The sequence below is a fragment of the Caballeronia sp. GACF4 genome, assembly GCF_023631025.1.
Lineage (GTDB): Bacteria > Pseudomonadota > Gammaproteobacteria > Burkholderiales > Burkholderiaceae > Caballeronia.
Genome location: NZ_JALQDW010000034.1, coordinates 1 through 57,054, shown reverse-complemented (window position 1 = coordinate 57,054; position 57,054 = coordinate 1). Strand labels below are relative to the sequence as shown.

Annotated in this window: 55 protein-coding genes and 1 pseudogene (1 of these 56 only partly in view); 34 read left to right on the top strand and 22 right to left on the bottom strand. The window is 61.5% G+C overall.

Annotated features, from left to right (window positions below; genetic code table 11):
* Together NCR40_RS28215 and NCR40_RS28210 are read right to left on the bottom strand one after the other, a co-directional pair.
* On the bottom strand, positions 1–479 hold the 5' portion of the coding sequence (locus tag NCR40_RS28215; protein WP_244831059.1) for a ParB/RepB/Spo0J family partition protein. The gene continues 499 nt to the left of window position 1, outside the view; only the first 479 of its 978 coding nucleotides appear in the window; it begins with the start codon at positions 477–479; its stop codon lies off the left edge, out of view.
* Entirely contained in the window at positions 476–1,687 is a 1,212-nt protein-coding gene (locus tag NCR40_RS28210; RefSeq protein WP_244831060.1) for a ParA family protein, read from the bottom strand. The genes NCR40_RS28215 and NCR40_RS28210 overlap by 4 nt, the downstream gene beginning before the upstream one ends.
* Positions 1,688–2,322: 635 nt before the next feature.
* Between NCR40_RS28210 and NCR40_RS28205 the strand changes: the two genes are divergently transcribed.
* Together NCR40_RS28205 and NCR40_RS28200 are read left to right on the top strand one after the other, a co-directional pair.
* Complete coding sequence (locus tag NCR40_RS28205; RefSeq protein ID WP_250467778.1) at positions 2,323–3,732, top strand: replication initiation protein; 1,410 nt, start codon at positions 2,323–2,325, stop codon at positions 3,730–3,732.
* A gap of 45 nt (positions 3,733–3,777) precedes the next feature.
* On the top strand, positions 3,778–5,397 hold the full coding sequence (locus NCR40_RS28200; protein WP_250511393.1) for an NYN domain-containing protein: 1,620 nt from the start codon (positions 3,778–3,780) through the stop codon (positions 5,395–5,397).
* Positions 5,398–5,423: 26 nt separating this feature from the next.
* Here NCR40_RS28200 and NCR40_RS28195 read toward each other — a convergent pair whose 3' ends face one another.
* Positions 5,424–5,564 (bottom strand): hypothetical protein, encoded by a 141-nt coding sequence (locus tag NCR40_RS28195; RefSeq protein WP_250511392.1) that lies wholly within the window; start codon positions 5,562–5,564, stop codon positions 5,424–5,426.
* Between the two features lie 406 nt (positions 5,565–5,970).
* On the opposite strand from NCR40_RS28195, the gene NCR40_RS28190 reads away from it, so the two are divergent.
* The 4 genes from NCR40_RS28190 to NCR40_RS28175 all read left to right on the top strand — a co-directional run bounded on the left by NCR40_RS28190 (position 5,971) and on the right by NCR40_RS28175 (position 8,611).
* Positions 5,971–6,294, top strand: a complete 324-nt coding sequence (locus NCR40_RS28190; protein ID WP_250467782.1) for a DUF6566 family protein — start codon at positions 5,971–5,973, stop codon at positions 6,292–6,294.
* Between the two features lie 48 nt (positions 6,295–6,342).
* A complete protein-coding gene (locus NCR40_RS28185) occupies positions 6,343–7,392 on the top strand; it encodes a Dyp-type peroxidase (RefSeq protein WP_250467783.1) in 1,050 nt (349 codons plus the stop codon).
* A gap of 1 nt (position 7,393) precedes the next feature.
* Positions 7,394–8,200: a family 1 encapsulin nanocompartment shell protein gene (locus NCR40_RS28180; protein WP_250511391.1), complete on the top strand. Its 807-nt coding sequence runs from the start codon at positions 7,394–7,396 to the stop codon at positions 8,198–8,200.
* A 90-nt stretch (positions 8,201–8,290) separates the two neighbouring features.
* A complete protein-coding gene (locus NCR40_RS28175) occupies positions 8,291–8,611 on the top strand; it encodes a DUF1330 domain-containing protein (RefSeq protein WP_244831067.1) in 321 nt (106 codons plus the stop codon).
* Here NCR40_RS28175 and NCR40_RS28170 read toward each other — a convergent pair.
* The 4 genes from NCR40_RS28170 to NCR40_RS28155 are packed head-to-tail and all read right to left on the bottom strand — an operon-like array spanning position 8,608 to position 12,307.
* Complete coding sequence (locus tag NCR40_RS28170) at positions 8,608–9,351, bottom strand: FadR/GntR family transcriptional regulator (protein ID WP_244831068.1); 744 nt, start codon at positions 9,349–9,351, stop codon at positions 8,608–8,610. The two genes, NCR40_RS28175 and NCR40_RS28170, sit on opposite strands and share 4 nt — an antisense overlap.
* Positions 9,352–9,402: 51 nt before the next feature.
* Complete coding sequence (locus NCR40_RS28165) at positions 9,403–10,191, bottom strand: ATP-binding cassette domain-containing protein (RefSeq protein WP_250511390.1); 789 nt, start codon at positions 10,189–10,191, stop codon at positions 9,403–9,405.
* Positions 10,188–11,201, bottom strand: a complete 1,014-nt coding sequence (locus NCR40_RS28160; protein ID WP_244831930.1) for an ABC transporter permease — start codon at positions 11,199–11,201, stop codon at positions 10,188–10,190. The genes NCR40_RS28165 and NCR40_RS28160 overlap by 4 nt, the downstream gene beginning before the upstream one ends.
* Positions 11,201–12,307, bottom strand: coding sequence for a sugar ABC transporter substrate-binding protein (locus NCR40_RS28155; protein WP_244831070.1), 1,107 nt, complete (start codon positions 12,305–12,307; stop codon positions 11,201–11,203). Before NCR40_RS28155 ends, NCR40_RS28160 begins: the two co-directional genes overlap by 1 nt.
* A 321-nt stretch (positions 12,308–12,628) precedes the next feature.
* Between NCR40_RS28155 and NCR40_RS28150 the strand changes: the two genes are divergently transcribed.
* From NCR40_RS28150 to NCR40_RS28105, 10 genes are all read left to right on the top strand, one after another.
* Complete coding sequence (locus tag NCR40_RS28150; RefSeq protein ID WP_250511389.1) at positions 12,629–14,371, top strand: IlvD/Edd family dehydratase; 1,743 nt, start codon at positions 12,629–12,631, stop codon at positions 14,369–14,371.
* 182 nt (positions 14,372–14,553) lie between these two features.
* Complete coding sequence (locus NCR40_RS28145) at positions 14,554–15,786, top strand: urea ABC transporter substrate-binding protein (RefSeq protein ID WP_244831072.1); 1,233 nt, start codon at positions 14,554–14,556, stop codon at positions 15,784–15,786.
* Positions 15,787–15,849: 63 nt separating this feature from the next.
* Positions 15,850–16,719, top strand: coding sequence for an ABC transporter permease subunit (locus NCR40_RS28140; protein WP_244831073.1), 870 nt, complete (start codon positions 15,850–15,852; stop codon positions 16,717–16,719).
* 66 nt (positions 16,720–16,785) lie between these two features.
* Positions 16,786–17,766: a branched-chain amino acid ABC transporter permease gene (locus tag NCR40_RS28135; protein ID WP_250511420.1), complete on the top strand. Its 981-nt coding sequence runs from the start codon at positions 16,786–16,788 to the stop codon at positions 17,764–17,766.
* On the top strand, positions 17,763–18,473 hold the full coding sequence (locus NCR40_RS28130; RefSeq protein WP_250511388.1) for an ABC transporter ATP-binding protein: 711 nt from the start codon (positions 17,763–17,765) through the stop codon (positions 18,471–18,473). The genes NCR40_RS28135 and NCR40_RS28130 overlap by 4 nt, the downstream gene beginning before the upstream one ends.
* Positions 18,470–19,177, top strand: a complete 708-nt coding sequence (locus tag NCR40_RS28125; protein WP_250493838.1) for an ABC transporter ATP-binding protein — start codon at positions 18,470–18,472, stop codon at positions 19,175–19,177. Before NCR40_RS28130 ends, NCR40_RS28125 begins: the two co-directional genes overlap by 4 nt.
* A 13-nt stretch (positions 19,178–19,190) precedes the next feature.
* Positions 19,191–20,177 carry an acetamidase/formamidase family protein gene (locus NCR40_RS28120; protein WP_250467791.1) on the top strand — a complete coding sequence of 329 codons (987 nt, stop codon included), beginning with the start codon at positions 19,191–19,193 and terminating at the stop codon, positions 20,175–20,177.
* A 74-nt stretch (positions 20,178–20,251) separates the two neighbouring features.
* A complete protein-coding gene (locus NCR40_RS28115; protein ID WP_244831077.1) occupies positions 20,252–21,406 on the top strand; it encodes a transporter substrate-binding domain-containing protein in 1,155 nt (384 codons plus the stop codon).
* Between the two features lies 1 nt (position 21,407).
* Positions 21,408–22,049, top strand: a complete 642-nt coding sequence (locus NCR40_RS28110; protein WP_250511387.1) for an ANTAR domain-containing response regulator — start codon at positions 21,408–21,410, stop codon at positions 22,047–22,049.
* A gap of 17 nt (positions 22,050–22,066) precedes the next feature.
* Positions 22,067–22,831, top strand: a complete 765-nt coding sequence (locus tag NCR40_RS28105) for an SDR family NAD(P)-dependent oxidoreductase (protein ID WP_250493840.1) — start codon at positions 22,067–22,069, stop codon at positions 22,829–22,831.
* A 15-nt stretch (positions 22,832–22,846) separates the two neighbouring features.
* On the opposite strand, the gene NCR40_RS28100 is transcribed toward NCR40_RS28105, so the two are convergent.
* Complete coding sequence (locus tag NCR40_RS28100; protein WP_250511386.1) at positions 22,847–23,773, bottom strand: glycosyl hydrolase; 927 nt, start codon at positions 23,771–23,773, stop codon at positions 22,847–22,849.
* A gap of 4 nt (positions 23,774–23,777) precedes the next feature.
* Between NCR40_RS28100 and NCR40_RS28095 the strand changes: the two genes are divergently transcribed.
* The 5 genes from NCR40_RS28095 (at position 23,778) to NCR40_RS28075 (ending at position 29,259) form a co-directional block, all read left to right on the top strand.
* Positions 23,778–24,269: a hypothetical protein gene (locus NCR40_RS28095; RefSeq protein WP_250511385.1), complete on the top strand. Its 492-nt coding sequence runs from the start codon at positions 23,778–23,780 to the stop codon at positions 24,267–24,269.
* Between the two features lie 878 nt (positions 24,270–25,147).
* A complete protein-coding gene (locus NCR40_RS28090; protein ID WP_244831081.1) occupies positions 25,148–25,867 on the top strand; it encodes a FadR/GntR family transcriptional regulator in 720 nt (239 codons plus the stop codon).
* Positions 25,868–25,904: 37 nt separating this feature from the next.
* Positions 25,905–26,672 (top strand): SDR family oxidoreductase, encoded by a 768-nt coding sequence (locus NCR40_RS28085; protein ID WP_244831082.1) that lies wholly within the window; start codon positions 25,905–25,907, stop codon positions 26,670–26,672.
* Positions 26,673–26,699: 27 nt separating this feature from the next.
* Positions 26,700–28,007: an MFS transporter gene (locus NCR40_RS28080; protein ID WP_250511384.1), complete on the top strand. Its 1,308-nt coding sequence runs from the start codon at positions 26,700–26,702 to the stop codon at positions 28,005–28,007.
* Between the two features lie 4 nt (positions 28,008–28,011).
* Complete coding sequence (locus tag NCR40_RS28075) at positions 28,012–29,259, top strand: enolase C-terminal domain-like protein (protein ID WP_250493842.1); 1,248 nt, start codon at positions 28,012–28,014, stop codon at positions 29,257–29,259.
* A gap of 2 nt (positions 29,260–29,261) precedes the next feature.
* Here the strand turns inward: NCR40_RS28075 and NCR40_RS28070 are convergent, their stop codons facing one another.
* The 3 genes from NCR40_RS28070 to NCR40_RS28060 form a co-directional block, all read right to left on the bottom strand.
* Positions 29,262–29,732 carry a hypothetical protein gene (locus NCR40_RS28070; protein ID WP_244831085.1) on the bottom strand — a complete coding sequence of 157 codons (471 nt, stop codon included), beginning with the start codon at positions 29,730–29,732 and terminating at the stop codon, positions 29,262–29,264.
* Between the two features lie 42 nt (positions 29,733–29,774).
* The gene (locus NCR40_RS28065; RefSeq protein WP_250511383.1) at positions 29,775–30,242 is read right to left on the bottom strand and encodes a zinc-finger-containing protein; all 468 of its coding nucleotides are present in this window, start codon (positions 30,240–30,242) and stop codon (positions 29,775–29,777) included.
* A gap of 155 nt (positions 30,243–30,397) precedes the next feature.
* Positions 30,398–30,577, bottom strand: coding sequence for a CsbD family protein (locus NCR40_RS28060; RefSeq protein WP_244831087.1), 180 nt, complete (start codon positions 30,575–30,577; stop codon positions 30,398–30,400).
* Between the two features lie 149 nt (positions 30,578–30,726).
* Here NCR40_RS28060 and NCR40_RS28055 point away from each other — a divergent pair.
* A pseudogene (locus NCR40_RS28055) lies at positions 30,727–31,416 on the top strand (GNAT family N-acetyltransferase); the annotation flags it as partial.
* Position 31,417: 1 nt separating this feature from the next.
* Here the strand turns inward: NCR40_RS28055 and NCR40_RS28050 are convergent.
* Positions 31,418–32,299: an alpha/beta hydrolase family protein gene (locus NCR40_RS28050; protein WP_250511382.1), complete on the bottom strand. Its 882-nt coding sequence runs from the start codon at positions 32,297–32,299 to the stop codon at positions 31,418–31,420.
* A gap of 225 nt (positions 32,300–32,524) precedes the next feature.
* Here NCR40_RS28050 and NCR40_RS28045 point away from each other — a divergent pair, with 225 nt between their 5' ends.
* The 7 genes from NCR40_RS28045 to NCR40_RS28015 are packed head-to-tail and all read left to right on the top strand — an operon-like array spanning position 32,525 to position 40,386.
* Positions 32,525–33,604 (top strand): ABC transporter ATP-binding protein, encoded by a 1,080-nt coding sequence (locus NCR40_RS28045; RefSeq protein ID WP_250511381.1) that lies wholly within the window; start codon positions 32,525–32,527, stop codon positions 33,602–33,604.
* On the top strand, positions 33,601–34,506 hold the full coding sequence (locus tag NCR40_RS28040) for an ABC transporter permease (protein WP_250511380.1): 906 nt from the start codon (positions 33,601–33,603) through the stop codon (positions 34,504–34,506). The genes NCR40_RS28045 and NCR40_RS28040 overlap by 4 nt, the downstream gene beginning before the upstream one ends.
* The gene (locus tag NCR40_RS28035) at positions 34,503–35,357 is read left to right on the top strand and encodes an ABC transporter permease (protein ID WP_250511379.1); all 855 of its coding nucleotides are present in this window, start codon (positions 34,503–34,505) and stop codon (positions 35,355–35,357) included. The genes NCR40_RS28040 and NCR40_RS28035 overlap by 4 nt, the downstream gene beginning before the upstream one ends.
* A 31-nt stretch (positions 35,358–35,388) precedes the next feature.
* Entirely contained in the window at positions 35,389–36,468 is a 1,080-nt protein-coding gene (locus NCR40_RS28030) for an ABC transporter substrate-binding protein (RefSeq protein ID WP_250511378.1), read from the top strand.
* Entirely contained in the window at positions 36,465–37,832 is a 1,368-nt protein-coding gene (locus NCR40_RS28025; RefSeq protein WP_250511377.1) for an LLM class flavin-dependent oxidoreductase, read from the top strand. The genes NCR40_RS28030 and NCR40_RS28025 overlap by 4 nt, the downstream gene beginning before the upstream one ends.
* Positions 37,833–37,842: 10 nt before the next feature.
* Positions 37,843–39,072, top strand: coding sequence for an acyl-CoA dehydrogenase family protein (locus tag NCR40_RS28020; protein ID WP_250511376.1), 1,230 nt, complete (start codon positions 37,843–37,845; stop codon positions 39,070–39,072).
* A 15-nt stretch (positions 39,073–39,087) separates the two neighbouring features.
* Positions 39,088–40,386, top strand: coding sequence for an NtaA/DmoA family FMN-dependent monooxygenase (locus NCR40_RS28015; RefSeq protein WP_250511375.1), 1,299 nt, complete (start codon positions 39,088–39,090; stop codon positions 40,384–40,386).
* A gap of 23 nt (positions 40,387–40,409) precedes the next feature.
* Here NCR40_RS28015 and NCR40_RS28010 read toward each other — a convergent pair whose 3' ends face one another.
* From NCR40_RS28010 to NCR40_RS27990, 5 genes are read right to left on the bottom strand one after another with little or no spacing between them, the layout of a single operon-like run.
* A complete protein-coding gene (locus NCR40_RS28010; RefSeq protein WP_250511374.1) occupies positions 40,410–41,606 on the bottom strand; it encodes an acyl-CoA dehydrogenase family protein in 1,197 nt (398 codons plus the stop codon).
* Between the two features lie 39 nt (positions 41,607–41,645).
* Positions 41,646–42,362 (bottom strand): ABC transporter ATP-binding protein, encoded by a 717-nt coding sequence (locus NCR40_RS28005; RefSeq protein WP_250493852.1) that lies wholly within the window; start codon positions 42,360–42,362, stop codon positions 41,646–41,648.
* Positions 42,363–42,365: 3 nt separating this feature from the next.
* On the bottom strand, positions 42,366–43,181 hold the full coding sequence (locus NCR40_RS28000; RefSeq protein ID WP_244831099.1) for an ABC transporter permease: 816 nt from the start codon (positions 43,179–43,181) through the stop codon (positions 42,366–42,368).
* Between the two features lie 23 nt (positions 43,182–43,204).
* Entirely contained in the window at positions 43,205–44,209 is a 1,005-nt protein-coding gene (locus NCR40_RS27995; RefSeq protein ID WP_250511373.1) for an aliphatic sulfonate ABC transporter substrate-binding protein, read from the bottom strand.
* Positions 44,210–44,240: 31 nt separating this feature from the next.
* Positions 44,241–45,050, bottom strand: coding sequence for a class II aldolase/adducin family protein (locus NCR40_RS27990; protein WP_250511372.1), 810 nt, complete (start codon positions 45,048–45,050; stop codon positions 44,241–44,243).
* A gap of 290 nt (positions 45,051–45,340) precedes the next feature.
* Between NCR40_RS27990 and NCR40_RS27985 the strand changes: the two genes are divergently transcribed.
* The gene (locus NCR40_RS27985) at positions 45,341–46,912 is read left to right on the top strand and encodes an alanine/glycine:cation symporter family protein (RefSeq protein WP_250511371.1); all 1,572 of its coding nucleotides are present in this window, start codon (positions 45,341–45,343) and stop codon (positions 46,910–46,912) included.
* A 48-nt stretch (positions 46,913–46,960) separates the two neighbouring features.
* Here the strand turns inward: NCR40_RS27985 and NCR40_RS27980 are convergent, their stop codons facing one another.
* Positions 46,961–47,707, bottom strand: coding sequence for a glucose 1-dehydrogenase (locus NCR40_RS27980; RefSeq protein WP_244831103.1), 747 nt, complete (start codon positions 47,705–47,707; stop codon positions 46,961–46,963).
* Positions 47,708–48,100: 393 nt separating this feature from the next.
* Between NCR40_RS27980 and aqpZ the strand changes: the two genes are divergently transcribed.
* A complete protein-coding gene (gene aqpZ, locus NCR40_RS27975; protein ID WP_250511370.1) occupies positions 48,101–48,832 on the top strand; it encodes an aquaporin Z in 732 nt (243 codons plus the stop codon).
* Positions 48,833–48,858: 26 nt separating this feature from the next.
* On the opposite strand, the gene NCR40_RS27970 is transcribed toward aqpZ, so the two are convergent.
* The gene (locus tag NCR40_RS27970) at positions 48,859–49,329 is read right to left on the bottom strand and encodes a MarR family winged helix-turn-helix transcriptional regulator (RefSeq protein ID WP_250493857.1); all 471 of its coding nucleotides are present in this window, start codon (positions 49,327–49,329) and stop codon (positions 48,859–48,861) included.
* 183 nt (positions 49,330–49,512) lie between these two features.
* On the opposite strand from NCR40_RS27970, the gene NCR40_RS27965 reads away from it, so the two are divergent.
* Positions 49,513–50,310 carry an SDR family NAD(P)-dependent oxidoreductase gene (locus tag NCR40_RS27965; RefSeq protein ID WP_244831106.1) on the top strand — a complete coding sequence of 266 codons (798 nt, stop codon included), beginning with the start codon at positions 49,513–49,515 and terminating at the stop codon, positions 50,308–50,310.
* Positions 50,311–50,339: 29 nt separating this feature from the next.
* Positions 50,340–51,380: an aldo/keto reductase gene (locus NCR40_RS27960; protein ID WP_250511369.1), complete on the top strand. Its 1,041-nt coding sequence runs from the start codon at positions 50,340–50,342 to the stop codon at positions 51,378–51,380.
* Positions 51,381–51,689: 309 nt separating this feature from the next.
* Here the strand turns inward: NCR40_RS27960 and NCR40_RS27955 are convergent, their stop codons facing one another.
* The gene (locus NCR40_RS27955; RefSeq protein WP_250467817.1) at positions 51,690–52,145 is read right to left on the bottom strand and encodes a YaiI/YqxD family protein; all 456 of its coding nucleotides are present in this window, start codon (positions 52,143–52,145) and stop codon (positions 51,690–51,692) included.
* 52 nt (positions 52,146–52,197) lie between these two features.
* The gene (locus NCR40_RS27950; RefSeq protein WP_250467818.1) at positions 52,198–53,586 is read right to left on the bottom strand and encodes an MFS transporter; all 1,389 of its coding nucleotides are present in this window, start codon (positions 53,584–53,586) and stop codon (positions 52,198–52,200) included.
* A 214-nt stretch (positions 53,587–53,800) separates the two neighbouring features.
* Between NCR40_RS27950 and NCR40_RS27945 the strand changes: the two genes are divergently transcribed.
* Positions 53,801–55,618 (top strand): IlvD/Edd family dehydratase, encoded by a 1,818-nt coding sequence (locus NCR40_RS27945; protein ID WP_244831110.1) that lies wholly within the window; start codon positions 53,801–53,803, stop codon positions 55,616–55,618.
* 15 nt (positions 55,619–55,633) lie between these two features.
* On the opposite strand, the gene NCR40_RS27940 is transcribed toward NCR40_RS27945, so the two are convergent.
* Entirely contained in the window at positions 55,634–56,734 is a 1,101-nt protein-coding gene (locus tag NCR40_RS27940; protein WP_409014787.1) for a LacI family DNA-binding transcriptional regulator, read from the bottom strand.
* Positions 56,735–57,054 lie beyond the last annotated feature (320 nt).

The window sequence follows — 57,054 nt, the reverse complement described above, 5'->3', positions numbered from 1 at the left end:
TCATAATCGGAAAGATCATCTCGCGTGACATTTTCCATCAGCGCAAGCGCCGCCATGTCTTGATCCGAACACTCGATCACCACCGCCCTGATGTTCTCGCGATTGATCAGCTTATGGGCGCGAAGCCGCCGCTCGCCCGCAACCAACTGAAACCCATCACCCAAACGACGGACGGTAACAGCCTGCAGCAAGCCGACCTCATCAATCGAACGTGCTAGCTCCGAGAGCTTGGCTTCGTTGAACTGCCGTCGAGGCTGCCAGGGATTCGGTACGATCTCACTCACCGGAATCTCAGTCTCGACGCCCTTCCCCTCCAACTCCTGAATCCGAAGTTGGGCCGCGGCCAAGGCACTCGTAATTCCCGGCATGGTTTGCGGACCGCGCGCCGACTTGTCCTTCTTCGTCTCGCCTTTGAAGTCTGCCGGCTTCGGCAAGTTGGCCGTCTTGGCCATGAGTTGTTCTCTGATGTTATTGCTCATGCCGACTCCTTCCAGGATTTGACGAACATGTCATCTAGCCACTTGGCATACTGCATCATCGGCTGACGAACACGCTGAAGCGACTTGGCGATCGAGTGCGTGCTCACTACATCGAGCGCAGTCGAAAAGGACAAAGCTCCTCCACTCATGACAGAACTTGCCGGGATCTCGAAAGGATCGAGCCACCGTCCATACGCACTCTGTGCCCACTGACGAACGACCGGAGCTGAAGACGTCTTCCCGTAATCGACCTTGGACAACAAGATCGAAATGAAGTCATAGACCTTGTCTTCCTCATAGGGCAGAAAGTCTTCCGCGACATCCGAGAACAGACGCCAAAATGCGAGCGAACTGATGAAGTCGAGGTTCTCGGGAATCATCGGCATGACAAGCGCATCCGCTGCGAGCAACGCGTTCAGATTCATATACGAGAGCGACGGCGACGTATCGATCAGTATGTAGTCATACTGCGCCTTCAAAGGCTCAAGACCTTCACGGAGAACCGCCCAGAAGCGATATCCCTGGATCGTCTTCTGACGTGCAGGAAGCAAGAACTCCGCGCCATAGAGAAACGTGTGACCTGGAATGATGTCGAGTCCATCCCAATAGGTCGACTGAACGCTCGCGCCCAGACCGCCTTCGACATTCTGGTCATATATGTAGGGGAGCACGGTGTCGTCTCCGGAGATTTCCTTCTCGGCGTAGAGTCCGCAAAGCTCGGACGCCGATGCTTGCGGATCCAAGTCAACCAGCAGTACCTTACGTCCCAACAGCGTCAATGCCTGCGCAAGACATACAGTCGTCGTCGTCTTAGCAGAGCCGCCTTTGAGCTGTGCAGTCGTCAGCACTTTCCCTCGGAAATCGCTTTCGCCATCCGCGAGACGAGTCTGATAGATATCGGACGCCATCTTCACCCACAGACGAACCTCGGGCAGCGTGAACGTACGGCTGCGGCCGTTGCCATTGAGCGTGCCTTGCGGCAAGCCACCTTCGCCCTTGGTCACAAGATACTGAATCTGCTGCCGCGTTAGATTGCACATCTCCGCAAGCTCGCCGATCGTGTAATACGGCGCAAGTTTACGCGGACGAGGCGCTAGGATCTGTTCGCGAAGATTGTCCGAGAAGGGTTCGAGGTTATCGGCGAACTCCGCGACTTCGCGAAGCGTGACCCTGCGGTCTTCCATCGGTAGGGTGCCTACGTTGGCCATTCTGCGCTTCCTCCTTGTTTTGATGTCGAAGCGCAGAATACACGATAACGCGTAAACAAGGTTGTAGCGAAGATCGGAGCCTGTCGCACACAGACACACACACGGACTAACTCCTTGTTTATTAGCGACTTATTGCGGCCGAAGACGCGTCAAACTTTGTCGCCAATGCCTAATCTTGACCAATGAAGCCTGCACACATCGTCCACTTTAGAACGGCTGCACAAAAACCACCCCGGGGTCGCTTTTTGTGCGACACGACTTAATCAATAATTTCAAGGACTTATATACCAAAATTCGAAGATTCCTATTTTCCTCGAAGTCCGGTTTGTTATGTTCTTTTGTAAACTTTAACCCGCAAACCTACAAACAGAGACCGAAAAACCGTTTCGAATCAAAGATCACCCCTGTGGATAGGGACGCTTTTTGTGCTGTACAGGGCGGTTTTTGTGCGCGATAGGCCGGAAAATGTGAACGACAGGGCGGAAATTGTGGCCTGGGGGTCGGAAATTGGGCAAGCCGTCCGACTGCCGGGGTGCTTTTTGTGCGGGTCGCTTCGCTCGCAACCGGGGTGGTTTTTGTGTTGACACGCCTTTGTTGCCTGATAGAGTGCCGGGGAATCGAACCGAACCAAACGCATGCAAGCTCAGGACCTCACCGCTACGCCGCAGCAACTCGCCTTGGACATCTACGAAGACATGTCCTCGCAAGGCTCGGCTATTTGCGAGTCCACGAGGGACATCGGCTTTCTGCGCAACAACATTTTCACGCGGGTCGGTGGCCTCGGCATCGCCGCACGCCGCGTGCTGGACGCCGCCTACTTCATCGTGGCCACCAAGGCGCCCGATGAACTGATCGACGACAAGGTCTACACCTTCACAGCCGACATCAACTACTTCAAGTGGCTGATGCGCTACGACAGCCGCAACCATAGCCACCTGATCGCGCAAATGCGCTCGGCGGCACGGGCGCGGGTCGAAATCATGACGGCGCCGTCTATCGAAGAACTCACCGAGAAGGATTCGTGGGGCACCATCAGTCTGCTCGGCGACTGCTATATCGAGCGCAACGTCGTTTGCATTCTGCTGGCGGGGCGCGTCATCAAGTACCTGATCAGCCCGTACAAAGCGCATTGGCTGAGCTTGCGCGCATCGACGGCATTTTCATTGTCGCTTGCGCGCGCCATCTACGACCGTCTGATTCCCTGCGAAGGGCACGGCGTGACCGAATGGTTTCCGTTCTCGGAAGTGATCGAGTGGCCCGGCAAGGTCGGCGAATCGCGAAAAGAGGTGAAGGAGTTCAAGAAGCGCTTTCTCGAACCCGCCATCGATCAGCTCAATGAAGTATCTGATTTCGATGTCAGCTGGGAACCCAATGCGGAACGCGTATCGGGCGACAAGCTGAAGATTCGCTTTCGCTTCACGAAGAAGCAGGGCGCCGATGCAGCCCGAGCCGGCATTCAGGACTCGATGTATCTCGTGCTCCACAACGAATTCGCCTTCGACACCCCCGACTTCGAGCGCCTCGCGAGCCGCCGTGACCTCTGGACAGACGAGCGTCTTCAGCAGGCTATCGAATACACGCGTTTCAAGCTGAACGAAGGCAAGGTCACGGTCAGTCCGCGCGGCTATCTGTTCAAGGCGCTCGAGGGCAATTACCGGATCGGCGAGGCGGATCGCAAGATGGCGTCGATCAAGGCGAAGCAACTCGAAGACGACAAGAAGACGCGCCGCGATCACACCGACGCGCAAGCGCAGCTCGAAGCCAGCATCCAGGCTCAGAACGACACGGCCCGCGCAAAGATGGGCGAAGAGACGAAGGCGGGCCGCGAGTTTTTCGAAGCCGCCGATGCGCCGCTGCGGCGCGAACTGTGTCAGTCGTTCGTGAGTCAACTGATTCCGCAGCGTCTCATCGAGAAGCAGGGCGTCTCGCGTGAAACCCTGAGCGCCGACAATATCCTCACCGTCAATCGCGTGGTCGCGGATGCATTTTGCTCGCACGTTTTCAACAAGATGAAGAAGGTCAGAGCGGGCTTGAAGCCAGCGTGACCGATGCCAGCGGGACAGCGCTCCCGCGTTTCACCAGGAAGCTGTATGCCCGCGAATCAGGATAGCGTCAGCATGGCGCTCTTTTGCGACTTCGAAAACGTCGCGCTCGGCGTGCGCGACGCGAAGTACGAAAAGTTCGACATCAAGCCCGTGCTCGAACGATTGCTCCTCAAAGGCAGCATCGTCGTGAAGAAGGCTTATTGCGACTGGGATCGCTACAAGGGCTTCAAGTCCGCGATGCACGAGGCAAGTTTCGAGCTGATCGAGATTCCGCACGTGCGGCAGTCGGGCAAGAATTCAGCCGATATCCGGCTCGTCGTCGATGCGCTCGACCTTTGCTACACGAAGTCGCACGTCGATACGTTCGTCATCATCAGCGGCGACTCGGACTTCTCGCCCCTCGTTTCGAAGTTGCGCGAGAACGCGAAGAAGGTGATCGGCGTGGGGGTGAAAAACTCGACCTCCGACTTGCTCGTCGCCAATTGCGACGAATTCATTTTCTACGACGACCTCGTGCGCGAGCAGCAGCGCGCGCTCGCCAAACGCGAGGCGAACGTGGCAACCAAGCGTCCCGCCGATGCCGACCGGCAGCCCAAGCAGGAGCCCGACGCGCGCAAGTCGCAGGCGGTCGCGATCGCCGTGGAGACTTTCGAGGCGCTGGTGTCCGAGCGAGGCGAGGGCGAAAAGATTTGGGCGTCGGTGCTCAAGAGCGCGATTAAGCGTCGCAAGCCGGGGTTCAGCGAATCGCACTATGGCTTTCGCGCGTTTGGGAATCTGCTCGACGAGGCGCGTTCGCGCGGTCTGCTGGAAGTCGGTCGCGATGACAAGTCCGGCTCTTTTGTCTTTCGTGCGGCCCAGACGGTGAGCGCGGATGCGGGGCAGGGAGAAGCGGTGGCGGAGCCTCAGAGCAATCAGCGCCGACGCGATAAGCGTGGCGGCCGGAAGGACAAGCAGCATGCCGTTGCGGAGGCCGTGCAAACTTCGGCCGATGACGACACATTCGAAGTCGTGGATGAATTCACGGAGCATACCCGCGAAGACGCGCAATATCCCGCGCAAGAGTCTGCCGACAACGACGCGCTCGCAACTGCCGACGAACCCTCGGGCCACCATTCGCGTGGACGTGGCAGGCGGAATGATCGCCGAGGCTCGCAGCGTCCTGCGCCCGAATTCGCACGCGCTTTGGCTGACGACGACACGTTCGAAGTTGCGGGCCACGCAGTCGTACCCGGCGATCACGATAGTCGCGAAGACGCGTCGGAGCGCGTGCAAGCGTCGCCTGACAACGACGCGTCCACACTGGCCGACGAACCCACGGGCTATCCACGCGGGCGGGGCAAGCGTAATGGCCGAAGAGACGCGCAGCGTCGCGCATCGAGTGATAACGATGCGTCTGAAGTCACCGACGAACCCGCCGCGCCGATCAGCCAGGAACCCACCGCTGCATCTCACACCGAGAAGAAGCCCTCAGCGAGCCGACGCGGCGGGCGAAAGACCGCTGCAAAGAAGGCCGCTGCCGAAAGCGCTGCCGCGTCCTCGGATACAGGCGTTTTCGTGCAGCCTGGCGATGCAACCGACATTCCGAAGCCCGCAAAAAAAGCGCGCAAAACGACGTCACGCACGAGCCGGTCGCGCAAAGCCACCACGCCAACCGACGAGCAGTAAGCAACCTCAGTCGAGACGGAGTCGTTTCAGCACACGACTTCGTCGATGACCACTTCAATCGCTCTCGAAGCCCAGTCGATGAGCGCTGACGGCAAGCGCCGCGAGTTCATCGAAAGCAACGCAATCAACACCGCGAGCACGATGAGGCGAATGACGAAACGCTTCATCGTTTTGTCGCCCCGATTTTATTCGGGCGGCACTTGCGCAACGAGACGCGCACCGCCAACGAACACGACGAATAGACTGACGTTCGCATTCATCGTCGAGATACACGAAGGGCTCTTTCAAGCGCGAAGTGACGCGCGATGGATTCCGGTCGCGCAATGAAAGCGTGAATCGAAAGCGGCTTCCTCCCTGCCAAATTGATTCGGATGACGAAATAATAAATCATGCGTCCATCCGTACAATGATTTTCGACAGGGCTGCGGCAACAAACCGAGTGCACGTTTCAACGTCATTTTCACGAACTTGTTGTAATCTAGAATTTCGTTCACCGCTTCGTCATCAACAGGAAAAAGACGGCGGCACGACGCACTTCGAAACTATGTCCATGTATGCCGAGTGGAGGAAGCCATGGAGTCAGCCGTTGACGTTTATGCAGGGTTCGAGATTTCCGTACGCGCCAAGCGCAACGAGCGCGAAGCGTGGGTCGCGGATATCGACGTTCGTCGCGATGGCGCGTCCGTCATCGACGAATGGCCGCAGACCACGCAGCCGGAATGGCGCACCGTCGAAGAAGCGCTACGCGACGGCATAGAGTGGGCGCGTCGCACCATCCGGCATCGCTTTCTCAACGATCCTTCCCACTCCGACGTAGCCGAGCGCGAGCGCGCGCAAACCTGGTTCAACGACGAACTCGAGCATCGGCCCGGAGCGGTCGTGGTGCGCGTCGGTTGAAGCCGCTTCGCCTACGACAACATCATTCCTTGCAATCGAATAGAACAGATGCCCAACGAGATTCCGGAATCGCAAGCTGTCTGTAACCCCATTTCGCGCAGCGCGATCTTTATCGTCGCCACGGTGGCGCACGGACGCGAGCACGGCGACACCGTGCGCTCCTGGTGCGGCGATATCGCCGCGCTGGTCCGCGCAGTTGGCACGCGGGCTCCAACCGCGAATCTCTCTTGCGTGTGCGGCTTCGGCTCCGACATTTGGGACTCGCTGTTCGGCTCGCCACGCCCGGCCGCGCTGCATCCGTTCCGCGAGTTCGGTTCGGGCGAGCGGCGCGCCATTTCCACGCCCGGCGACATTCTGCTGCATATCCGCGCGGACCACATGGACCTGTGCTTCGAGCTTGCTGCGCAAATGCTCGAGGCACTCGGCGATGCCGTTACTGTCGTCGATGAAGTGCACGGCTTCCGTTACTTCGATCTGCGCGATATGGTCGGCTTCGTGGATGGCACCGAAAATCCATCGGGCCGCGCGGCGCAGCACTTCGCGATCATCGGTGAGGAAGATGCGGAATTTGCGGGCGGCAGCTATGTGATCGTGCAAAAGTATCTGCACAAAATGGCCGCTTGGAACGCGCTGACGGTAGAACAGCAGGAGAAGATCATCGGCCGCAAGAAGCTGTCCGATATCGAACTCGACGCAGCGGTGAAACCCTCGTGCTCGCACAGTTCGCTCACCACGCTCGATGAAAACGGCCAGGAAGTGAAAATCCTGCGTCACAACATGGCCTTCGGACGGCCCGGCGCGGGCGAATTCGGCACGTATTTCATCGGCTATGCGCGTTCGCCCGCGCCCACCGAGCAGATGATGGAGAACATGTTCGTCGGCAGGCCGCCCGGCAACTACGACCGGCTGCTCGACTTCAGTCACGCCGTCACGGGCGGCTTGTTCTTCGTACCGTCGGCCGACTTGCTCGAAGCACTCGCCGACCGCGATCCCGCCGCACAACCCGCGCCCGCATCGTCATCGTCGTCTTCATCCGATGCAACGCCGAGCCGTGCGGACGGCTCACTGAACATCGGTTCACTCAAAGGACAGTCCTGACATGAATAACCTGCATCGCGAACTCGCGCCCATTTCGAGCGCGGCATGGTCGCAAATCGAAGCGGAAGTGGCGCGCACCTTCAAGCGCTCGCTTGCCGGCCGGCGCGTGGTGGATGTGAAAGGTCCCGGCGGTGTCGATCTTTCGGGCGTGGGAACGGGACATCAGACGGCGATTGCATCGCCTGCCAAGGGCGTGAGCGCGAAGCGTTACGACGTGAGGACGCTCGTCGAACTGACGGTGCCTTTCACGTTGCAGCGCGAATCGATCGACAGCGTCGAGCGCGGTTCGAACGACGGCGACTGGCAGCCCGCGAAGACGGCGGCAAGCGAACTGGCTATCGCCGAAGACAGCGCCATTTTCGATGGTTTCGGCGCGGCGGACATCACGGGCATCCGCGAAGGATCGTCCAACGACGCGACGACACTGCCTGCCGACGTGAGCGACTATCCGCGTGCCATTAGCGAGTCGCTCGAAAAATTGCGGCTTGCGGGCGTGGACGGTCCGTACACGGTGCTGCTCGGCGCGGATGCCTACACGGCGCTCGCCGAAGCCAGCGATCAGGGCTATCCGGTGATCCAGCATATCAAGCGCATAGTGGATGGCGATCTCATCTGGGCGCCTGCCATCAAGGGCGGCTGCGTGCTTTCCACGCGCGGTGGCGACTACGAACTGCATCTCGGGCAGGACCTCTCCATAGGCTATACGAGCCATACGGACACGACCGTGCAACTCTATCTGCGCGAAACGCTAACCTTCCTGATGCTGACGAGCGAGGCGTCGGTAGCGGTGGTCGCTGCATCGGCTTAAAGCGCGGGTCACGCCTTACCTCTCAGGTAATCGACGCACGGCACGGCGCACGCGAAGATGTCTTCACCTCATCAAACGGGAGACATTCGAATGACCGCATACGCCGTGGGCCAACTGCACGAAGTCGAGATGTGCGCGGATATCGTTCAATACCTGGAAGCGATCGATGCGACGCTCGCGCCCTTCGACGGTCACTTCATCATTCACGGTGAACGCCCGGAAATGCGCGAGGGAGAGTGGAAGGGCGATCTCATCGTGATCGCCTTTCCCGATCTCGCGCAAGTGCGCGCCTGGTATGAATCCGACGCTTATCAACGCATCCTGCCGCTACGCACGAAGCACGCGAGCAGCGCGGTGTTCTTCATCGATGGCGTGGATAGGGATCACAAAGCGACCGACATCCTGACTTAACCCGACAGCGGCCGCTCGGGTTCCAGGGCTGCGCCGCCCAGAATGGACGTTGCATCGGCGCGCGCGTGGTTGAGTTGCACGAGGCTCGCCTGACGCGCGGCGAGCGCATCGCGATGCGCTATTGCAGTGAGAATGGCCTTGTGCCGCGGCAGCGACAGCGCATGCGTGTTCGGATGCCGGCTCGTCAGCTTGATCGATTCCGACAGCGCGAGCGACAGCATATTGCCGATATACGCGAGCATGTCGTTGTGCGTCGCGGACATGATCGCGCGATGAAAATACAGATCCGGTTCGAGCAGTTCTTCGGCGGTCTGCGCAGCTTCCATGCTCTTATATGCCGCGCCGATACGCTCGATATCCTCGTTCGTTGCAGAGATGGCGGCGAGCGCGGCAGCGGCAGGCTCGATGATCTGCCGCACCGTCATCAGCGAACGAAAGAACTCGCCTTCACGGAGATTGCCGACGGTCCAGACGAGCACATCGGGATCGAGCATGTGCCATTCGTCGCGCGCACGCACCACGCTGCCCACGCGCGGCTTGGAGACGACGAGTCCCTTCGCCACCAGCACGCGAGTTGCCTCACGCAGCACGGGACGGCTCACGCCATAGGTTTCGCAGAGCGCGGGCTCGGCAGGCAGACGTTGTCCCGGCGCGAACACGCCGCTCACGATCTGCATGCCGAGTTCCTGCACGATCCGTCCGTGCATGCTCTTGCGTTTCGCCGGGTTCCGGTAGTCCATATCGATCCGGCCGATGTCCTGAAGTCGCGCCCGTTGCGTCCGTTGCGTCCGCTACGCGGTGGTCGCACGCATCGCGCGATATTCCCGCCGCACGATTTCCATCAGCTCCGCCACCGACGTATTCGCGCTGCGCTGCTCATACGTCACGCGTCCGCGTTGCATCAGGATGATGCGATCGGCGATATCGAGCGTCTGCGCGTAGTTGTGCATGATCATGATGATCGACAGGCCGCCTTTCTCCTTCAGACGCAAGACGAGATCGATGATGAGCGCAGCCTCGCGTGCGCCCATGGCGGCGAGCGGTTCGTCGAGCAACAGAATCTTCGCGTTCGAATTGACGGCGCGCGCCACCGCGATAGCCTGACGTTGGCCGCCCGAAAGACGCTCCACGGGCAGATCGACGGAAGGCACATGCACGCCGATATCGTCGAGACATTGCGCGGCGCGCTCGCGCATCTGCTTGTGATCGAGCAGACGAAACGGGCCCGGCTTCACGATCTCGCGATTCAGGAACATGTTGTGATAGATGCTCAGCGAATTCGCGAGCGCGAGATCCTGATACACACATTCGATACCGAGCGAACGCGCATGATCGACCGAGCGCAGCAAGGTTTCTTCACCGTGTATCTCGAGCTTGCCATCGGTCTGCTGATGGTAGCCCGTGAGTATCTTGACGAGCGTGGACTTGCCCGCGCCGTTGTCGCCCAGCACGCCAAGAATTTCGCCGGAGCCGAGCGAGAACGACACGCCATCGAGCGCCGTCACCGCGCCGAAGCGCTTGACGAGGTTGTCGCCACGCAGCGTATAGCTCGCCGGGGCGGTTTGCAAAACATCGCTCATACCCGGCCTCCCTTGCGGCGAACGCGGCCGATATGGATGTTGAAGATCATCGCGGCGAGAATGGCGGCGCCCAGAATGATGTTGAACGTGAACGCGTTGATGCCGATGAGCGTAAAGCCATCGTTCAGAATGCCCAGCACGGCCGCGCCGATGAGCCCGCCCACGATGGTGCCCGAGCCGCCGGTCAGTGGCGTGCCGCCGATCACGGCCGCCGCGACGGCCAGAAACATGATCTGGTTGCCGCCTGCTTGCGGGTCGATGGACGTAATGCGGTAGCCCTCGAGAATGCCCGTGAAGCCCGCGAGCACTGCGGCGAGAACGAAGTTTCCGAGCCGCAAGCGGTTCACCTGAATTCCGGCCTCGCTCGCGCCAATGGCGTTCGCGCCGGCCGCCTGCGTATGCAGTCCCCATCGCGTATGACGTAACAGCACGTGCATGACGAAGCCTATCGCCACCGTCCAGATGATCTCGCTATAGCCCCATCCGCCCATCACGGCAGCGAAGCCCGGTTCGCCCGGCGTGGCCACCGGCGTGCCGCGTGAAAGCGTCAAGGTGATGCCGTTGATGAGAAACAGCGTGCCGAGCGTGGTGACGAATGAAGGCAGGCGCAGCCATACCGTCACCGCGCCGTTCACGAAGCCGATGATCGCCGCCGCGACGAGTCCCGCGATCACCGCGAGCCACATGGGCGCGCCCGCGTCGTTGGCGAACACCATCATGAACGGCGCGAAGGCGAACACCATGCCCGCCGACAGATCGATGTCGCCGCCGATCATCAGCATCACTTCGCCGAACGCAATGATCGCCACCGGCGCGATGAACTGCGAGAGGTTGACGAGACTCGCGTTGCTCAAAAGGAAGTCGTGATTGATGACCTGAAAGTACGCGCACAACAGCACGGCCACGAGCAGGATGCGCAACTCCGCCGCCCAGTTCGACAACAAGGCCCCGCGCGGCCGTGGAACGCGCGCGGGAGCTTGTGTCTTCTGCGGTTCGTTGACCGCGTTCATCATGATTTGATCGCGCCGTTCATCGGCACGATCTGCGGCTTGGTCGACTTGCCTTCATAGCGCGTCGACGTGTTGAGATACGGCTCGACCGTGCCCTTGGTGACGAACTTCAGGCCCGTGTTGATGTTGGCAGGCCCGACGAGTCCACCGGAAGCCAGGAACGTGAACGCTTCCACGACCGTATAAAAGCCCTGCACATAAGGCTGCTGGTCGATGGTGAAATCGAGGAAGCCTTCGTGAATCAGCTGGACGGTCTGGGGCAACAGATCGAAGCCGCCGCCGTGCACGCCCTTCGACGGCAGGTTGGACTCCTTCATCACTTGCGCCACGCCTTGCGTGCTGCCTGCATCGACCGCGAACATGCCTTTCAGATCTTGATGGCCGAGATAGAACGCCTTGATCTTCGAAAGCTCTTCGTTGACCGTGGCGCCGGTGGCGACCGTCTGAACGTCGATCTTCTTGCCGGACTTCTTGATCGCGTCGCTCGCGCCATCGAGGCGCGGCTGGATGTTCAACTGTCCCGGCGTCGCGATGAAAAGCGCCACCAGGCCGCTGTCGACGAGACTCGCAATACGCTCGCCCATTTGATAACCAGAGAGATACAAGTCCTGCCCGATGTACGCGAGGCGCGGGCTCGTCTTGCCGCGCGGCGCATCGGCGTTATAGGCGAACACGGCGATGCCCGCATCGAGCGCGGCCTGGATGGGCTTGTCGAAGGCGGTCGGATCGACGATAGGAACGGCGATGGCATCCGCCTTGGCCGCGATGGCGGAATTCACCGCGCGCACCATTTCGCCCGCATCCGAAGTGGCGGAGCCCGTCCACTGATAATCCATGCCGAGCAGCGAACAGGCGTCCTGAATGCCGTATTGCGTTGGCACGAAGAAAGGATTCGTGGTCACGTGATTGACGAACACGATCTTCCATTTCTTGTGCTGCGGAAATGCGGTTTCCGCGGCCTGCGCCGACGAGATCAATCCGCCCGCGCCGCCGGCCGCGCCGAGAAGCGACAGCGCTGCTCCCAGACCCGCACCCTGCATGAGGCCGCGACGGCCGTTGTTGATCGTGCTCTTGTTGTCTTCCGCGTCTTTTGAATCATGCGCCATGTCTTCCTCCTAGCCCTTTCTCGTTGGTCGATGGGTCGACTGATCGTCGATCATGTTCAGATAGTGAGTGGTGCGGGTTTGCGTCAAATGATGGGATGCTCGTGCAGCTCCGACGTTGTTCTATTTCTTCGATTCATCGCGCTCTCAGGTTCGGCGTGGTGAAGCTCGAAGCACTCGGTTTGCTTCGCTGCAGCATCGCCTCTCGCTGAATTAGCCAAACTATATGCAGCGTTCACGCACGTTTCGATTAGCGTTTTCCCGGTAAGATGAAGCGCAATAGTCATGCTATTTCCAGCATCTCTCAAAGAGTGGGTAAAAGACATGGATGAGCCAAAACGTAAACTTCGATCGGCCGCCTGGTTCGGCACCGCGGACAAAAACGGCTTCATGTATCGAAGCTGGATGAAGAACCAGGGCATTCCGGATCACGAGTTCGAAGGCAAGCCGATCATCGGCATATGTAATACGTGGTCCGAACTAACGCCGTGCAATGCGCACTTCCGCAAGCTCGCCGAGCACGTGAAGCGCGGCGTATTCGAGGCGGGCGGTTTTCCCGTCGAGTTTCCGGTGTTTTCGAATGGCGAATCGAACCTGCGTCCCACGGCCATGTTCACACGCAATCTCGCGAGCATGGATGTCGAGGAAGCCATTCGCGGCAATCCGGTCGATGCGGTCGTGCTGCTCGTCGGTTGCGACAAGACCACGCCCGCGCTTCTGATGGGCGCGGCGAGTTGCGACGTGCCGGCCATCGTCGTGTCAGGCGGGCCGATGTTGAACGGCAAGCATCACGGGCGCGACATCGGCTCGGGCACGGTCGTGTGGCAACTGAGCGAGCAAGTGAAGGCGGGCAAGATATCGATTCACGAATTCATGTCGGCGGAAGCGGGCATGTCGCGTTCGGCGGGCACCTGCAACACCATGGGCACCGCATCGACCATGGCGTGCATGGCCGAAGCGCTCGGCGTGACCTTGCCGCACAACGCCGCGATTCCTGCCGTCGATGCACGCCGCTATGTGCTCGCGCATTTGTCCGGCATGCGTATCGTCACCATGGCGCTCGAAGACTTGCGACTGTCGAAGCTCCTCACGCGTGAAGCATTCGAGAACGCCATCCGCGCGAACGCGGCCATTGGCGGTTCGACCAATGCGGCCATTCACTTGAAAGCGATTGCCGGGCGCATTGGCGTCGATCTACAACTCGACGACTGGACGCGCGTCGGACGCGGCACGCCCACGCTCGTCGACCTTCAGCCATCGGGCCGCTTTCTCATGGAGGAGTTTTATTACGCGGGCGGCTTGCCTGCGGTGCTGCGGCGCCTTGGCGAAGCGAATTTGCTGCCGCATCCAAACGCGCTCACCGCGAATGGCCACACAATCTGGGAGAACTGCAAAGAAGCGCCGCTCTATAACGACGAAGTCATCCGGCCGCTCGACAAACCGCTCGTGGAAGACGGCGGCCTGTGCGTGCTGCGCGGCAATCTCGCGCCCAATGGCGCGGTGCTGAAGCCGTCGGCGGCGACGGCGTCGTTACTCAAGCATCGCGGGCGCGCGGTCGTGTTCGAAAACTTCGACGACTACAAGCAGAGAATTGCCGATCCCGAACTCGAGGTCACGAAAGACTCCGTGCTCGTGATGAAGAACTGTGGACCGAAGGGTTATCCGGGCATGGCTGAAGTCGGCAACATGGGTTTGCCGCCCAAGATTCTCGCGCAAGGCGTGACCGACATGGTGCGCGTATCCGATGCTCGCATGAGCGGCACCGCTTATGGCACCGTCGTGCTGCACGTTGCACCGGAAGCGCGCGCGGGCGGTCCGCTGGCTATCGTGCGCAACGGCGACTGGATCGAGCTCGATGCCATGCAGGGCGTGCTGCGTATCGATATCGACGAAGCGGAGATCAACACTCGGCTCGAAGCATGGAAGGCGGCGAAGACCGAGACGCCCGCGGACCAGAGCGGTTATCGCAAGCTCTATGTCGATCATGTGCTGCAAGCCGACGAAGGCTGTGACTTCGACTTTCTCGTGGGCTGCCGGGGCGCGGAGGTGCCGCGTCACTCGCACTAGCCACGAAGCGCACCGAACTATTTTGATTTCTCGTTGACAACGCGAATTTCGGCGCACTAGTATCGACTCCATTCCTTACGGCCCGACAACGATGTCCGCCTGAGGACCCGGCGTAGAAGCCCCCTGACGAACCGTGCGTTCGTCAGGGGGCTTTTTTTTGTCTGTTTTCCTGGAGAACCTCAATGTTGCCAAAGCCGTCTGGCTGGATGCGTCTGGCCCTGCTTGCAGGACTTGGTCTGTCGTCGCTTGCTGCCAGCGCGGCGGACCCCGTGAAAATCGGCTTGCTCGAAGATGCTTCGGGCAACTTCGCGCTTGCGACCATCCCGAAGATCCACGCGACGCAACTCGCCGTCGATGAAATCAACGCAAAGGGCGGCATTCTCGGGCGCCCCATCACGTTGATCGCGTATGACACGCAGTCCGACAATACGAAGTTCCAGGAGCTTGCACGGCGGCTCGTTCAGACCGACAAACCCGACGTGATTTTCGGCGCGTTTTCCAGCGCGTCGCGCGAGGCCATTCGTCCGATCATGGACCGCGCCAAGCAACTCTATTTCTACGATAACCAGTACGAAGGCGGCGTCTGCGACAGCACCACATTCGTCACGGGCGCCGTTCCCGAACAGCAGTTCTCGACCTTGCTGCCGTGGATGATGCAGAAGTTCGGCAAGAAGGTGTACACCATCGCGGCCGACTATAACTTCGGCCAGATCTCGGCGGAATGGGTGCGCAATATCGTCAAGGAAAATGGCGGCACGATGGTCGGCGAGGAATTCATTCCGCTTTCTGTTTCGCAGTTCGGCCAGACCATTCAGAACATTCAGAAGGCCAAGCCCGACTTCGTCGTGACCCTGCTGGTGGGCGCCAATCAGGCTTCTTATTACGAGCAGCAAGCGTCCGCGCATCTGAACTTGCCGATGGCGAGTTCGGTCAACGTGGGCCAGGCCTACGAGCACAAGCGCTTCAAACCGCCCGCGCTCAAGGACATGTACGTGACGGCGAATTATGTCGAGGAAGTCGATACCCCCGCGAGCAACGACTTCAAGAAGCGCTTCCACGCCAAGTTCCCGAACGAGCCGTATATCAACCAGGAAGCGGCCAACGCTTACGACGCCATCTATCTGTACAAGGCGGCGGCTGAAAAGGCCAAGACCACTGATCAGGCGGCGGTGCAGAAGGCGCTGGAAAGCGGCATCTGCACGGAAGGCGCGCAGGGCAAGGTGTGTATCGATCCGAAGAGCCATCACGTGAGCCACACGATCTACCTCGTGCATGTGAAGGACGATCACTCGGTCGACATTCCGAAAGTATGGGACGACGTGCAGCCTTACTGGCTCGGCAAGGTCGGCTGCGATCTGCCGAATAAGCCGGATCATCGTCAGTACACGCCGACGAATCTGCCGAAGAAGTCGTAAGTTGAGGAAACGGCGCGCCGCTCGTCACGAGCGAAACGCGCCGGCAACCTGGGTGACGCATTCATGGCCACGGTGTCCGTACTTTATTCGCTCGTTTATCAGTTCGGCGACAGCTTCGCTTATCTCGTGCTCGCAGCGCTCGGTCTTGCCGTGATCTTCGGCATGATGGGGGTGATCAATCTTGCGCATGGCGAGTTCATCATGTGCGGCGCGTATGTGACGATCATCGCGGCGAAGCGCGGCGTGCCCTTACCGCTCGCGATGCTGCTCGGCGCGATCGCCGCTGCGATAGCGGGCGTCGTCATCGAACGTCTGGTGATACGTCATCTCTACGACCGTCTCTTCGATTCGGTGGTCGCGACGTGGGCCATCAGCCTTATCGTGCAACAGACCATGCTGCTGGTCGCCGGGCCGTCGATAGAAGGCATCGGCACGCCGTTCGGATCGTTCTATGTCGGCGAATACTCGTTCTCGGTGTATCGCGCCGTCCTGCCGGTGATCGCGCTCGTGATTCTGTTCGCGTTGTACCTCCTGTTCTTCAAGACCAACTATGGCGTCTGCGCACGGGCCACCATACAGAACGCGAACATCGCGCAATGTCTCGGCTTGCGCACGGACCGGCTCTACACGCTGACTTTCGCGCTCGGTGCGGGGCTCGCGGGGCTGACCGGCGCGCTCTATGCACCGACCATGACCGCCGTGCCCACGATGGGCAGCAACTTCATCGTGCAGGCTTTCGTCTCGGTGGTGGTCGGCGGCGCCAACGTCATTGCGGGCACCACGCCTGCCGCTGCCGTGCTCGCGGTGATACAGACGGCGCTCACTGCATCGTATGGTCAGTTGTTCGGGCAGATCGGCTTGCTGGTGACGGTGATCGTCGTCATCCGGCTGATGCCGCAAGGCCTCGGCAATCTGTTCACCCGCTTGCGTTAGGAGCCTCGTGTGAACAAATCAATCGCATTGAAGTGTCTGCCGTGGCTCGTCGCATTTTGCTTGCCGATGGTGATCGACGCCACCGCAAGCGGCAATCTCGCCTACTGTCTCGTGTGGGCTTTCAGCGCGGTCGGACTTGCGGCGATGTGGGGCCACGGCGGCATTCTCTCGTTCGGACAGACCGCGTTCTTCGGGCTTTCGGGCTATACGTATGGCGTTTTTACGCTCAACTTCGGCGACTACTGGTATCAGTCGTGGCTCGGCGTGATCGTCGGCTTGCTGGTGAGCGTCGTGGTGGCCGCGTTGATCGGCTACATGATCTTCTACGGGCGCATCAAGGGTGTGTTCATCGGCATCGTGACCTTGTCGGTCACGCTCGTGCTCGAAACGTTCATGGCGCAGACGGCGGGGCCGCAATGGACCATCGGACAGGCGCCGCTCAACGGCTACAACGGCATGGGCGGCATGCCGCAGCTCACCATTCCGTGGCCCGGCGGCACGCTCACGCTGGAGAACGCGAGCTTCTATTACCTCGTGCTGGTATTGCTGCTGATCGTGTATGCGATCACTAAACGCCTGCTCGACGGAACCTTCGGACTCACGCTCGTCGCGATCCGCGAGAACCCGCAGCGCGCGGAAATGCTGGGCGTGGATATCCGCCGGCATCAGTGGATGATCTTCGTATTCGGCTCCACGCTCGGCGGCCTGTCCGGTGCGCTCTATACGATCTGGGGGTCCTATATCACGCCATCGACGATGGGACTCACCGCAGCCGCAATGCCCGTCATCTGGGTGGCTACCGCGGGCAGGCAGAGCATCGGCGGCGCGATCATCGGCACTGCATTCCTCGTGTGGCTCTCGCAGAACCTCGCGGTGTACGGCAGCCAGTACGCGCTCATTCTGATGGGTGCGATCCTGCTGATCGTCGTGCTCGCGGCGCCCGAAGGCTTGCTGCCATCGTCGGCGAAGTTGCTGCGACGACTCTTCGAACGCGACCGGACGCATTCGCATGGCGCGATCAATGCGCACAAGGAGAGCAAATCTTGACGGCCTTACTCGAAACGCGCGCGCTCAAGAAGCACTTCGGCGGCGCGCACGTGATCAACGGTATCGACTTTCAGATCGACGCGGGCGAGATACGTTGCGTGATCGGTCCCAATGGCGCGGGCAAGAGCACGTTCTTCAAGCTCATCACCGGTGAACATAGACCATCGGACGGCAGCGTGTATTTTCTCGGCCGCGACATGAACCATGTGTTGCCGCATGAGCGCATACGCATGGGCATGAGCATCAAGTTTCAGATACCCGGCGTGTTCCCGGACCTCACCGTGCGCCAGCATCTGCAACTGTCGCTGCATCGCGCGAAAGATGACAGGCCCGAGAGCATCGACGAACTCTTGCAGCGCTTCTTGCTCGCGCAGGAAGAGCATATACCGGCGCGCAATCTTTCGCACGGCAAGAAGCAATGGCTTGAAATAGCGATGGCCGTATCGCTGCGCCCGAAGCTGCTCTTTCTCGATGAACCCGTGGCCGGCATGTCGGTGGAAGAGACGCACGCGACCGGCGAACTCATCAAGCAACTACGCGACGATGGTCTCACGATGATGGTCGTCGAACACGACATGACCTTCGTAAAGCAGATCGCAACGCGCGTGAGCGTGCTGCACGGCGGACGCCTTCTCGCCGATGGTCCGCTCGATGAAATCCTCGCGCGCGACGATGTTGCCGAGGTTTATCTGGGGAAGAAGCAATGAGCGCCTTCTTCGAAGTATCGGGCGTGGAAGGCGGCTATGGCGGCGGACGCGTGTTGAATAGCGTGTCCTTCGGCATAGAACGCGGCGAAGTGCTCGCAATGATCGGCCGCAACGGCGTGGGCAAGACCACGTTGATGCGCGCGTTGATCGGACTCGTGCCGTTGAGCGCGGGAAGCATTGCGCTCGATGGCGTCGAGCTCGGGCATGCGAAGCCTTACGTGCGAGCGCAGCAAGGCATCGGTTATGTGCCGCAAGGGCGCGAGATATTCGGCATGTTGACCGTGGCCGAGAACCTGCAGGTCGGTGCACAGGCCAATCGCGCGCAGGCTGCCGAAATGAAGGCAAAAGTCGTCGAGTACTTTCCGATTCTCAAGGCGCGTTACCGGCAAAGGGCGGGCACCATGAGCGGCGGCGAACAACAGCAACTGGCGATTGCGCGCGCGTTGATCAGCGCGCCCAAGGTGTTGTTGCTCGATGAGCCGTCCGAGGGCATTCAACCGTCGATCGTCACGCTCATCGGCGACACCATTCAACGGATTGCGCGGGAGGCGCGTATCGGCGTATTGCTGGTCGAGCAGGACATGGGCATGGTAGAGCGCATTGCGTCGCGCTGCTGCGTGATGGACAAGGGCCGCATAGTCGATACCCTGAGCCCGGCGCAACTCGGAGACGAACAACTGATTCGCCAGTATCTGGCACTGTGAAGGAGCATCGGACATGAAATGGCTTGAAGATTCGATCATGATGAAACGTGGCGTCGGCGCGAGCCGCGAGCCGGTTGAGCACCATCTCACGGAAGAGTTGCAGCAGACGTTCCACTACACCATCGGTCCTTATTCGCAACCGGTGCTGCATGTGAAACCGGGCGACCGTATCGTGGTTGAAACGCGCGATGCCTTCGAAGGCAAGATCAAGGAAGAGACCGACAAGCCGTCCGAACTGCTGACCGTGCCGTTTCTCAATCCGCAGAACGGACCCGTCATGATAGAAGGCGCGGAGAAGGGCGACGTGGTGGCCGTGTACATCGAAAAGATGTCGCCGCGCGGTGACGACCCGCACGGCTTCTGCTGCATGATCCCCAACTTCGGCGGCCTCACGGGCACGGACTACACGGCGCTTCTCAACGAGCCGCTGCCCGAGATCGTGCGCAAGATCAAGATCGACGAAGAGAACGTCTATTGGAGCAAGCGCAATACGTTGCCGTACAAGCCGCATATCGGCACCTTGAGTCTTTCGCCGGAGATCGACTCCATCAACTCGCTCACGCCGGATTCGCACGGCGGCAACATGGATGTGCCCGACATGGGGCCAGGCAGCATCACCTACTTGCCGGTGCGCTCGCCAGGCGGACGGCTTTTTATCGGCGATGCGCACGCCTGCCAGGGCGATGGCGAAGTGTGCGGCACGGCGGTGGAGTATCGAAGCACGACGACGGTGCGCGTCGATCTCATCAAGGGCTGGAAGATCGATTGGCCGCGACTCGAAAACGAAGACGCGCTGATGAGTATCGGTAGTGCGCGTCCGTTGGAAGACGCCACGCGCATTGCGTACCGTGAGCTCGTGTTGTGGATGGCCGCCGAATATGGTTTCGACAAGTGGGATGCATATATGATGCTGAGTCAGGTAGGCAAGGTTCGGCTCGGCAACTTCGTCGATCCGAAATACACGGTGGGCGCCATGGTCGCGAAGCGCTACCTGAAATAACACTCAAATAAAGGCGTGCGACGCTCGAGTTCACGCGTTGCGCGTCCGTACATTTCCGGTGAGCGTGTCACGCTATGGCTTTGTCCGATCCCATCAAAGTGGGCCTGCTTTCTTCCACGAGCGGCGCGACTGCACTGCTCGAACGTTCGCAATGGCGCGGGGCGGCGCTTGCAATGGCCGAGATCAACGCGTGCGGTGGCATTGGCGGGCGCGAACTCGTGGCGGTTCATTACGATCCCGCGTCCGACCCGGCGGCATTCAGAGAGCGGGCGGAATGGCTCATCATGAAAGACGGCGTGAACGTGATCTTCGGCGGTTACACGTCCACGAGCCGCAAGGCCATGTTGCCGGTGGTCGAGAAGCACAATCGTCTGCTCATTTATTCGCAGCAGTATGAAGGCTTCGAGTATTCGGACAACATCATTTATAGCGGGGCATCGCCGAATCAGAATGGCGTGCAGTTGGCCGACTTCATGACGGAGACGTTCGGTGCGCGTGTGTATATGGTCGGCTCGCGCTATGTCTATCCGTATGAGTGCAACCGCACGATGCAGGAGTTGCTGTTGCAGCATCCGGAAGGCGCGATTCTCGGTGAACGTTATCTTCCGCTCGATGTATCGCGCGAGCCGTTCGCCGAAGTCATCGCGGACATCAAACGCAAATCGCCCGACTGGATTTTTTGCACGCTGATCGGCGCCACGGTGCCGTATCTCTACGAAGCCTATGCGCGCGCCGGCCTCGATCCCGCGGTGATGCCCATTGCCAGCCTCAACACGTCCGAGACCGAGATTCATGCAATGGAACGAGGAATCGCACAAGGACACTACACGGCCGCGCCTTATTTTCAAAGCATCGATACGCCGGAGAATCACGCCGCCGTACGTCATCATCAGACGCGCTTTGGCGCCGATACACCCACCGACATGAACTGGGAGGCTGCGTACTATCAGATGCACATGTTCGCCGAAGCCTGCGCGCGCGCGGGCTCGGACGAGATCGGCACGATCATGCCGCATCTGCTCGGCGCGGAGTATGCGGCGCCGCAGGGACGCGTGCGTATCGACCCGGTGAATCATCATATGGCGTTGTATCCGCGTATTGGCCGCGCGAATGAAGACGGTCACTTCAGCGTGTTGCGCGAGTCGAAGATCGCGGTCGCGCCCGATCCTTATATGACGCATCAGACGCTTGGCGATTGGGTGACCAAGCTGAGCTTGCGGGACTACTGACGTGAGCACGCGAGGCGACAGAGGACAGCGCAGTCTGACCGGCTCCATTCTGGAGCGCACTCCGCGCGTGATCGTCGTGCATCCGGACGATGACGACGGCCTCACGTTGACGAGCCATTTGCGACGCATTGGCTTCGAGGTCGAACGCGTATGGCCGCCCACGGATGTGCTGCCCGATCACGTGGATCTCGTGTTTCGCGCGTTGCGGCCCGACGAACGCGCGCCGCAGGACGAATGGCTCGGTCCCGACGCGCCGCCGCTCATCTGCGTCATCGGCTACGAGAACCCGACGTTTATCGATCAGGCCATCAAGATGGGATCGGACGGCATCATCACCACGCCCATACGCGCGTCAGGCTTGTTGTCGGCCATCGTCATGGCGCTCTATCACGCACGACGCGCGCGTCAACATACGCAGCGTATTGCGAAGCTCGAACAGAAGCTGCTCGACAGTCGGCATTTAAGCGAGGCGAAGAGCATCCTCATGCTCATGCATCAGATCAGCGAGAGTCAGGCTTACGACATGCTCAGGGCGCAGGCGATGGAAAAGCGCGTGACTATCGACGATATCTGTCACTCGGTCATTCAAGCGGGCGAAGTGCTGCAGCTCAAACGCTGCGCCGCGCCCGGAGAGGAAAGTTAGGCACAGGAGCCACGGACATGGACTTGCAACTCAAGGGATTGAAAGCGATCGTCACGGGCGGGACCAAGGGCATTGGCCTTGCCATTGCACAGACGCTGGCGAAGGAGGGCGCGGATGTCGCCATCTGTGCGCGCGATGCGGCAAGCGTGGCAAGCACAGCGGATGCGCTCGCGGAACTGAGCGGTGCGCGTTCGCTGGGCGCAGCCGTCGATGTCGCCGACGGCGCGGCGCTCGAGACCTGGGTGCAAAGCGTTGGAGAGGACTGGGGCGGTATCGATATCATCGTCGCCAATGTGAGCGCGCTCGCTATCGGCAACGACATCGAATCGTGGCGCAAGGAGTTCGAGACCGACTTGCTCGGCACGGTTCATCTCGTCAATTCCGCCATGCCCTACCTCGAACAGAGCGCGGCTGCGTCTATCGTGGCCATTTCCAGCGTGTCGGGACGCGAGATCGATTTCGCGGCGGGACCGTATGGTGTTTTCAAGGCGGCGCTCGTTCACTACATGCAGGGGCTTGCGAATCAGCTTGCCGCGAAGGGCATTCGCGCGAACACGGTGTCGCCCGGCAATGTGTACTTCGAAGGCGGCGTGTGGGACTGGATCGAGCATAACGATCCCGAGCTCTTCGCCAAGGCGCTCGCGTTGAACCCGACAGGACGTATGGCAAAGCCGCAGGAGATCGCGAACGCCGTTGCGTTCATCGCGAGTCCGGCGGCGAGTTTCGTGAGCGGCGCCAACTTCGTCGTCGATGGCGCGCTCACTCGCGGCGTGCAGCTTTGAGCGGCACAGCGGCCCTTACATTGGGTTCGCGGCGACGAAGTTCTTGAACGCCGTGTACTTCGGCTTGATGGTTCTGCCGTCGTTCTGCATCAGGCCGTAGGGACCTTCGCCGCCCACCGGGTCGTCATACAGCTCGTAAGTCTGGATGGACTGGATGTTGTATTGCCTCGCGAGCAGCACGAACTCCGCCATCATCAGGTTGCCGACCAGATAGTTCGCGGTTTGCGTGTCCGTGCCATAGCTCGGGCGCACACCGAATTCGTTGATCCAGATGGGCTTGTTGAACTGCGCGAGCGCCGCGAGCACGTTGTGGCATCCGGTGCCGCCGCAAGCGTTCACGATGTCGCCCTGATCCGAATACCAGTGCCATGCGGTGATGTCCCAGCTGACGATGGGGTGATTCGTGGTGCCGTCGGGTTGCGTGCCGTTGGCGAGCATCTGATCGAAGCCGTAGTGCATCCACGCGCCGCCGCCCATGACGATCTTGCCCGCCGTATCGACGGACTTCACGCCCGCGATCATGCCGCGGATCACGCCGCGTGCAATCTGAAACTTCGCGTTGTCGTAGTGCTGCGGATAGATGCCGTCCACGTTTCCGGTGAGGCATAGCGCTTCGAGCTCGTTGCTGACTTCATAGTACGGGTAGCGATATGCGGCCGCCGTCTGCTGACCGAGCGTGAAGGCCGCGTTATAGGCATCGGCTTCGCTGCTGTAGTTCAGGTCCATCAGCATGACGGGGTAGACGGTCACGCCGCCCGCGGCCATCGTCGTTGCAATGCCGGCGAGCTTGGTCGCACCATACGCGCTGAACACTTCGTTGCGATACATCTTCACGCCTAGATCCTGCAACTGCGAGAGTTGCAGCGCGGGGCTCGATATGTCGTAGGCGCCGCCTTCGTTGTTGTGGCCGTTCGCGCCATAGAAGATCGACTGCACGGTCACGGGCGTGACGGGCGTGACGATCGTGCCGGAAGCGGGGGAGCCTGATGACGCCGGAGGGTTGTTTGCAGCGGGCGGGACAATGGGCGTTACGGGCGTTATAGGCGTTACGGGCGCTGCGGGCGCCGTGGGCGCGATGACGGTCGTGTCGTTGCTGCTGGTCGAGTTGCTGCCGCTGACCGTATGCGCGGACGACGTCGTGTCGCTCGTGGATGCCGTCGTCGTCGTCGTGGTCGCGGCCGAAGCCGATGCAGCGCCGTTTTGGGTCGTGGTCGTGGTTGTCGTCGTCGCTGCGGAGCCGGACGAGTTAGTGCCTGCCGCCGAGGTGCTCGACGCTTCCTTTGCATCGCCTCCGCCACCGCCGCCGCCACATGCCGCGAGAACGAGGCTCGCGGCGAGCGCTGCTGCAAGCTTGATCGCGCTTGGCGCGGTAAAACGGGTTGCAGAGAAAAGAGGCGCGGTCGTCATAACGATACAGAATCCCTTAAAGAAGGCGTGATCATCCGCACGGACCAGACGCAACGGAAGTTAGTCATCCGTATAAACGCAAATCGAGGACGAGCGAAGCCGTCCGACACGAAGATCGGTGCTGGACCACTAAAGCGGTATCACGTCAGCCTGCGTCTTCAACGACGCGCGGCCCTGGGCGGCGAGCGTCGGACAATCGTTTGCCTCGAAGCTCGCGTTTGAGAAAAGCTTTAAAAGTCGCTTGAACCGATGTTGCAAGAACGACCGATCGTCCTATAAGCATCGCTGCAACAAGTACGTTATCGGCGCGGCAGTGGCGAACTTTAGGCATTCAGGGAACGATGACAACGAAGTCCATCACGCCGGTTTCAAAGTCCAAAAAAACCAAACCCCGCTGGGCCATCGGCCGAACGGGGTTTCGTCGTTGCACTTGCTCATTGCTCACTTCCTGACCATTGCGCTCAGGCCTGCATTACGGCTACAGCGGGAAAACGTGCTGCGCTTTGTTGCGATAAAGATGACGCGTTGGTTTCAGACAACTTCTGTTTGCAACTGCTTCAAGCGAACCTTGGCTTGGCTGCGCTTCGGTCAAGGTAGGTAGGTGAGGCCGTGTGTTCAGCACTCGCCGGGTCCGCTTTCGTGCGGTGCGTTGATCAGCACCACGGAACAAAGTTTAATGCGCGTGCTCGCCTTTCAATCGGTGAAGGTGATGCCTTTTCGACTTTCTGTTCGGCGCATATGCGGCACTCAAGTCCAGCGAGATACGGCCGTCTGATCGACGCCGCGCAACTAACCGCCGAATCCTGGCGCCCCGGCCTTCGCTGACGCCATCCTAGGGACAACCCGCATTGTTCTGACGGCCATTTGATTGATACCGTCCAAATCATACGTATGATATAGAGACATGAAATGCCGACTTTGCATAGTCAAGTGCTCAACGAGATGGGCGAACAGATTTGCTCCGGCAAATTCGCGCCCGGCGACATCCTGCCTGCCGAGACAGAACTCGCGGAGCAGATGCAGGTGAGCCGCATCACTATCCGCGAGACGATGAAGTCGTTGTCGGCGAAGGGCATGCTTCAGGTGCGCCGCCGCCACGGCACCATCGTGCTGCCGCGCGCGCAGTGGCAGCTTTTCGATCCCGACGTCATCACGTGGCGCGCACGCGCAGGCGCAATCGACGACGCGCTCATTCAGGACCTGATGGAGTTGCGGCTCATCATTGAACCGAATGCCGCGAAGCTCGCCGCGAAACGGGCGACCGCGCAGGACCGCAAGGACATTCGACGCGCATTCAAGGCAATGGAGCGGGCTGTCGCGGGCCAGGGCGAATACGTTCCCGCCGACCTTGCTTTTCACGGCGCGATTCTCACCGCTTGCCATAACCAGTTTATCCAGCAGATGCAGAACGCGCTGTCGGCCATCCTGCGCACGAGTTTCGAACTGAGCTCGGAGATCGCGGGCGGTCCCGCGCGTTCGTTGCCGATGCACGAAGCGCTCTGCGTCGCAATCGAACAGGGCGATACCGCCGCCGCCGAGCGCGCGGTGCTTACGCTCATCGAGCGGGCGGAGAAGGACTTCGACGATCGCGCCGCGATGACGCGCACGCTCAACGACAAGCCGCTTTGAACCTGCAACGCGAAACGATTCAACCGAGGACTTACGCATGACACAGTTGTTCGACTTGAGCGGCCGCACCGCGCTCGTAACGGGATCGGCGCGCGGCATCGGCTTTGCGCTGGCGGAAGGCCTGGCGCAAGCGGGCGCGGGCATCATCGTGAACGGCACGCGGGCCGACACCGTCGATGAAGCCGTGCGCCGTCTGCGCGAACGGGGCGCCACGGCGCAAGGCCGTGCATTCGATGTCACCGATGAAACCGCGGTCGCCGCCGCCTTCGAGGCGTGGGACGCCGAAGGCGTCGAGGTCGATATCCTCGTGAATAACGCGGGCATCCAGTTTCGCAAGCCGCTCGTCGAACTCGCGCTCGCGGACTGGCAACGCGTGATCGACACCAATCTCACGAGCGCGTTCATCGTCGCGAAGGAAGCGGCGCGGCGCATGATCGCGCGCGGCAAGGGTGGCAAGGTCATCAACATCGGGTCGCTGACGAGCGAAGGCGCGCGCGCCACCGTCGCGCCTTATACAGCGGCCAAGGGCGGCGTGAAGATGCTCACGCGCGCCATGAGCGCCGAATGGGCCGCGTTCGATATTCAGGCGAACGCCATCGGCCCTGGCTACATCCTCACCGACATGAATCAGGCGCTCGTCGATAACGTGCAGTTCGACGCATGGGTCAAGGCAAGCAATCCGTCGCAACGCTGGGGCAAGCCCGAGGAACTCGTCGGCACGGCGGTGTATCTCGCGTCGCCTGCATCGAGCTATGTGAACGGCCAGATCATTTATGTCGATGGCGGTTGGCTCGCCGTGCTTTGAAGTATCACCATGAATCTTGGAGACAACATGGATAGCGTCAAAACGGTGGCACCGCAAAGATGGTGGTATCTCATGCCCATCATCTTCATCACATACAGTCTTGCGTATCTGGATCGCGCGAATTACGGCTTCGCGGCTGCGGCGGGCATCGACCGCGATCTCGGCATCACGCATGCGACGTCGTCGCTCATCGGCTCGCTGTTCTTTCTCGGATACTGCTTGTTTCAAGTGCCCGGCGCGATCTACGCGCAAAAGAACAGCGTCAAGAAACTCATCTTCATCAGCCTCGTGCTCTGGGGCGTGTGCGCCGCGTTGACGGGCATGGTGAGCAATATCCCGATGCTGATGGTGCTGCGCTTCGTGCTCGGCATCGTCGAGGCGGCGGTGATGCCTTCCATGCTCATGTACATCAGCCGCTGGTTCACGCGCACCGAACGCTCGCGCGCGAACACGTTCCTCATTCTCGGCAACCCCGTGACGGTGCTGTGGATGTCGGTGGTTTCGGGCTATCTCGTGAAGAGCTTCGGCTGGCGCGAGATGTTCATCATCGAAGGCGTGCCGGCTATTGCATGGGCCGTGGTGTGGTCGTTCACGGTGAAGGACCGTCCCTCCGAAGTCACCTGGATGAGCGACGCCGAGAAAGCCGAACTGCAAGCGCGTCTCGTCTCGGAACAGGCGCACATCGCACCCGTGCGCGATTACAAGTCGGCGTTTCGGTCGTCCATCGTGCTCAAGTGCTGCGCCATCCATGCGCTGTGGAGTATCGGCGTGTACGGCTTCATCATGTGGCTGCCGTCCATTCTGAAGGCGGCTTCGACCATCGACATCGTGTCGGTCGGCTGGCTCGCGGCGGTGCCTTATCTCGCGGCCATCATCCTGATGCTGCTGGCATCGTGGCTCTCCGACAAGACGCGTAATCGCAAGCTCTTCGTGTGGCCGCTGCTGCTTATCGGAACGATCGCGTTCGTCGGCTCCTATCTCGTCGGCAGCTCCAACTTCTGGCTCTCGTTCGGCTTGCTCGTGATCGCGGGTGGCACCATGTACGCGCCCTACGGACCGTTCTTCGCGCTCGTGCCGGAGCTCATTCCGAGCAACGTGCTTGGCGGGGCGATCGGACTCATCAATGCGTGCGGCGCACTCGGCGCGTTCTGCGGTTCGTGGGTCGTCGGCTATCTGAATGGCGCGACGGGCAGTCCGTCCGCATCGTATGTGTTCATGGCTGCGGCGCTCTTCGCTTCGGTCGTGCTGATGATGCTCGTGCCCGCCACCACCGGTGAACGTTCCACGCCCAAGGGAGGCGCGGGCAAGTCCACGCCTTCCGTTCTTGCAAAGTAACCTCATGGCCATCCTCATCACCGATGTCAAAGTCATACTGACCGCGCCGGAAGGCATTAATCTGCTCGTCGTGAAGGTCGAGACGAATCAGGACGGTCTCCATGGGCTCGGCTGCGCGACCTTCGCCTACCGGCATCTCGCGGTCAAATGTCTGATCGAAGAATACTTGCGGCCGCTGCTCATCGGGCGCGATGCGCAAGCTATCGAAGAGCAATGGCAGCTCATGCATCAAAACGCTTACTGGCGTAACGGGCCGATAGAGAACAACGCGATCTCCGGCATCGACATGGCCTTGTGGGACATCAAGGGCAAGCTCGCGAACATGCCGCTCTATCAGCTTTTCGGTGGCAAGGTGCGCGAAGGCGTGCCGATCTATCGTCATGCGGATGGTCGCGATCTCAACGAACTCTGCGAGAACATTCAGCGATATCGCGAGCAAGGCATCACGCATATTCGCTGTCAAAGCGGTGGTTATGGCGGCGGCGGTTTTGGCAAGGCACCGCAGAGCGCACCGCGCGGCGCGCCCGATGGCATCTATCTCGACAGCCGCAAATATATTCGCGATACGCTGAAGCTCTTCGATGGAATTCGCAGCAAGATCGGTTTCGATGTCGCGCTGTGCCACGACGTGCACGAGCGCCTGAAGCCAGTGGAAGCAATTCGCTTCGCACGCGAGCTGGAACCGTATGAACTTTTCTTTCTCGAAGATGCGATCGCGCTGGAAGAAGGCGAATGGATGCGCCAACTACGCGCGAAGACCACGACGCCGCTCGCGCAAGGCGAGTTGTTCAACAACCCTTATGAATGGCGTTTTCTGATCACTGAACGGTTGATCGATTTCGTGCGCGTGCATCTGAGTCAGATAGGCGGCATCACGGCGGGACGCAAGCTGCAGATTTTCGCGGAGCAGTTCGGCGTGCGCACGGCATGGCACGGTCCAGGCGATATGTCGCCGCTCGCGCATGCGGCGAATATTCATATCGATCTGGCGTCGCGTAATTTCGGCGTGCAGGAATGGTCGGGCACGGAACCGCCCAACTTCGTGATCCAGAATCTGAAAGGGCCGCGTGCCGCCTTGCTCGATGTGTTCCCCGGCCTGCCGGAGTTTCGCGACGGCTACGTTCATGCGAACGACAAGCCAGGCTTGGGCGTCGATATCGACGAGAAGGAAGCCGCGAAATATCCCTGCGAGGCCGCCGTTACCGTATGGACGCAAACGCGCCTCATGGACGGCGGCCTGCAAACGCCTTGAAGCTAACTCAAGGCGCGGCGTTGCTGCATCGGTTGATACGCTTCGCCAGCCTTGAAGCGGTCGAGGCGCTCGCTTGCCGTCGTCAGGGCGGCGAGCGTGGCGCGCTGCAACTGATGATCGTACAAGGAGACGATTGCCGCGATCTGCTCGAATGCTTCCGGCGCAAGGGTCCACGTGCCGGATTCGCGGCCGCCATCGAATACTTCGGCCATGATGCGGTCCGCGGCCATCAGCGCGTCGTGGGAGAAGTCGCCGTGACCCGCTTCGGACAGGAAGCGCGCGAGCAGCATCGCTTCGGTGATCTGCTGGGCGGGTGCGATGTCGGTGGCGCCGGCACGCAGCGCTTGCAATGACAGATGCACTTGCAACGCGAGTTCGTTGGCTACCGCGCGAGGAATCGGCAGCAGTTGCGCTTTGGACAGCCGCGCGCGCGAAGCCTGCGGCGAACGCTGAAAAGGAAGGGTGCGTGACATGCGTATAAGCGAAAGAAGCGCCGTCGTGGTTGACTTCTCTCGTTAACGTTCGTCCCACGCGTTTTCTGAAGGGTTGTTTTGGCGTAAGCGTGCAAATTCTTCGAGGATCGCAATGGCGCGCTCGCACTGCGCCGCGTCCAGCGAGTGGATGGACGGTTTTACCGTATCGGCGCCGATTTGCTGCGCGAGCCACTTCAGGCCCTTTGCGCGGGCTTCGAAAATATTGCACGCGTCGCGGCGCACTTTTGCCTGGGCGAGCGGTTCGAGGGCAGCGTGTAGTTTTGTCTTCAGATCGCGTAAAGCGGCATCGGCCAGACGCCCGAGCGGAACCTGGCGCGTGCTGCGCGGGAAAACACCGATCCACGCCTGACAAGGCGCACAGACCCAGAGCGGGCCGTGATCGTCGCGATACGGGTAGATTTCATCGTCCGAGCGAACAAGCGTCGCGGGCGCGCCGCAATAGTCGCAATCGGGATGAGGCAGAGGTTTGACCGGGCGGCCGACTCGCATTGTTGAATAAGTCGAGGGACGGAAGCGGCCAATATATCAAACGCAAACTGCGAAACGAAACGATGCCGGCAAGTGAGCGCGAAGCTCTCGTGCCGGCATCAAACCTCTACTTGCAGGGAGCGGCTCAAGGCTCACTCCTGGAGGCATTTAGCGACTTAGCGCTGGTCCTTCTTCACTTCTTCCTTGACGTCGCCGTATTGCTTGCGAGCTTCGCCGGCGCCTTGCTGGACCTGACCCTTCACTTGCTGGGCGGTGTCGCCAGTCATCTTGCCGACCGCCTCATTCGCCTTGCCCTTCACCTTTTCGGCGGTACCCTTAACTTGATCCTTGTTCATGGTGAACCTCCTTGAATGGTTGCGTGGGACGGTTTGCCTCCACGAATATCCTTATCGCAAAACACGGGCCTGCCCTGCGAACGATCGGTCGTTTTTCATTCGTGCCACACTACACTGCAAATTCAACTGAAAGAGGAGACTTTCGGCGTATGGCAAGAACCAACGAGTACCAACAAGCTATCGGCGATGCCGTGACCGACTGGAAAACGCGCGAGCGGCCCGCGCGAATCGTCGTCGAAGGCACGCACTGCAAGATCGTGCCGCTCGATGTCGACGCACATGCGCAGGATCTTTTCCACGCGTACAGCGAGCCGAGCGACTGGACCTATCTGTTCACCGGTCCGTTCAAGGAGTTTGCGGCGTTTCGCACGTATTTGACACAAGCGGCGGCATCGGCCGATCCGTTGCACTACGCCGTCATCGATAAATCCAGCGGCAAGGCAGTCGGGACGTTCGCGCTGATGCGCATCGAGCCGGTTCATGGCGTGATCGAAGTGGGCAGCGTGACGTTTTCGCCGCTGCTCAAGCAAACGCGCATCTCGACCGAAGCGCAGTATCTGCTGATGCGCTACGTGTTCGAAGCCCTGCAATACCGGCGCTACGAATGGAAATGCGACAGCCTGAACGCGCCATCGCGCAAGACGGCGCTGCGACTCGGCTTCGAGTTCGAAGGCATCTTCAGGCAAGCTATCGTGTACAAGGGGCGTAACCGCGATACCGCGTGGTATTCGATCATCGATAAAGACTGGCCCACGGTGCGCGCCGCATTCGAACGCTGGCTCGCCGACGACAACTTCGACGCCGACGGCAAGCAACGCGCATCGCTTGCGAGCTTGAGAGTCAACGCATCTGAATGACAGGCGCGAGAAAATTGCGCACGTAAGGCAGCCAGATCGGAATGGCCGCGCGGGACGCGAACATTCCGTGACCGTTTTCACCGTAGGGCGGCTCCATCACGAACTGACCTTTGCCGCCTGCTTGCTGGAATGCGTTGAACCAGCTTCGCGTGTAGTCCGGGCCGAAGTACTGATCGTTCTCGACATAGTGCCAAAGCACCGGCACGCGCACGGTGCCCGCGAAGTGCGTGATCGCTCTTAGCATGTTGTCCGGGGCGCACGGCACGGTTGGATGCCTCGCCGGATCGCCGCCGCGTCCGCCCGAGAAGTTGAGCACCGCTATCACGCCGGGCGGATCGAAGCTCGCCGCCGCCAGCGAAGAAAACCCGCCCGCAGATTGCCCCGCCAGCACGATCCGGTTGCCGTCCACTTGCGGCTGGGTCTTCGCATACGCGATGGTCGCGAGAATGTCCTGTGCGGCTGCATTGCCGGATGCTTCGTAGTCGGCAGTGGCGCACTTGCCGGTGCTCTCGGCATACGTGCCGCCCGTCGCGCCATAGCCTCGGCGAATCGGCACGATCACGGCGAAACCCATTTCCACGAAAGTACGAATCTGCGGAATCAGCCGATAACGCCCGGTCTTCACGCGATTGAGCGGATCGGGCGGACTGCCGTGACTCAGCACGATGAGCGGAAACGGCCCCGCGCCATCCGGCTGATAGAGCGTCGCGACCAGCTCACGGCGCGAGTCGCCGAACAAGCCTTTCTCGATCATCGGAACCTGCACGACGGTTTCATGCAAATCGGCGGCGAGGCTTTCGGGTTCGTCCGCGCGCGCGACGGAGACGGCGGCAAGCGCGACAAACACAAGGGCTGAAAGGCGCATGAGCGGAGTTCGAGCGTCTGGGTGATGCGCAATGTATCAGATCGTCTCCTTAGTTAATCACCCATCGGTGAATTCGTTTATCACCGCGCCGTCACTTTTCTAAGCCAGGAAAATTGGTTTGGCCTCGGCATGCGGGCTCTTATTCTTTTTGTTCTGCGACGACGCGTCTCTCCAGTGCTCGTTCCATCCAACCGGCGCGGCCACGCGCTGCATCTCAGAGCGTCCATGGCAACGGTTCAATTGCATAGCGTCATCAAGCGCTACGACGGCGCACCGGTCGTCGATGCGGTCTCGCTTTCCGTGCGCGACGGCGAATTCCTTACCTTGCTCGGCCCGAGCGGATGCGGCAAGACGACGTGTCTCCGCATGGTTGCGGGCTTCGTCACGCCGGATGCGGGCTCGGTCCATATCGGCGGCGAGGATGTGACGCAGGTTCCGGCTCATCGGCGCAATACGGGCATGGTGTTTCAACAGTACGCGCTGTTTCCGCATCTGACGGTCGCGCAGAATCTCGCCTTCGGTCTACGCGTGCGCAAGCTGCCGGGCAAGGAGATCAAACGGCGCGCCACCGAAGCGCTCGACCGCGTGCGCCTTTCGGGTTATGCGGATCGTTACCCGGACCAGCTATCGGGCGGGCAGAAGCAGCGTGTCGCGCTGGCGAGGGCGCTCGTCATCAATCCGCGCGTGCTGTTGCTCGACGAACCGCTCGGCGCGCTCGATCAGAAACTGCGCGAGGAATTGCAGGCGGAGATCAAGCGCATTCAGCGCGAAGTGGGCATCACGACCATCTTCGTCACGCACGATCAGAGCGAGGCGCTGAGTCTTTCGGATCGCATCGTCGTGATGCGGCAGGGCGGTATCAGTCAGATTGGCTCGCCGCAGGAACTGTACGACCGGCCGGTGGATCGATACGTCGCGAGTTTCATCGGCAAGATCAATCTCGTCACGGTGACGGCAGGCGCGCTCGGCGCCGATGGCCGCTTGCGCGTGCAAAGCCGCCAGACGGCCGAACCATTCGATGTCGATCTCGCCGGCGGCGCAGCGCCCGCGCCCGGCGAACCGCTGTTGCTCGCGTTGCGGCCGGAGCGCATTCAGATCGGCACGGGTTTGCCGAACCGCGTGCAGGGCCGCGTGGAACTCGCCACGTATGCGGGCGACGGCTGGTATCTCGAAGTCCGCACGCAGGCAAGCGAGCCGCTCATCGTGCGCACGTCGGGCCGCGCGGCACCCGCCGCTGGCGATGCCGTCACGCTCGGCTGGCACCACGGCGATGCCGTCCTCTTGCGCGACGAGGCCGCCACATGAGCAACGATGCCTTGCTGACAGGCGGCGATCTCGCCGCGACGCCTGCGCCGCTTTCGGCGACGAAGCGCAGGGGCGCCGCCTACGGCGCGCTCGCCTTGCCGGGACTGGCGTTTCTTGGCGTGTTCTTCGTCGCGCCTATTGGCTATCTGCTGATCTTGTCGCTGCACGGCGGCGGCTCGATGGGCCGTGTCGACGACACATGGACGCTTTCCAACTACGCGCGCTTTCTCTCCGATGCGTACTACCTCCAGATCCTGCTCGACACGCTCGTCTTCGGCGCATTGACGGCGATCATCTGCGCGGTGTTCGGCTTTCCGTTCAGCTATTACCTTGCGCGCACGCGTTCGCGCTGGCGCACGCCGCTTTTGTTCGTGACGGTGTTGCCGTTGCTCATCAGCGCCGTGATCCGCAATCTCGGCTGGATTCCGGTGCTTACCGAACACGGCATGCTCAATACGCTCTTGCTGGGTTCCGGTGTGGTGAAGGAACCCGTGCAGTGGATCTTCAACTACACCGGCGCGCTCATCGGCATGGTGCACGTGGAGTTTCCCTTCATGGTGCTGATGCTGACGAGCGCCATCCGCAAGATCGATCCCGCGCTCGAGGAAGCCGCCATCAATCTCGGCGCGACGCCTTTTCTGGCGTTCGTGCGCGTGGTCTTGCCGCTGTGCCGGCCGGGACTGGCGGCGGGCGCGTCGATGGTCTTCATGGCCGCGATCAGCGCGCTCGTCACGCCGGGCATTCTCGGCGGGCATCGGGTGATGTTCATGGCGCTCTACATCGATCAGCAGATGCACGGCGTGCTGAACTACACGGTCGGCTCGACCGCCGCCATCCTGACGATGATCGCCGCGCTCGCATCGATGCTGCTCGCCGTGCGAATGAGCGGAGCGCGGACATGAGTACCCAAGCGAGTACGTCGTCCGTCGTGTGGCATCGCGATGCCGCATCGAGCGCGTTGAAATGGCTGCTGCGTATCGCGACCTTCGCGGTGCCCGTGTTTTTGCTGCTGCCGTTTATCGGCATCGTCAGTGCTTCGTTTTCGAAGAGCGGCGCGCTCGCGTTTCCGCCGAGCGACTGGACGCTCCACTGGTATCGCTCGATCTCGCCGGACTATTACGCTGCGCTTCGCTACAGCGTCGCGCTGGGCACGGCGACGACCGCGCTCGCCACGCTCGTCGGTGTGCCGCTTTCGTTGTCGATCGTGCGCGGACGTTATGCGGGGCGCGGCATCGTGAATGCGCTATGCGTTGCGCCGCTGGGCGTGCCGACTATCGTCATTGCGGTGGCGGGCTTCAAGTTCTTCATGCTCGCCGCCGACTGGCACGACATCGGACTCAACGGAACGAGCGCGGCCATCGTGCTGATGCAGGCCGTGTTCACCTTGCCGCTCGTCGTGCGCTCGGTGGTCGCGAGCTTCGCGCACTACGACAATGCGCTCGATGAAGCCGCGCAGAACCTTGGCGCCACGCCTTGGCAAGTGTTTTGGCGCGTGACCGTGCCACTTGTTTTGCCCGGCGTGATCGCGGGAATGCTGTTCGCCTTCGTGCTTTCGTTCGACGACGTGGTGGTCGCATGGTTCATGGGCGACCCGAGCCGTCCGACCTTGCCCGTCAAGCTCTTCAACGCGATGGAAGTGGAGTTCGATAACGCGGTCACCGCGCTGTCCACGCTGATCATTGCGTTCTGGGCCGCGCTCGCGTTGCTGCTCAATCGTTTCTTCCGTCTCGAACGTCTCTTTTCGCGGCGTTGAGCCTTCTCCTTCTTTCCTCACGAGGCCATTCTTGAAAGTTATCGCCAGGCTCGCGCTCGGGCTCTTCGCACTGACCGCATCCCTCGTTGCCGGGCTCGCGCATGCGCAGAGCGCAGACCCCAAAGACATCGTGCTGCGCGTGTCGTCGTGGGGCGGCAAGTCCACGCAGACGCAGATCAAATACGCGGGCGACATCTTCACCAATAAAACGGGCGTGAAGGTGCAATTCATCGATGGCGCGTCGATCGATCACGTCGCCAAGCTCGTCGCCGCGAACGGCCGCAACGTGCCCTATGACGTCGTGTTGCTCGACGGCGACGTGCGCGCGCAAGCCATCAAGGCAGGCGTGCTGCAAAAGCTCGATCCGGCGAAAGTGCCGAACGTGAATTTCGCGCTCGATCTCGCGAAGAACGCGCAGGGCTATGCGCCTGACTTCGATTTCGTCTCGGCGATCTTCGTCTACAACGCGGACAAGTTTCAGCAAGCAGGCATTCCCGCGCCGTCATCGTGGAAGGACTTGTGGAACCCGAAGCTCGCGGGTCACGTTGCGTTGCCCGATCTCGCCAATGGCGCGGGCCGCGCGCTGCTGATCGAAACGTCGCGTCTGAATGGCGGCGATGAAGGCAATCTCGACAAGGCCGTTGCGGAGATTGCGAAGGTCAATGCGCGCACGTTCTGGCAGACCTCGCAACAGGCGGAGCAACTCATCAAGTCCGGCGATATCTGGCTTACCGTCATTGCCGATGGCCGTGCCTACGCGCTTCAGGATGCCTACAAGCCCGCGCGCGCGGTGCGTCCGACGGAAGGCTCCATCGCGTTCGCATCGACGGCGGATATCGTCAAGGGCACGCCGCATCCCGACCTCGCGGCGCAGTTCCTGAACGAGATCTACGGCGCGCTTTATCAGCTCGGCAACGCAACGGACTTCTACTACGGCCCGACCAACCGCCTGCTTGCGCCCGTGATCGAAGCCGACCCGCAACTCGCGGCCAAGCTCATCTACAAGCCGGAGCAAGCCCAGGCGCTCTATCACCCGGACTGGAACAAGTTCTGGGGCGCGTTCGATCGCGCGCAGGACTTGTGGAACCGGACCATCGTCTCCAGAAAATGACCCAGCACATCCACTTCAACGCGTTCCACATGAACGCACCCGCGCATTCGTGGGCGGGCTTCTGGCGGCATCCGCGCGACCGCTCGCTCGAACACAACACGCTCGGCTACTGGGTAGAACTCGCGCAGACGGCCGAGCGCGGTCTCTTCGACGGCGTGTTTCTCGCCGATGTCTTCGGCATCTACGATGTCTACGGCGGCGGCACCGACGCCACGCTCTTCGCGGCTGCGCAAGCGCCTTCGCACGATCCGTTGCTGACCGTGCCCGCCATGGCTTATGCGACGAAGCACATCGGCTTCGGCGTGACGGCGAACCTCACGTACGAGCATCCGTATCAGTTCGCGCGGCGCTTTTCCACGCTCGATCATCTGACGAGCGGCCGTGCGGGCTGGAACGTCGTGACGGGTTATCTGGAAAGCGCGGCGCGTGGCATGGGTCTCGCGAAAGCGCGCGAGCACGACGAGCGATACGCGGCCGGCGAGGACTTCCTCGAAGCCGTCTACAAGCTGTGGGAAGGAAGCTGGGTTGAAGGCGCGGCGGTGCGCGACAAGCGTGCGGGACATCCTTATACTGACCCGTCGCGCGTGCGGCGCGTGAAGCATGAAGGCCCGTATTACCGTGTCGATGGCTTCAATCTTACCGAGCCTTCGCCGCAGCGCACGCCGGTGTTGTATCAGGCCGGTGCGTCGGGACGCGGCAAGGCGTTCGCGGGCAAGCATGCGGAATGCGTGTTTCTCGAAGGACAGACGCCTGCCATCGTCGCGGCGGCGGCGCGCGACATCCGCCAGCATGCAGTCGATGCAGGCCGCGCTGCCGACGATGTGCTGCTCTATCTCGGCGCGACCGTCGTGGTTGCGCGCACGTCGAAGGAAGCGCGCGAATTGCAGGCCGAGTATGCCGAATACGTCGATACGTTGGGACAACTTGCGCTGGTGTCGGGCTGGACCGGCATCGACTTCGCGGAACTGGATCTGGACGAACCGATTCGCTATGTGAAGAGCAACGCGCTGCAGTCGACCGTCGAGAATCTCACGAAGCATGCAGGCCGGCCCATCACGCCGCGCGACATGAGCCGCTTCGATCAGATCGGCGGACGCGGGCCGTTCATCGTCGGCGATCCGCGCGAGGTGGCGGATCAGTTGATTGCATGGATAGATGAAACCGGCGTCGATGGCTTCAATCTGCGGCGTCTCGTGATGCCCGAAAGCCTGCATGCGTTCGTGGATCTCGTCGTGCCGGAACTGCAGAATCGCGGGCGTTATCGCACCGAGTATGCCGAGGGCACGCTGCGCGAGAAGCTCTTTGCCGGGCGCGGACCTCATCTGCGAGCGACGCATCCGGGCGCGCAATATCGCGACCTTTGAGACAGCCGACATGAACCAGATCGATCGAACCATTTTCTCCGATGCCATCGCGCGCCTGCATCGTGGACTTGCCGAAGCCACGCCGGTGCTCAAGCAACGCAGTGCGCAAACCGACGAAGCCGCGACGTTTCCCTACGACAACATCCGCACCTTGCACGATGCGGGTCTGCTCGCAGCCGGTCTGTCGCTGGAACGCGGCGGAGCGGGCTTCGGACGCGGCACGAGCTTCACGCATTTCTTCGATGCGGTGACATCGATCGCGCGCGCCTGCAGCAACACCGCGCAGCTCTATACGGTGCAGACAGGCGCGCTCTTCACGCTGGAATTGCTGGCCGATTCCGCACTTGTGGATGAACTCGCCGCCGCCGTGCGCGAAGATGGCGCGACCTTCTGCTTCACCGCCGCCGAACCCGACGAGCGCTTCACGTACGACAACAAGCGCACGAACCTCAAGTCGTATGCCGAGCGTCTCGACGACGGCCGCTGGCGCGTCAAGGCGGAAAAAGCCTTCGCGACAGGCTCGGTCGGCTGCACTTATGCGCTCTTCCAGTGCGCGACCGTGACCGATGACGAAGGCCGTCCGCCCGAGTCCGTTCTCGTGCTGCTGCCGCGCAGTCACGAAGCGGTGAACGTGCTCGATACGTGGGACGGCATCGGTCAGCGGGCGACATCGAGCGGTCGGCTCGTCGTGAACGAAAGCGTGATCGATGGCCGCTGGGTTGCGGGCAATCCGGCCAGCGTGCCTGCTGCGGCTATCTTCGCGCCGCTCTATCAACTCGGCTTTGCGGCGATTCTCGCGGGCATCGGCGAAGCGGCGCTCGACGATACCCTGCACTTCGTGAATCACGTGCAGAAGCCGACCAACGGTTACGCACGCGCCGCCGAGGAGCCCGCAATTCAGGCGCATGTCGCCGATATCCGCATCGCGCTGAGTGCGAGCCGCGCGCTGATCAACGAAGCAGCCCGTTCGATGGACGCCTTCACGCGCGGCGAAGCGGATATTGCCGAGGTGCTGGTCGCCGTTTATCAGGCGAAGGTGCATGCGAGCGGCAGTTCCATTGAAGCGGGTTCGCGGCTCTTTCAGATCGGCGGCGCGCGTTCGGCTACGAGGCGCGCCGCGGCGGACAGGCACTGGCGCAACGCGCGCACGCTGACGCTGCACGATTCGGTCGACAAGCAAAAAGGCGTGGTTGCGCGACACGTGCTCGGCGTCGAGCGTCCGAACGTTTCCACGCGCTAAACAAGGACACGTATCGTGCTGCTCGCATTCTTTCTGTCGCATTCGGCTTCGCCGCACACGGTCGGGCAATGGCGTCTGCCGCGCTCGTTCCAGGGCTTGCGCTACGACCGTCCGGCGTATTGGGAGCACGTTGCGCGCACGGCGGAGCGTGGCGGCATCGACACCATCTTCTTGTCGGATTCGTATTCGATCTACGAGACGTATCGCGGCGACAGTGACGACACCTTGCGCTGGGCCGTGCAATGTCCGCGACATGACCCGCTGCCGCTCATTCCGATCATGGCGCGTGTGACGCAGTCGGTTGGCATCATCACGACGCTGAGTACCGCGTTTCTGCCGCCGTACTGGGTCGCGCGGCAGTTCGCGACGCTCGATCATCTGACCGAAGGGCGCGTGGGGTGGAATCTCGTGACCACGGCGGGCGAACCCGAAGCACGTCAGTTCGGGCAGAAGCTCGATGAACACGACACGCGGTATCGGCGCGCGGAGGAGTATCTCAAGCTGTGCCAGACGCTATGGGATAGCTGGGAGCCGGACGCGATCGTCGCGGACCGCGCGTCGGGCGTGTTCGCCGATCCATCGAAAGTCGCGAGGATCGACTTTCACGGCGACTTCTTCGCGAGCCAGGGGCGCTTCACGGTGCCGCGCTCGCCGCAGGGCAGGCCGTTGATTGCGCAGGCGGGTTCATCGAGCGCGGGCGCGGCATTCGCGGGACGGCATGCGGAACTCGTGTTCGGCTTGCGGCATTCGGCGCGCGGCATGCGCGAGTTCGTCGACAAGGTGCAGGGCGAAGCCTCGAAAGCCGGACGTAGCGCGGGCGATGTGCGCATTCTGTGGGGTATCGTGCCTATCGTCGGGCAGACTCGCGAAGAAGCCTTGCAGAAGCAGAAGGCCATTCGCGACAACGTGACGGTCGAAGCGGGCCTCACCATGTTGTCCGCGTTTCTCAACACCGACCTCTCGCGCTTCGACGCCAACGCGCCGTTTCCCGATATCGGCGAAACGAGCGGCATTCGCGGGCATCTTTCCACCATCACCGAAGACTTCGCGCCGCATACGCCGCTCGGCGAGATCGCGCGTCATTTCGCGGCGGGACAGGGACCGCATGTCGTGGGTACGGCGTCGGAAGTCGCGGATCAGTTGCGGACCTTGCTCGATGAAGGCGGCGGCGATGGCTTTATCTGCATCACGCACGCGTTGCCTGCCTGCATGGACGAGTTCGTCGATCTCGTGGTCCCCGAATTGCGGCGACGCGGCTTGCGGCCCGCGTCGTATGAACATGCGACGTTGCGCGAACGCGTAAAGGCGGGTTGACTTGCACGGCACGCGAGCATGATTCAGAAGTAGGAGAGATTGGGCAGCGGCGTGCCATGCGCCGCCTGCCTGCCGATTGCAAGCGCCTTGAAGATGAGCGGATTGTGCGCCGTCACCGTACGCAACGCGCGCCAATGCCGGTCGAGCCGCTGGCTCACGCGCGTGCTCGAAGCGCCACCGAGTTCGAACAGTTCTCCCGCTGCGCGCAAGGCGAGTTCGTCGATCACCACTTTCGACTTCGCCGTGCTGTTGGCGGCGCGCTCGAACGCATGCGAGGAGACATCGCCCGATGCGGCGCTGTCGAAGCCGCGTTCGAGCCATTGCGCCGCTTCAAGCACACTCACACGCGCCAGATGCGCCACGCTTTCGATGCGGCCGAGCACTGCTTGCAGAAGCGGGTCGTTGGCGGGTACTTCATCGACACCGTGATAGAAATTGCGTTCGCGCGACTTCAGCAAGTGCGCGGCATCGGAAACAACGCGCTGCAAAATGCCCGCCACCACCGCCGAGAGATACAACTGCGCGAAGGTCGCGACATACGGCAGCGCGGTGACGCGGCTGTTATCGACGATCTCGTCGGGCAACACCTTCACGTTCGTGTAGTTGGTCGAGCCGCTTGCCGTGAACTGCTGACCGAAGCCGTCCCAATCGTCCGCTATATCCACGCCTTCGCGCGTGGCGGGCACGACGACCTTGATCTGCTTGCCGGCCTCATCGACTGCAAAGACGTAGATGTGGTCCGCATACAGGTTGCCCGTGCTGTAGAACTTCTTGCCGTTCAGACGCAGGCCGTCAGGGCCGGAAGTGACCGCTGTGTCGTAATCGAAGTTGCCTACGTTGCGCTTGCCGAGTTCCGTCGCCGATGCGCCATAAGTCTCGCCACGCACGACGCGGTCGAGATAGGTATCGAATGCGGGGAGGCGTTTATGGTCGATCAGCAGGCTCTCCACCAGATTCAGATGGTTGCGGAACGCGTGCGCGACATTCGGATCGGCTGCTGCAAGATCGATCACGAAGTCGAATAACTGCGTGAGCGTCAACGCGGCGCCGCCACGTTCGCGCGGCAAACGCAATGCGCCGATGCGCGCGTCTTTCAGGCGCTGCATCGTGGCCTTGAAGGCGGCCGTGTCGCGGCCGGGTTGCGCTTCCTGATCGGCGACCCAGGGCAAAAGCGCGCGCAAGTCGCGGACATCGAGTGCAGATGGTGCGGTGTTGGTCACGTTGATCTTCCTTGAACGATGAGAGGGAAAGATGTCGGATTACGCGTGCGCTTCGGCGGGCACGCCGAGCGTCGCGAGCAAGCGGTCGCGTAGCGCCGCAAACGCGGGATCGGTGGACACGCGCGGGCGCGGCAACGCGATGTCGATATCGCTGCCAATGCGGCCATGCTCCAGAACGAGCACGCGGTCGGCGAGCAGCAGCGCTTCATCGACGTCATGCGTGACGAGCAGCACCGTCGCCGCATGCGCTTTCCACACGTGCGCAATGAGCCGCTGCATCTGGATGCGCGTGAGGGCATCGAGCGCGGCGAACGGTTCGTCGAGTAGCCAGACTTTCGGATCGCGGACCAACGCACGCGCGAGCGCCACGCGTTGCGCTTCGCCGCCCGACAGCGTCAGCGGCCACGCATGCAGCCGATGCCCGACGCCCACTTCGTTGAGTGCCGCGGCGATCACGGCGCGCGCGTCGGGCTTGCGCAAACCGAGCGCAAGATTTTCCTCGACGGTTTTCCACGGTACGAGACGCGGCTCCTGAAACACGACCGCGCGCTTGTCCGGCACGTCGACCGTGCCGGCGGGTGCTTCATCGAGGCCCGACAGCGTGCGCAACAAGGTGGACTTCCCCGAACCCGAACGGCCGAGCAACGCCACGAAAGAGCCGCGTTCGATGTCGAGATCGAGCCGGTCGAGTACGGTGTGCGCGCCGAAGCGCCGCGTCAGTTGCCGGATACGGATGATAGGATCGCGTGTGGTCATCGCTCAGTCCTTGATCGTGGATGGCCGCCATGCAAGCAGACGTTTTTCGGCGCCGCGCACGAGGGCATCGGTGACGAGTCCGAGCAGTGCATAGATCAGGAGACACGCCATAATGATGTCGGTACGCATGTAGTTCTGCGCCGTGATCGCGAGATAGCCGATCCCGCTCGACGCGTTGATCTGCTCGCCCACCACGAGCGAGAGCCACGCAATGCTCAGCGAATAGCGCAAGCCGACGAGAAACGAAGGCAATGCGCCCGGCAGCACGATATGGCGAATCTGCTCGGCACGTGTGAGGCCGAGCGTGCTCGCCATCTCGACGATCTTGGCATCGACGCTGCGGATACCCGCGAACAGATTGAGGTAGACCGGTATCAGACAGCCCAGCGCGACGAGCGCGATCTTCGGTGTCTCGCCGATACCGAACCACAGGATGAACAGCGGCACGAGCGCCAGATGCGGCAAGGTGCGCGTCATTTGCAAAAGGGCATCGACGGAATCCTCGCCACGGCGCGAGAGACCGCTAACGAGCGCAAGCGCGACACCGAGCGTGAGGCCGATGGCAAGCCCGCTTCCCGCGCGCGCCAGCGACGCGAGCAGATGCGTGCCGAGTTCGCCGCTGGCTGCGAGTTCCCAGAGCGTCGTGGCAATCTGCGCGGGCGACGAGAAGCGCCGTTCGTTGACGAACCCGGTTGACGACGCCAGTTGCCATGCCGACAACAACGCCACCGGCACGACTAGCCGCCGCCAGCGCAATACGGCGGCGCGTCGCGGCGCGGGCGCGGCTTGGCCTTCGACGGCAAGTGTTGGATGCGACATGAGACGAATCCTCCGGAAAGTGTTCATGCCCGCGTCGCGAGCTGGCCATCGAAGGCCGTGCTCACGTTGCCGATCGACTGCTTGATCATGCCGTAGCGATAGAAACCGTCAGCGGCGTGCTGAAGCGCGTTGCGCACGTTGGAATCGAGCGGCGCGGGCGTCGGCTTGTACTCGGCGAGCAAGGACTTCGCGGTGGCGGGATCGAGATGCGTGTCCTTCACGAGCGCGGCGGCGGCCGCATCGACATTGGCGAGCGCCCAACGTTGCGCGCGCTCGCTGCGAGCGAGGAAGTCGCGGATCGCATCGCGCTTGTCGCGCGCCGCTTTCTCATGCACGAGCAGAAAGTTGTTGCCGCTATAGAGATAGTCGACGTCGCGCAGATCGGCGATGGGATACGCGCCGTTCTGCTGGATCGCAAGCGTCGAATATGGCGCCCAGGTGAGCCACGCATCGACGGCGCCGGCGGCAAATGCGGGCTTCGCGGCACCGGGATCGAGGAACACGAGGTTCACGTCTTCCCGCTTCAACCCCGCCTTTTCGATGAGACCGTAAGCCATCAGTTGCGGCCCGCCGCCTGCATTGACCGCGAGTTTCTTGCCCTTCAGGTCCGCGACCTTGCGGATGCCCGAGTCGCGTTGCGCGAGCAGCGGAATGAAGCTCGGCGCGAAGGTAATGGCGCTGACCGCGCGCGCCGGGCAACCCGCCGCATATGCAAAGAGGAACACGCTGTCGCCGGTCTGGCCGACATCGAGTGCGTCGGCGTTGAAGGCCTGCAATTCCGGCTGGCCTGCGGGAAACTTGCTCCACTCGATTTCGTACGGCAGATTCTTCGCTTCGCCGGAGGCTTCGAGGAAGGCTTTCCAGCCGATGGAATTCATGTCGCCCACGCGCAGCACCGGAGCCGCGCGCGCGGACGTGCCGATCATGAAGCCCGCCGCCGTGGCGAGGCCGCCGATAATCAGCTTGCGGCGAGTCGAAGAGCCGGGAGTGTCGTCGGATAGAACGGTGTTGGTCGATTGGTCGGTCACGTGGGTATGTCGGCAGAAGAGTGGCGGGAAGTCAGAGGGCGTAACCGGGATTGCGCTGATCGAGCAGACGCTTGAGCGCTTCGAAATGCAGCACGTGGTAGGGCTTGCCGGACCAAGCCGCGCCTTCCTTTGCCGCTTCCGTGTATTGGCGATGCACCTTGTCCTGCTGCTCTTGCGATAAAAGCCGCAGCGGTTTGCCGGTTGAATACGCGAGCACCTGAAAGCGCGCCGCGCGTTCGAGCAGATAAAGACGGTCATACGCCTGCGACACGCTGCGCCCCGTGACGATCACGCCATGATTCGCCAGGAACAAGATGCTCTTGTCGCCGAGACGGTCGGCAAGACGCCGCCCTTCCTCGATGTCGTAGGCTAGCCCGGTGTATTCGTCGTCGTAGGCAATGTGCTTGAGCAGCAGCAATTCCGCCTGGCCGATAGGCAACAGCCGCTGATCCGCAAGACGCGTGAGCGCGGTCGTGTAGGGCATATGCGTATGCAGCACGGCGGCATGACGAACTGGATCTGCCTGATGGATCGGCAGGTGAATGCATAGCGCCGATTGCTCCACCACGCCTTCTCCGGCAATGCGGTTGGCGTCGTAATCGAGCGTGAGGAAATCGCTGGCCTTGACTTCTGACCAATGCAAACCGAATGGCGCGACGAGAAAGCGCCCGCGCGGATCGGGCAGCGACAGCGAGAAATGATTGGCGATGCCTTCGTGCAGATCGTGCATGACCGCTGCGCGATGCGCGGCCGCAAGATCGATGCGTCCTGTCTGTTCGAATCGTTCGATTTCCGCGATATCCGCGATATCCACGAGCGTCGCGCTGTCCGCTTCGGCCATTGCAGTCACCTTTCCTTGCATTCGATGGAGAAGGGCATTCTGCTGGCATGCAGGTGCGCGAACAAACATCGAAAGGTGATTCGCTATTGAGCGCGCGGCTTGATTAGTTATGCGATGGGGACAGCTTTGTAAATAATCGCGCGTGAATGCAGGACTATTTGAGACGCGGCGTGACAGTATAATGAGCGCCCGCGCCCGTAGCCGGTCGCATCAATGCTCTCGCAATCAGCCAGATTTTTGCAATTCGACCGTCCTAAAGGACAGGTCGCAGCAACAAAGGATAAGCCTGCGTGGAAAATCTTTTCCAATCCGTGAATGCGTTCTTCGCATTCATCGCGCCCATTTCCGATTTTCTCTGGGACTTTCCCACCAACTTCAAAGCTTATTCACAGATTCCGGTTCTCGGACAGTTCCCCTTCGCAATACTGCTGCTGGTTGGCGTCGGCATTTACTTCTCCATTCGCACGCGCTTTGTCCAGACCATGAACATGCGCAAGATCGTGCGTATCATGTTGCGCCGGCAGACATCGAGCACGGGCGTAAGCGCGCATGCATCGTTCATGCTGGGACTCGCGATGCGTGCGGGACCGGGAAATATTGTCGGCATCACGGGCGCGATTTCCGTCGGCGGACCTGGCGCATTATTCTGGATGTGGGTCGCGGCGTTCTTCGGCATGGCGACCGCTTTCATGGAATCCACACTGGCGCAACTCTTCAAGGAGAGAAAGCAGAACGAGTTCGTCGGCGGCTTGCCGTTTTATGGACGCCGCATTCTCGGCGACCGGCGAATTGTCGGCACGTTTCTGTCGCTCGTGTTTATCGTCTATGCGCTTTTCAACGTGCCGCCGCAAACGTTCAACGTGTTCACCGCGATAGGCACCATTGCCGATACCGTCGCCGGCACGCATCTCGCGCGGCAATCGGCGGTGTATTACTTCATTGCGGGCGGATTGATTGTCGCGTGTTCGTTCATCATCATGGGCGGCATTCGGCGAGTCACGGCTTATACCGATGTACTCGTGCCGATCAAGGCCGCGCTCTTCTGCCTGATGTCGCTCGTCATCATCCTCATTAATCTGCCGCTCATTCCGTACTTCTTTCGCGAAGTGGTGGTCGGGGCGTTCGCGCCGCATGCATTGTTCGGCGGCGCTATTGGCACGGCGCTCGCGCAGGGCGTGAAGCGCGGGCTGATGTCGAACGAAGCAGGACAGGGCACCATTACGATGGCGGCCGCCATTGCCGATAACGATCACCCGTGCGAACAGGGTTTCGTGCAAAGCCTGGGCGTGTTCTTCGACACCATGGTCATCTGCACGATGACGGGCTTCATCGTCGTGATGGCGCACGTGTGGACCGGCACGGTCGATGGTCAGGCGTGGGAATCGGTGAGGGCATCGAAGATCACGGTTTATCTGGCTTCCGTGCAGGCGCTGGTGCCTGAGTCGGTGGGCCACGTGATCCGCATCGTGATGTGTCTGTGCTACGGCCTTTTCGCGTTCACCACGTTGCTCGGCATGATTTCGTTCGCGGAGATTTCCGCGAATTTCATCTCGCGTGGGCGCACGTTCATCGTGGGAATAAGAGTCGTCGGCTCGCTCGTGTTCGTGCCGTTCGGCGCGTTGACGGTGCTCGCAGGTCTTGAATTGCCGAACCTGTGGGCGTTGTCGGACCTGATGAATATCGTCATGGTGCTGCTCAACGTTCCGATCGTGCTGGCCGGGCAAAGGCTCGTGTATCGCGCGCTGGCGGATTATCGGAAGGGAAGCGGCGGAAGGTTCGTCTCGGCGAACATCGGCGTGAAGACAGAATATTGGCTGGACGATCGGAAAAGCGCCACGCCGCCGCAGCAGACAACCCGCTGACGGCGGCGTGATCGAAGGTCCTCTCGCGAGGACCCGTTACCGCTCAACTTAGCGCATACCGCCGCTGGCGATCAGTTGCTCGCCGGTGATCCACTTCGAATCATCCGAGGCCAGGAATACCGCGATCGTCGCGATATCGTCCGGGCGGCCAACGCGGCCAAGCGGCGTTTGAGCGACGATCTGAGTCTCGAAGTCGGAGCCGATGATGCCGTTGCTCTGCGTGCCTTCTGTCACGATCATGCCGGGGTTGATGGAGTTCACGCGGATCTTCTTCGGGCCGAGTTCACGGGCGAGGGAACCGGTGATGGCATCGACCGCGCCTTTCGTGCCGCTATAAACCGCGCTTTGCGGCGGCGTGATACGCGACACGACCGAACTCACGTTGATGATGCTTCCGCCTTCGCCGAGGTGCGCCGCAGCGAACTTGGTCGTCAGCAGCACACCGAGCACGTTCACGTTGAACTGCTTATGGTAATGCTCCTCGGTGATTTCCTCGACCGGTGCGAACTCGTACACGCCCGAGTTGTTCACGAGGATATCCAGCCGTCCGTAGGTTTCGACGGCGGCATTGACGATTCCTTGCGCATCCGCCGACTTCGACACATCGCCGCCCACTGCGGTCGCCTTGCCGTTTGCCGCGGTGATGGCCGCGACCACTTCATCCGCGCCCGCCTTGCTGCTTGCGTAATTCACGACCACGGAAGCGCCTTCTGCCGCGAGCGCCTTGGCGATTGCCGCGCCGATTCCTTTCGATGCACCCGTTACGACTGCAACCTTGCCGGTGAGCTTGCCCATGTCTGTCTTCCTTTATCGATGATTCGCTGAAAGTTAAGCCGGCGTTGAATCAGGTTCAGGCCGGCTTGCGTTGAGAAGCAATGTATCCGTGAGCGGCATCTTGAAAAAGCCCGATATGACGAATTGATTTGCGGGATTTAACGAACAATCGAACTCTGGTTATTCATTGAACGATGAATTACCACGCGGCTTGCGCATTCTTCAGAGGTGAAAGGGCCCAATGGCGAGCATTACCGATTCTGAAACATCCGGCTGGCAATCGGCGTACTTTCGCATACTCTTAAGGAGCACAGAAGGTGCGATTTCGGCGGCTGCTTATTCAACAGCGGCTCCACATACTTCGGATAGATTGGTATTACTTACTAAACTGCGACTAACCTGCGGAGAAAGGCCATGCCTCTACAGAATCGAATGTTAGCGGAGTTCGTCGGAACGTTCTGGCTGGTGGTGGGCGGATGCGGCAGCGCGATCATCGCGGCAAAATTCTCGACTGTCGGAATCGGGCTCCTTGGTGTGTCGCTCGCGTTCGGACTGAGCCTTCTCACGATGGCCTACGCCGTCGGTCCCATCTCCGGATGCCATGTTAATCTCGCTGTCACAATCGGCCTGACGGTTGCGGGCCGTTTTCCCGCGCGCGATGTCGGTCCTTATATCGTCGCTCAGGTGCTTGGCGCCATAGCGGGTGCGGCCGTGCTCGCATATGTCGCAGCGGGTGCGCCAGACTTCGACCGCTTCGCGGGATTCGCCGCCAACGGATACGGCGATCATTCACCCGGCAAGTACACGCTAGGCGCCGGACTCGTGTCCGAAGTCGTGATGACGTTCATGTTCGTGTTCGTCATTCTCGCGGCCACGCATGAGCGCGCGCCGGTCGGCTTCGCGCCGATCGCCATCGGACTCTGCCTTACGCTCATTCATCTGGTAAGCATTCCGGTGACCAACACCTCGGTCAACCCGGCGCGCTCGACCGGTCCCGCGTTTTTCGCGGGCATGTGGGCAATCCAGCAACTTTGGATGTTCTGGGCGGCGCCGATAGTGGGCGCGGTATTCGCGGGCCTGATCTATCCAGCGATGTCCGGGTCGTTGTCGCCCACCGCGCCTATCGTGGGCCGCAAGGTGAGCTGACGCCAAGCCCCAGGCGCGCGGTGAAGCTACCGCGCGCTGTCGGCCTGATAAGCCTCGAAGAAATCATCCGATGCGACCTTGTCCGCAAGCGTCCGCAACGTCGCCGCAGCGCCCGCTCCGAGCACGCGATCCACGCGCCGGTTCGCAGCCACCCAATACGCGAGCGCGGCCTTCAATTGCTTTCTGCCCAACGCCGTAAGCACGCAGCGCTTCGAGCGCTTGTCCTCGGCATCCGCGCGTAATTCCACCAGTTCGTCACGCACGAGCGGACGCATGGCATGCGTCACCGCCGACACCTGAATGCCGAGCCGCGACGCCAGTTCCTGCAGGGACGGTCCTTCGCTCGCGTGCTCCTTGCAGTATCGATCGATCTGCGAGAGCAGCGCCATTTGCGTCGCCTTCATGTCGAGCGGCGCGAGCGCCTCGTCATAAAGCTGGCTCAGTCGACGCGATGCCCGGCGCAGCGCCGTGTTCGTGCAGGCGAGCGGTGCAAACACGTCCGCGGCACCGGACTCGATAGTCGGAACGGACTCGGCACGCTTCGTTCGTGCCTTAGATGTAGCTTTCTTTTCCATACGCATAGGATGGTTGATTGCCTCGCGCTTGACAAGCTTTGGGCAAATACACATATACTTGAGCCCTCAACTAACTCCACTTTAATCCTTCGTCAGGGAGAAGTCATGGTGAATCAAGCATCCCGCAAGATTGCGGTTGTCACGGGCGCGTCGTCGGGTATCGGCGCGGTGTATGCGCAACGTCTGGCCGCGCGCGGCTACGATCTGTGGCTGGTCGCACGTCGCGCCGACCGTCTGCGCGAACTGGCGAGCGAGATTGGCGGCGCGCATGGCGTGAACGTCGAGACGGTCGTCGCAGACCTGACCAGCGAGGCGGATCTGCAACGCGTCGAGCAGCGCATCGCGGCCGAAGCGAACATCCACGTGCTCGTCAATAACGCGGGACTCGCGCGGCTGCGGCCGGTGGCGCAGTCATCGGTGGCGGATACGGCCACGCAGATCGCGCTCAATATCACCGCGCTCGTTCGTCTGACGCAAGCCGTGGTGCCCGGTTTCGTCGCGCGCAACGAAGGCGCGATCATCAACATTGCTTCGGTGCTGGCGCTCGACACCTTGCCCGTCAGCGCGGTCTATAGCGGCACAAAGGGCTTCGTTCTGAACTACACGCGCGGCTTGCAATTGGAACTCGCGAACACCGGCGTGAAGGTGCAAGCGGTGCTGCCCGCAGCGACGGCCACGGAAATCTGGGACGAATCGGGCGTGCCGCTCGACTCGCTGGCGGCGGGCACGGTCATGCGGACCGAAGACATGGTCGATGCCGCGCTCGAAGGTTTCGATCAGGGTGAAGCCATCACCATGCCGTCGGTACACGACGCGCAGTTGTTGCACAGCTTCGAAGAAGCGCGTCAAACGCTATTCCGCGCATCGCAGAACGGCACCGCCGCGCCGCGCTATCGCGCCTGATCGCCGGAAACGGAGAGGAGCAGATCGACATGCGTTATCGCATTTTCGGAAGTACGGGGCTGAAGGTATCGTCGCTGGCTCTGGGCACGGGCAACTTCGGCACGGGTTGGGGATACGGCTCGGAGCGCGACGAAGCGAAGACGGTCTTCGATACGTATCGTGCGGCAGGCGGCAATTTCATCGATACCGCCGACAGCTATCAGTTCGGCGATAGCGAAACCATCCTCGCCGAGTTCATCAAGGCGGAGCGCGAGGACATTGTGCTTGCGAGCAAATTCTCGCTCGGGGCGTCGCCGGACGCGGGTCTGCAGCGCACCGGCAACAGCCGCAAGGCGATGGTGCAGGCGGTCGATGCAAGCCTGAAACGGCTCGATACCGATCGCATCGATCTTCTCTGGGTGCACATGCCCGACGGCGTGACGCCAAGCGAGGAGATCGCGCGCGGGCTCGACGACCTCGTGCGCGCCGGCAAGATCCTCTATGCGGGGCTATCGGACTTTCCCGCCTGGCGCGTCGCGACGGCGGCGACGATCGCCGAGATGCGCGGTTGGGCGCCGATCAGCGCGTTGCAGATCGAGTACAGCCTGGTCGAGCGCACCGTCGAACGCGAGTTGCTGCCAATGGCCGCGGCTTTCGGTCTTGGCACAGTGGCCTGGTCGCCGCTCGGAGGCGGGCTTCTGAGCGGTAAGTATCGGCAAGGCGAGACGGGGCGCAAGCAAGGACTCGGTGTCGTGATCCACGACGAAAGCGACGCGCGCAAGACCGCCACGGTCGACGCGGTTCTCGCCATCGCCAATGAGCTGGGTGTATCGGCGGCGCAGGTGGCGATTGCGTGGGTGCTCGCGAAGGGCGTGTTGCCGATCATCGGACCGCGTACCTTGAAGCAGCTGGACGACAACCTCGGTGCGCTCGCGGTCTCGCTTAGTGCGGAGCAGCTCGCGCGTCTGGATGCGGCAAGCGCCACGCCGCTCGGTTTTCCGCATGACGTGATGAACGCGGAGAGAACGCGCAGCCGGCTGGCGGGCGGCAAGGCGGATTTGCTGGATTATCCGCTGGCGCCGGTTCGATGAAGAAAGGGGCGCGAGCCTCGGCCCCAAAAAACAAAAAGCCTCGCATTAAGCGAGGCTTTTCAAAGACCGCACGAGGCAGCCGTTACTTGCAGTGGCGTTCCCAATGATGATGCACGCGCACCTTGTGGCACTCGGCATGATGGTGGGGGGCCGCGAAAGCGGTGGTAACGGAAAGGAACGTGGTGGCGGCCAGCAGTGCGGCGAAAACAGCTTTCTTCATGACGTCGATTATCAGGGGATTGAGAGGAGGCGCCATCGTATCAACCGAACTTTACGATTACGTTATGTGATGCGTTTTGCGCAACAAGATTACTTTGTGGCGGACCGCTTCGCGAGAAATCTGTCCAGTTCGCCCGCGAACTTCTTGCCATCGCGCGGAGCGTAGGGCGGCGGGCCGCCGGTCTGCACGCCGGAACTGCGCAACTGATCCATCATCGCGCGAATGGAGAGTCGCTCCTCGATATTTTCCGCGTTCATCCATTCTCCGCGCGGGTCGAGCACATGCGCGCCTTTCGCGAGCGCGGCGGCCGCAAGCGGAATGTCCGCGGTGATGACGAGATCGCCGGCTTGCGCCATTTCGACGATGCGCTTATCCGCGACATCGAAGCCCGCTGGCACCTGAATCGCGCGCAGCCACGGCGACGCGGGCGTGCGCAAAAATTGATTGGCGACGAGCGTCACGCGTACTTCCACGCGCGGCCCGGCGCGGAACAGAATGTCCTTGACGATGGCAGGGCAGGCGTCGGCATCGACGAAAATTTCCATTGACTGGCGTCCGCTCGAAGGAAGACGCCGATCATACTCCCGATGCCAACGCTCAACGAACGGCGTCGCGCAAATCGGTGAGATCGCGGCCACGGGTCTCGGTGGACATGGCGACGCCGACGAGCGTGAGCGCCGACAACACGGCGGTGTATGCGCCCATGACCCAGAAGCCGCCGCCCGCGCGGCCAATCAGATAGATGCCGAGAATTGGCGCGAGTCCGCCCGACAACACCGCGCCGATCTCGCGCGACAAGGCCACGCCCGAGTACCGATAGCGATTGCCGAAGAGTTCCGCGAAATGCGCGCACTGCGCCCCGAGCATGCTGTTTGCGCCGATGGCGAGCCCGCCGAACATCGCGAGCGCGACCCACCAGAAGCTGCCGGTGCTCACCATCCACCACGCGGGGAACGCCCAGAGCAGCATGAAGATCGCGCCGCCGCGATACACCGTCTTGCGCCCGAGCCGATCCGACAACGCCCCGAAAAGCGGTGTGGTAATCACGCTCGACAAAGTAGCGATGAGCGCGCCGCTCGTGCCCACGCGCGCCAGTTCCGCTGGCGGCACGCCGTGCCGCGCCGCCACGGTGCCGCTGAGGAACGCGATCACGATGGTCGTATAGATGGTCGAGCCGCCTTGTTCCGCAAGCCGCATCAGCACGGCCGCGACGACGGTGCGGCGCGCGTCCTTGATGACGAGCCGCATCGGCGAACGCGCGACCTTGTGTCCGCCTTCGAGCGCGGCGAAGGTCGGGCTTTCGCGCAGACGCAAGCGTATCCAGATGGCGACGCCGATCAGCACGACGCTCGCGAGGAACGGAATGCGCCAGCCCCAGGCGAGGAGCGTGGCCTGATCCATCGAGTGCTGCATGATGCTGAACGTCGCCGTCGCAATGCCGAAGCCCGCGAAGATGCCGACGAACGGAAGCGCCGCGAAGAAGCCACGCGTCTTCACGGGCGCGACTTCGGCCATCAAGGTGGATGCGCCCGCCTGTTCCGCGCCCGCGCCGAATCCTTGCGTGAGGCGCAGCAAGACGAGCCCGACCGCGCCGAGAGGACCGGCGGGCAGCAAGCCGACGAGCGTCGTGGATACGCCCATGATCGCGATGGTCAGCAAGAGGACGAACTTTCGGCCTTTCCTATCGCCGAGCGAGCCGAAGAACAAGCCGCCGAGCGGACGCGCGAGAAAGCCCACGCCGTAGGTCGCGAAGCTCGCGAGCAGACCTGCGCTCGCGTCGAGCGTGGAAAAGAACACGCGGCTGAAGATCAATGCCGTGGCCAGCCCGAAGATAGCGAAGTCGTAGTATTCGAGCGCGCTGCCGACGGCGCTCGTGAGAATCGCGCGCCGAAGCTGCCTCGCGGAAACGGGCGCGGAAGCGCCGTCGGAAGGACGATCGAGCGGAAGCGCGCCGGCATGCGCCAACGCATCGTGGTGGGACGTCATCTTCTCGTGTCTCCTGATTCCTGCGCGGTGTCTCTCTGACGACACTCGATCTGAAAGCCGGACGAAAACCGGCATCTTCGGATAAACCCGGTTATCGGTAACCGTCAACAAAATCTAACATGGAGGGATGCCGATCTACAAGAAAGCGCTAATGGGCATTTGCCCGGATGCGCGTAGGCTGTAACCCCGTCGTCAACGTATCGCGAGTACTGTCATGACACCAACGAATAACTCAGCTCCCCAATCCGAAGACGCGCAGAACAAGAAGCGCCTGCGCAGCCGCCGCTGGTTCGACGATCCCTCGAACCCCGGCATGACCGCGCTCTATCTCGAGCGCTATATGAACTACGGCATCACGCGCGAGGAATTGCAGTCGGGCAAGCCGATCATCGGCATTGCGCAGACGGGCTCCGATCTCGCGCCCTGCAACCGGCATCATCTGGAACTGGCGACGCGCGTGCGCGACGGCATCCGCGATGCAGGCGGCATTCCACTCGAATTCCCCGTGCATCCGATCCAGGAAACCGGCAAGCGCCCGACCGCCGCGCTCGACCGCAATCTCGCGTATCTCGGGCTCGTCGAAATCCTGCACGGCTATCCGCTCGATGGCGTGGTGCTCACCACCGGTTGCGACAAGACCACGCCCGCGTGTCTGATGGCCGCGGCGACCGTCAACATTCCGGCTATCGTGCTGTCGGGCGGTCCCATGCTCGACGGCTGGTGGAAGGGCAAGCTCGCGGGCTCGGGCACCATCATCTGGGATGCGCGCAAGCGTCACGCCATCGGCGAGATCGACTATGAGACGTTCATGGACGAAGTGTCGTCGTCCGCGCCTTCTGTCGGGCATTGCAACACCATGGGCACGGCGTTGTCGATGAATTCGCTCGCCGAAGCGCTCGGCATGTCCTTGCCCGGTTGCGCCGCGATTCCCGGGCCGCATCGCGAACGCGGCTGGGTGGCGTATCGCACGGGGCAGCGCATTGTCGGCATGGTGCACGAGAATCTGCGGCCTTCGGACATCATGACCAAGGGCGCTTTCGAAAACGCCGTGGTCGCGGCGGCGGCGCTCGGGGCATCGTCGAATTGTCCGATTCACATGATCGCGATTGCGCGGCACATGGGCGTGGATCACACGCTGGATGACTGGCAGCGCCTCGGTCCCGAGATTCCCTTGCTGGTGGACTGTCAGCCCGCTGGCCGCTTTCTCGGTGAGGCGTTCCATCGCGCGGGCGGCGTGCCGGCCGTCATGCGCGAACTGCAGGCGGCAGGCAAGCTCGACACGAGCGTGCGTACGGTCACGGGCAAGACGCTCGGCGAAGACCTGGCCGCCGTCGCAGACGTGGATCGCGAAGTGATTCGCGCGTATGACGATCCGCTTAAGCCGGCGGCGGGCTACGTCGTGCTCTCCGGCAATCTGTTCGACAGCGCGGTGATGAAGATCAGCGTGATCGACGACGCCTTCCGCAAGCGCTTTCTCTCCGATCCCGAGCATCCGAACGTGTTCGAAGGCAAGGCGATCGTCTTCGAGGGACCGGAGGATTATCACGCGCGTATCGACGACCCCGCGCTCGAGATCGACGAACGTTCCGTGCTGGTGATTCGCAATTGCGGGCCGGTGGGTTATCCGGGCGGCGCGGAAGTGGTGAACATGCAGCCGCCCGCCGCGCTCATCAAGCAAGGCATCACGCAGTTGCCGACACTGGGCGATGGCCGCCAAAGCGGAACCTGCGCGACGCCTTCGATTCTCAACGTATCGCCGGAAGCGGCGGTGGGCGGCAACCTCGCGCTGCTGAAGACGGGCGACCGCTTGAGAATCGACTTGCAGAACTACAAGGTCAACGTGCTGATCGGCGATGATGAAATGGCGCAGCGCCGCGAAGCGTACGTGCCTATCGAGTTGCAGAACAAGACGCCGTGGGAAGAGATTTATCGCAGCATGGTCGGGCAGCAGGGCAGCGGCGCATGTCTTGAGCCGGCGCTCGGCTATCAGGACATCATCGAGACGCGCGGCGAGTCGCGGCACAACCACTGAGCCGTAACGAGGTCTTTACGCGCTTTCTCGCGGGATGACTTCGTAAGGCACGCGCATGAGCGTGGGCACGTCCTGCCGGTCGGGACGCGCCTGCGCGATTTCGCGCCGCGACGCGTTGGGTGTCTCGGACTCGTCGAGCGCGGCGAGCAGCGATTCGCCGGTGGCGTGACCGATCCCGTAGGCATCGACGGATACGGTGGTGATGGTCGGATAGCAATGGCGCGACACTTCGAAGTCGCCGAAGCCCGCCACCGCGATATCGCGCGGCACCGACATACCGCGCCGATGACACGCCATGATGACGCCGAACGCGTGGATGTCGCTCGTGCACATGATGGCGTCGGTATCGGGCCATCGGTCGAGGATCTGTTCGAGCGCCGCGCCGCCGTGACCCATGGCCGCGCCGTGCGCCATGTCCGTGGTCCAGTCCGTGTGCGCGATTTCGCGGATGTCGTGCAGACCCGCTTCCTTCACGGCGCCGAGATAGCCATTGCGCCGCGCGACGCCGCGCAAATCCAGGTGCGATGCGCTGCTCACGAAGCCAATGCGCCGATAGCCGCGCGCATAGAGATAGCGCATCATCGCGGCGGCCGCGTCCGCGTTGGAGAAGCCGACGACGCGATCCACGGGTTTCGCGGGAATCTCCCAGATTTCGACCACTGGAATGCGCGCCTGTTTGAGCATGGCGCGCGCCTTGGACGTGTGCTGACCTCCCGTGATGACGACGGCACGCGGCTGATGACTCAGGAGCGCGCGGATGAGCGCTTCTTCCCTTTCGAGCAGATAGTCCGTGTTGGCGAGCAAGAGACGCAGACTGCGCGCCTCGACGACATCGTTGATGCCGCGCACGGTTTCCGCGAAATTCGAACTCGATAACGACGGCACGATGACCGCGACGACATTCGTTCGGCCGGAAGAGAACGCACCCGCGATGGCATCGGCGACATAGCCGGTTTTGAGCACGGCATCCATGACTCGCGCGCGCGTTTCTTCGCTGACGTGCTGGCCTGTCAAAACGCGCGACACCGACATCTTCGACACCCCGGCGATACGCGCGACATCGGCCATGCGCACGGGGGCGGCGGTGGGTGATGTGGGATCGTTGACTGATGTCATGCCGGGGCGTTGCGCGGTGATGATTCGATGGGGGTAATCATACCGGCTTGTGGGGGGCAAGTTCGCGTTCAGACGATGACGCGTGACCTTGGCTACTTGAGACTATTCCTGTTTGTCAGCCGATCGATTGACGTTCTTTTGTTGCAGCCCTAAATTCCTGCGCTAAAAAGCTCCAGGCGCGACGGTTCCATACGTTGCGTTCAACTGAATGGGAAGCGAATGAATGCTGTAACGAAAAAACTTACGGACGCGCTGCAGCATCCAAGCGCGCGACTCACCCAGCGTTTGAGCATATGGATCGGTACGCTCGAGCTCGAGCT

Excerpts from the sequence above, each read along its gene's own strand:
- NCR40_RS27945 (WP_244831110.1), top strand. The coding sequence starts at position 53,801 with ATGACACCAACGAATAACTCAGCTCCCCAATCCGAAGACGCGCAGAAC.
- NCR40_RS28125 (WP_250493838.1), top strand. The coding sequence starts at position 18,470 with ATGAGCGCCTTCTTCGAAGTATCGGGCGTGGAAGGCGGCTATGGCGGC.
- NCR40_RS28115 (WP_244831077.1), top strand. The coding sequence starts at position 20,252 with ATGGCTTTGTCCGATCCCATCAAAGTGGGCCTGCTTTCTTCCACGAGC.
- NCR40_RS28205 (WP_250467778.1), top strand. The coding sequence starts at position 2,323 with ATGCAAGCTCAGGACCTCACCGCTACGCCGCAGCAACTCGCCTTGGAC.
- NCR40_RS28180 (WP_250511391.1), top strand. The coding sequence starts at position 7,394 with ATGAATAACCTGCATCGCGAACTCGCGCCCATTTCGAGCGCGGCATGG.
- NCR40_RS28075 (WP_250493842.1), top strand. The coding sequence starts at position 28,012 with ATGGCCATCCTCATCACCGATGTCAAAGTCATACTGACCGCGCCGGAA.
- NCR40_RS28085 (WP_244831082.1), top strand. The coding sequence starts at position 25,905 with ATGACACAGTTGTTCGACTTGAGCGGCCGCACCGCGCTCGTAACGGGA.
- NCR40_RS28120 (WP_250467791.1), top strand. The coding sequence starts at position 19,191 with ATGAAATGGCTTGAAGATTCGATCATGATGAAACGTGGCGTCGGCGCG.
- NCR40_RS28090 (WP_244831081.1), top strand. The coding sequence starts at position 25,148 with ATGCCGACTTTGCATAGTCAAGTGCTCAACGAGATGGGCGAACAGATT.
- NCR40_RS27955 (WP_250467817.1), bottom strand. The coding sequence starts at position 52,145 with ATGGAAATTTTCGTCGATGCCGACGCCTGCCCTGCCATCGTCAAGGAC.
- NCR40_RS28210 (WP_244831060.1), bottom strand. The coding sequence starts at position 1,687 with ATGGCCAACGTAGGCACCCTACCGATGGAAGACCGCAGGGTCACGCTT.
- NCR40_RS28025 (WP_250511377.1), top strand. The coding sequence starts at position 36,465 with ATGACCCAGCACATCCACTTCAACGCGTTCCACATGAACGCACCCGCG.
- NCR40_RS28070 (WP_244831085.1), bottom strand. The coding sequence starts at position 29,732 with ATGTCACGCACCCTTCCTTTTCAGCGTTCGCCGCAGGCTTCGCGCGCG.
- NCR40_RS28145 (WP_244831072.1), top strand. The coding sequence starts at position 14,554 with ATGTTGCCAAAGCCGTCTGGCTGGATGCGTCTGGCCCTGCTTGCAGGA.
- NCR40_RS28200 (WP_250511393.1), top strand. The coding sequence starts at position 3,778 with ATGCCCGCGAATCAGGATAGCGTCAGCATGGCGCTCTTTTGCGACTTC.
- NCR40_RS27950 (WP_250467818.1), bottom strand. The coding sequence starts at position 53,586 with ATGACGTCCCACCACGATGCGTTGGCGCATGCCGGCGCGCTTCCGCTC.
- NCR40_RS27960 (WP_250511369.1), top strand. The coding sequence starts at position 50,340 with ATGCGTTATCGCATTTTCGGAAGTACGGGGCTGAAGGTATCGTCGCTG.
- NCR40_RS27990 (WP_250511372.1), bottom strand. The coding sequence starts at position 45,050 with ATGGCCGAAGCGGACAGCGCGACGCTCGTGGATATCGCGGATATCGCG.
- NCR40_RS28065 (WP_250511383.1), bottom strand. The coding sequence starts at position 30,242 with ATGCGAGTCGGCCGCCCGGTCAAACCTCTGCCTCATCCCGATTGCGAC.
- NCR40_RS28060 (WP_244831087.1), bottom strand. The coding sequence starts at position 30,577 with ATGAACAAGGATCAAGTTAAGGGTACCGCCGAAAAGGTGAAGGGCAAG.
- NCR40_RS28000 (WP_244831099.1), bottom strand. The coding sequence starts at position 43,181 with ATGTCGCATCCAACACTTGCCGTCGAAGGCCAAGCCGCGCCCGCGCCG.
- NCR40_RS28155 (WP_244831070.1), bottom strand. The coding sequence starts at position 12,307 with ATGGCGCATGATTCAAAAGACGCGGAAGACAACAAGAGCACGATCAAC.
- NCR40_RS28185 (WP_250467783.1), top strand. The coding sequence starts at position 6,343 with ATGCCCAACGAGATTCCGGAATCGCAAGCTGTCTGTAACCCCATTTCG.
- NCR40_RS27980 (WP_244831103.1), bottom strand. The coding sequence starts at position 47,707 with ATGGGCAAGCTCACCGGCAAGGTTGCAGTCGTAACGGGTGCATCGAAA.
- NCR40_RS28170 (WP_244831068.1), bottom strand. The coding sequence starts at position 9,351 with ATGGACTACCGGAACCCGGCGAAACGCAAGAGCATGCACGGACGGATC.
- NCR40_RS28040 (WP_250511380.1), top strand. The coding sequence starts at position 33,601 with ATGAGCAACGATGCCTTGCTGACAGGCGGCGATCTCGCCGCGACGCCT.
- NCR40_RS28140 (WP_244831073.1), top strand. The coding sequence starts at position 15,850 with ATGGCCACGGTGTCCGTACTTTATTCGCTCGTTTATCAGTTCGGCGAC.
- NCR40_RS28165 (WP_250511390.1), bottom strand. The coding sequence starts at position 10,191 with ATGAGCGATGTTTTGCAAACCGCCCCGGCGAGCTATACGCTGCGTGGC.
- NCR40_RS28020 (WP_250511376.1), top strand. The coding sequence starts at position 37,843 with ATGAACCAGATCGATCGAACCATTTTCTCCGATGCCATCGCGCGCCTG.
- NCR40_RS28190 (WP_250467782.1), top strand. The coding sequence starts at position 5,971 with ATGGAGTCAGCCGTTGACGTTTATGCAGGGTTCGAGATTTCCGTACGC.
- NCR40_RS27965 (WP_244831106.1), top strand. The coding sequence starts at position 49,513 with ATGGTGAATCAAGCATCCCGCAAGATTGCGGTTGTCACGGGCGCGTCG.
- NCR40_RS28045 (WP_250511381.1), top strand. The coding sequence starts at position 32,525 with ATGGCAACGGTTCAATTGCATAGCGTCATCAAGCGCTACGACGGCGCA.
- NCR40_RS28160 (WP_244831930.1), bottom strand. The coding sequence starts at position 11,201 with ATGAACGCGGTCAACGAACCGCAGAAGACACAAGCTCCCGCGCGCGTT.
- NCR40_RS28195 (WP_250511392.1), bottom strand. The coding sequence starts at position 5,564 with ATGAAGCGTTTCGTCATTCGCCTCATCGTGCTCGCGGTGTTGATTGCG.
- NCR40_RS28150 (WP_250511389.1), top strand. The coding sequence starts at position 12,629 with ATGGATGAGCCAAAACGTAAACTTCGATCGGCCGCCTGGTTCGGCACC.
- NCR40_RS28175 (WP_244831067.1), top strand. The coding sequence starts at position 8,291 with ATGACCGCATACGCCGTGGGCCAACTGCACGAAGTCGAGATGTGCGCG.
- NCR40_RS28080 (WP_250511384.1), top strand. The coding sequence starts at position 26,700 with ATGGATAGCGTCAAAACGGTGGCACCGCAAAGATGGTGGTATCTCATG.
- NCR40_RS27940 (WP_409014787.1), bottom strand. The coding sequence starts at position 56,734 with ATGACATCAGTCAACGATCCCACATCACCCACCGCCGCCCCCGTGCGC.
- NCR40_RS28105 (WP_250493840.1), top strand. The coding sequence starts at position 22,067 with ATGGACTTGCAACTCAAGGGATTGAAAGCGATCGTCACGGGCGGGACC.
- NCR40_RS28035 (WP_250511379.1), top strand. The coding sequence starts at position 34,503 with ATGAGTACCCAAGCGAGTACGTCGTCCGTCGTGTGGCATCGCGATGCC.
- NCR40_RS28005 (WP_250493852.1), bottom strand. The coding sequence starts at position 42,362 with ATGACCACACGCGATCCTATCATCCGTATCCGGCAACTGACGCGGCGC.
- NCR40_RS28135 (WP_250511420.1), top strand. The coding sequence starts at position 16,786 with ATGGTGATCGACGCCACCGCAAGCGGCAATCTCGCCTACTGTCTCGTG.
- aqpZ (WP_250511370.1), top strand. The coding sequence starts at position 48,101 with ATGCCTCTACAGAATCGAATGTTAGCGGAGTTCGTCGGAACGTTCTGG.
- NCR40_RS28050 (WP_250511382.1), bottom strand. The coding sequence starts at position 32,299 with ATGCGCCTTTCAGCCCTTGTGTTTGTCGCGCTTGCCGCCGTCTCCGTC.